The 57671-nt window shown below is 43.3% G+C and carries 43 protein-coding genes and 1 pseudogene (2 of these 44 only partly in view); 10 read left to right on the top strand and 34 right to left on the bottom strand.

Annotated elements, in window-relative coordinates:
• The 11 genes from AC1DOV_RS12985 to AC1DOV_RS12935 form a co-directional block, all read right to left on the bottom strand.
• A protein-coding gene (locus AC1DOV_RS12985; protein WP_477550135.1) for an ABC transporter permease crosses the window boundary here: on the bottom strand, positions 1 to 59 show its 5' end (the start). It extends 751 nt beyond the left edge of the window; the window shows 59 of its 810 coding nt (coding positions 1–59); the start codon lies at positions 57 to 59; its stop codon lies off the left edge, out of view.
• Positions 56 to 1039: an ABC transporter ATP-binding protein gene (locus AC1DOV_RS12980; RefSeq protein ID WP_477550134.1), complete on the bottom strand. Its 984-nt coding sequence runs from the start codon at positions 1037 to 1039 to the stop codon at positions 56 to 58. Before AC1DOV_RS12980 ends, AC1DOV_RS12985 begins: the two co-directional genes overlap by 4 nt.
• Before the next feature lie 16 nt (positions 1040 to 1055).
• Positions 1056 to 2231 (bottom strand): radical SAM protein, encoded by a 1176-nt coding sequence (locus AC1DOV_RS12975; RefSeq protein ID WP_477550133.1) that lies wholly within the window; start codon positions 2229 to 2231, stop codon positions 1056 to 1058.
• Positions 2203 to 3309 carry a hypothetical protein gene (locus tag AC1DOV_RS12970; protein ID WP_477550132.1) on the bottom strand — a complete coding sequence of 369 codons (1107 nt, stop codon included), beginning with the start codon at positions 3307 to 3309 and terminating at the stop codon, positions 2203 to 2205. The genes AC1DOV_RS12975 and AC1DOV_RS12970 overlap by 29 nt, the downstream gene beginning before the upstream one ends.
• Positions 3310 to 3331: 22 nt before the next feature.
• Entirely contained in the window at positions 3332 to 4807 is a 1476-nt protein-coding gene (locus AC1DOV_RS12965; RefSeq protein ID WP_477550131.1) for a hypothetical protein, read from the bottom strand.
• Positions 4794 to 5069, bottom strand: a complete 276-nt coding sequence (locus tag AC1DOV_RS12960) for an acyl carrier protein (protein ID WP_477550130.1) — start codon at positions 5067 to 5069, stop codon at positions 4794 to 4796. Before AC1DOV_RS12960 ends, AC1DOV_RS12965 begins: the two co-directional genes overlap by 14 nt.
• A 442-nt stretch (positions 5070 to 5511) precedes the next feature.
• A complete protein-coding gene (locus AC1DOV_RS12955; RefSeq protein WP_441880600.1) occupies positions 5512 to 6864 on the bottom strand; it encodes a lytic polysaccharide monooxygenase in 1353 nt (450 codons plus the stop codon).
• Positions 6865 to 7407: 543 nt separating this feature from the next.
• On the bottom strand, positions 7408 to 8211 hold the full coding sequence (locus tag AC1DOV_RS12950; RefSeq protein WP_477550129.1) for a carbonic anhydrase: 804 nt from the start codon (positions 8209 to 8211) through the stop codon (positions 7408 to 7410).
• 116 nt (positions 8212 to 8327) lie between these two features.
• Positions 8328 to 8849: a GNAT family N-acetyltransferase gene (locus tag AC1DOV_RS12945; protein ID WP_477550128.1), complete on the bottom strand. Its 522-nt coding sequence runs from the start codon at positions 8847 to 8849 to the stop codon at positions 8328 to 8330.
• Positions 8850 to 8910: 61 nt separating this feature from the next.
• Positions 8911 to 10233: a hypothetical protein gene (locus AC1DOV_RS12940; RefSeq protein ID WP_477550127.1), complete on the bottom strand. Its 1323-nt coding sequence runs from the start codon at positions 10231 to 10233 to the stop codon at positions 8911 to 8913.
• Entirely contained in the window at positions 10226 to 10744 is a 519-nt protein-coding gene (locus tag AC1DOV_RS12935; protein ID WP_477550228.1) for an RNA polymerase sigma factor, read from the bottom strand. The genes AC1DOV_RS12940 and AC1DOV_RS12935 overlap by 8 nt, the downstream gene beginning before the upstream one ends.
• A 305-nt stretch (positions 10745 to 11049) precedes the next feature.
• Here AC1DOV_RS12935 and AC1DOV_RS12930 point away from each other — a divergent pair, with 305 nt between their 5' ends.
• The 4 genes from AC1DOV_RS12930 to AC1DOV_RS12915 are packed head-to-tail and all read left to right on the top strand — an operon-like array spanning position 11050 to position 15156.
• Complete coding sequence (locus AC1DOV_RS12930) at positions 11050 to 12552, top strand: spore germination protein (protein WP_441880325.1); 1503 nt, start codon at positions 11050 to 11052, stop codon at positions 12550 to 12552.
• A complete protein-coding gene (locus AC1DOV_RS12925; protein WP_441880323.1) occupies positions 12549 to 13769 on the top strand; it encodes a Ger(x)C family spore germination protein in 1221 nt (406 codons plus the stop codon). The genes AC1DOV_RS12930 and AC1DOV_RS12925 overlap by 4 nt, the downstream gene beginning before the upstream one ends.
• 12 nt (positions 13770 to 13781) lie before the next feature.
• Complete coding sequence (locus tag AC1DOV_RS12920; RefSeq protein ID WP_477508942.1) at positions 13782 to 14015, top strand: hypothetical protein; 234 nt, start codon at positions 13782 to 13784, stop codon at positions 14013 to 14015.
• 13 nt (positions 14016 to 14028) lie between these two features.
• Complete coding sequence (locus tag AC1DOV_RS12915) at positions 14029 to 15156, top strand: GerAB/ArcD/ProY family transporter (protein ID WP_441880319.1); 1128 nt, start codon at positions 14029 to 14031, stop codon at positions 15154 to 15156.
• A gap of 101 nt (positions 15157 to 15257) precedes the next feature.
• On the opposite strand, the gene AC1DOV_RS12910 is transcribed toward AC1DOV_RS12915, so the two are convergent.
• Positions 15258 to 20699, bottom strand: a complete 5442-nt coding sequence (locus AC1DOV_RS12910) for a glycosyl hydrolase family 8 (RefSeq protein WP_477550126.1) — start codon at positions 20697 to 20699, stop codon at positions 15258 to 15260.
• Positions 20700 to 21324: 625 nt separating this feature from the next.
• Between AC1DOV_RS12910 and AC1DOV_RS12905 the strand changes: the two genes are divergently transcribed.
• The gene (locus AC1DOV_RS12905; protein ID WP_441880315.1) at positions 21325 to 21807 is read left to right on the top strand and encodes a CcdC family protein; all 483 of its coding nucleotides are present in this window, start codon (positions 21325 to 21327) and stop codon (positions 21805 to 21807) included.
• Between the two features lie 84 nt (positions 21808 to 21891).
• On the opposite strand, the gene AC1DOV_RS12900 is transcribed toward AC1DOV_RS12905, so the two are convergent.
• Positions 21892 to 22764, bottom strand: coding sequence for a DMT family transporter (locus AC1DOV_RS12900; RefSeq protein WP_441880313.1), 873 nt, complete (start codon positions 22762 to 22764; stop codon positions 21892 to 21894).
• 297 nt (positions 22765 to 23061) lie between these two features.
• Between AC1DOV_RS12900 and AC1DOV_RS12895 the strand changes: the two are divergent.
• Positions 23062 to 24779: pseudogene (locus AC1DOV_RS12895) on the top strand (alpha-keto acid decarboxylase family protein).
• Between the two features lie 138 nt (positions 24780 to 24917).
• Here AC1DOV_RS12895 and AC1DOV_RS12890 read toward each other — a convergent pair.
• The 14 genes from AC1DOV_RS12890 to AC1DOV_RS12825 form a co-directional block, all read right to left on the bottom strand.
• The gene (locus AC1DOV_RS12890) at positions 24918 to 25817 is read right to left on the bottom strand and encodes a polysaccharide deacetylase family protein (protein ID WP_441880309.1); all 900 of its coding nucleotides are present in this window, start codon (positions 25815 to 25817) and stop codon (positions 24918 to 24920) included.
• Between the two features lie 131 nt (positions 25818 to 25948).
• Entirely contained in the window at positions 25949 to 27700 is a 1752-nt protein-coding gene (locus AC1DOV_RS12885; protein ID WP_441880307.1) for a glycoside hydrolase family 35 protein, read from the bottom strand.
• Between the two features lie 35 nt (positions 27701 to 27735).
• The gene (locus tag AC1DOV_RS12880; RefSeq protein WP_477550125.1) at positions 27736 to 29397 is read right to left on the bottom strand and encodes a DUF4091 domain-containing protein; all 1662 of its coding nucleotides are present in this window, start codon (positions 29395 to 29397) and stop codon (positions 27736 to 27738) included.
• A gap of 15 nt (positions 29398 to 29412) precedes the next feature.
• Positions 29413 to 30675 carry a Gfo/Idh/MocA family protein gene (locus AC1DOV_RS12875; protein WP_076267644.1) on the bottom strand — a complete coding sequence of 421 codons (1263 nt, stop codon included), beginning with the start codon at positions 30673 to 30675 and terminating at the stop codon, positions 29413 to 29415.
• A gap of 31 nt (positions 30676 to 30706) precedes the next feature.
• A complete protein-coding gene (locus AC1DOV_RS12870) occupies positions 30707 to 31594 on the bottom strand; it encodes a carbohydrate ABC transporter permease (RefSeq protein WP_430060443.1) in 888 nt (295 codons plus the stop codon).
• 18 nt (positions 31595 to 31612) lie between these two features.
• Positions 31613 to 32503, bottom strand: a complete 891-nt coding sequence (locus tag AC1DOV_RS12865) for an ABC transporter permease (RefSeq protein WP_477508949.1) — start codon at positions 32501 to 32503, stop codon at positions 31613 to 31615.
• Between the two features lie 90 nt (positions 32504 to 32593).
• A complete protein-coding gene (locus AC1DOV_RS12860) occupies positions 32594 to 34321 on the bottom strand; it encodes an extracellular solute-binding protein (RefSeq protein WP_477550124.1) in 1728 nt (575 codons plus the stop codon).
• Between the two features lie 116 nt (positions 34322 to 34437).
• On the bottom strand, positions 34438 to 35772 hold the full coding sequence (locus tag AC1DOV_RS12855; protein ID WP_477550123.1) for a response regulator transcription factor: 1335 nt from the start codon (positions 35770 to 35772) through the stop codon (positions 34438 to 34440).
• A complete protein-coding gene (locus AC1DOV_RS12850; RefSeq protein WP_477550122.1) occupies positions 35772 to 37514 on the bottom strand; it encodes a sensor histidine kinase in 1743 nt (580 codons plus the stop codon). Before AC1DOV_RS12850 ends, AC1DOV_RS12855 begins: the two co-directional genes overlap by 1 nt.
• A 409-nt stretch (positions 37515 to 37923) precedes the next feature.
• Positions 37924 to 39156: an aminopeptidase gene (locus AC1DOV_RS12845; protein ID WP_477550121.1), complete on the bottom strand. Its 1233-nt coding sequence runs from the start codon at positions 39154 to 39156 to the stop codon at positions 37924 to 37926.
• 17 nt (positions 39157 to 39173) lie between these two features.
• Positions 39174 to 39689: a GNAT family N-acetyltransferase gene (locus tag AC1DOV_RS12840; RefSeq protein ID WP_441880291.1), complete on the bottom strand. Its 516-nt coding sequence runs from the start codon at positions 39687 to 39689 to the stop codon at positions 39174 to 39176.
• A gap of 137 nt (positions 39690 to 39826) precedes the next feature.
• Positions 39827 to 40216 (bottom strand): MerR family transcriptional regulator, encoded by a 390-nt coding sequence (locus AC1DOV_RS12835; protein ID WP_339204343.1) that lies wholly within the window; start codon positions 40214 to 40216, stop codon positions 39827 to 39829.
• Between the two features lie 84 nt (positions 40217 to 40300).
• Positions 40301 to 41287 (bottom strand): aldo/keto reductase, encoded by a 987-nt coding sequence (locus AC1DOV_RS12830; protein ID WP_441880289.1) that lies wholly within the window; start codon positions 41285 to 41287, stop codon positions 40301 to 40303.
• 281 nt (positions 41288 to 41568) lie between these two features.
• Positions 41569 to 42048 (bottom strand): Lrp/AsnC family transcriptional regulator, encoded by a 480-nt coding sequence (locus AC1DOV_RS12825; RefSeq protein ID WP_339209727.1) that lies wholly within the window; start codon positions 42046 to 42048, stop codon positions 41569 to 41571.
• 119 nt (positions 42049 to 42167) lie between these two features.
• Here AC1DOV_RS12825 and AC1DOV_RS12820 point away from each other — a divergent pair, with 119 nt between their 5' ends.
• Complete coding sequence (locus AC1DOV_RS12820; RefSeq protein WP_477550120.1) at positions 42168 to 43220, top strand: oxidoreductase; 1053 nt, start codon at positions 42168 to 42170, stop codon at positions 43218 to 43220.
• Between the two features lie 195 nt (positions 43221 to 43415).
• Here AC1DOV_RS12820 and AC1DOV_RS12815 read toward each other — a convergent pair whose 3' ends face one another.
• Both AC1DOV_RS12815 and AC1DOV_RS12810 read right to left on the bottom strand, forming a co-directional pair.
• Complete coding sequence (locus AC1DOV_RS12815) at positions 43416 to 44624, bottom strand: MFS transporter (protein WP_477550119.1); 1209 nt, start codon at positions 44622 to 44624, stop codon at positions 43416 to 43418.
• Between the two features lie 35 nt (positions 44625 to 44659).
• Positions 44660 to 45829 (bottom strand): serine hydrolase domain-containing protein, encoded by a 1170-nt coding sequence (locus AC1DOV_RS12810; protein ID WP_477550118.1) that lies wholly within the window; start codon positions 45827 to 45829, stop codon positions 44660 to 44662.
• Between the two features lie 176 nt (positions 45830 to 46005).
• Here AC1DOV_RS12810 and AC1DOV_RS12805 point away from each other — a divergent pair, with 176 nt between their 5' ends.
• Positions 46006 to 46464 (top strand): Lrp/AsnC family transcriptional regulator, encoded by a 459-nt coding sequence (locus tag AC1DOV_RS12805; RefSeq protein ID WP_477508962.1) that lies wholly within the window; start codon positions 46006 to 46008, stop codon positions 46462 to 46464.
• Between the two features lie 201 nt (positions 46465 to 46665).
• On the opposite strand, the gene AC1DOV_RS12800 is transcribed toward AC1DOV_RS12805, so the two are convergent.
• The 4 genes from AC1DOV_RS12800 to AC1DOV_RS12785 form a co-directional block, all read right to left on the bottom strand.
• Positions 46666 to 48231, bottom strand: coding sequence for an alpha-L-rhamnosidase-related protein (locus AC1DOV_RS12800; protein ID WP_477508963.1), 1566 nt, complete (start codon positions 48229 to 48231; stop codon positions 46666 to 46668).
• Positions 48232 to 48325: 94 nt separating this feature from the next.
• Positions 48326 to 49162, bottom strand: a complete 837-nt coding sequence (locus AC1DOV_RS12795; protein ID WP_441880278.1) for a carbohydrate ABC transporter permease — start codon at positions 49160 to 49162, stop codon at positions 48326 to 48328.
• Positions 49159 to 50040 carry a carbohydrate ABC transporter permease gene (locus AC1DOV_RS12790; protein WP_441880276.1) on the bottom strand — a complete coding sequence of 294 codons (882 nt, stop codon included), beginning with the start codon at positions 50038 to 50040 and terminating at the stop codon, positions 49159 to 49161. Before AC1DOV_RS12790 ends, AC1DOV_RS12795 begins: the two co-directional genes overlap by 4 nt.
• A gap of 87 nt (positions 50041 to 50127) precedes the next feature.
• Entirely contained in the window at positions 50128 to 51495 is a 1368-nt protein-coding gene (locus AC1DOV_RS12785) for an ABC transporter substrate-binding protein (protein WP_441880274.1), read from the bottom strand.
• Positions 51496 to 51666: 171 nt separating this feature from the next.
• Between AC1DOV_RS12785 and AC1DOV_RS12780 the strand changes: the two genes are divergently transcribed.
• The gene (locus AC1DOV_RS12780; protein ID WP_477550117.1) at positions 51667 to 53466 is read left to right on the top strand and encodes a cache domain-containing sensor histidine kinase; all 1800 of its coding nucleotides are present in this window, start codon (positions 51667 to 51669) and stop codon (positions 53464 to 53466) included.
• A 7-nt stretch (positions 53467 to 53473) separates the two neighbouring features.
• Entirely contained in the window at positions 53474 to 55021 is a 1548-nt protein-coding gene (locus tag AC1DOV_RS12775) for a response regulator transcription factor (RefSeq protein ID WP_441880270.1), read from the top strand.
• A gap of 60 nt (positions 55022 to 55081) precedes the next feature.
• Here AC1DOV_RS12775 and AC1DOV_RS12770 read toward each other — a convergent pair whose 3' ends face one another.
• Positions 55082 to 57671: the 3' portion of a glycoside hydrolase family 3 C-terminal domain-containing protein gene (locus AC1DOV_RS12770; RefSeq protein ID WP_477550116.1), read on the bottom strand. 2048 nt of this gene lie beyond the right edge of the window; the window shows 2590 of its 4638 coding nt (coding positions 2049–4638); its start codon lies off the right edge, out of view; the stop codon is at positions 55082 to 55084.

Here is a 57671-nt window from a genome sequence, read left to right as displayed (position 1 = left end):
TCCATCGAATGCTGGACGCCCACCCTAAAAACGGCCATGTACAATCTGCGTCTGTTCATCCTACGGCTTCCTTGCGATAGAGCATGGAAATGCTCTCCTCGATCGGTACGTCTTCTATCGTCCAGTCGATGATTGGAAACGAATCGAGCACGGCGCGCGACACTTCCTTCAAGCGATGCTTGGGCAGCTCTAAAACAACGTTGTATTCGTCTACGCTTACAATTTTCCCGAATTTGGCCAGCCGCTGCTCGGCAACAGGTTCGGAGAAGTGCAGCCTTATAATTTTCTGCTCGCCAAACAGATCGTTGATCTTGTGTAGATCCCCATCGTACAGAAGACTTCCTTCATTAATAATGATCGTCCGCTTGCAGAGGTCCTCCACATCCTTCATGTAGTGGCTTGTAAGCAAAATTGTCGCACCAAACTGCTCATTGTAGTATTTCAGAAACGCTCTAACCTTCTTCTGGGAGGGGAAATCAAGCCCGATCGTCGGTTCATCGAGATAAAGCAGCCTAGGGCGGTGGATAAGCGCGGCGATCAGCTCCATTTTCATCCTTTCGCCCAGCGACAGCCTGCGCACCTGCACGTTCAGAAGATCCTGCACATCTAGCATTTCCGATAGCTCAGCAAGACTCCGGTGGTAGAGATCATCCTCGACGTCATAAATGCATTTGTTCAAATAAATCGATTCGCTAGCTGGAAGATCCCACCAAAGCTGATTTTTCTGCCCCATCACAATGGAAAAAAGCCGTTTGAACTCATTCTTCCGCTCCCATGGCACATAGCCAAACACATCGGCTTCTCCGCCTGTCGGATAGAGAATGCCAGACAGCATTTTGAGCGTTGTTGTTTTACCCGCCCCGTTAGGTCCGAGAAATCCGACGCATTCACCGGGGCCTATGTCAAAAGAAAGAGATTTGACCGCTTCCTTCACCAGCGACTTGCGAGCAAATAAATTTTTCAGCGAATTTTTAAGCCCCGCAGCTTTCCGATAGTACACGAACGATTTGTGCAGCTCCCGCACACGGATATAGTCCATCCCCGTTCCTCCTAGCTTAAACTCCATTGTTGTACAGTAGCACACACTTGGAGCATATCGGCATTAAACCGCAGGCAACAATTTCGCGCTGTTTCCGAAGATCTTCACCGTGAAAAACATCGGCTACGCTTTCCTCATACAAATTGCCAACACTGAATTCCGGGAAAAATTTGCACGGATTCACTTTGCCGTCCGGCATCACATCCATCCGATTCGAGATCGAAAAGCACTTCGTACGATTCATAGCCGGTTTCTCGCTGCCCCGGATAAATCCTTCCACCTCTTCGGGCTCCAGCGCAGGCTGATAACGGACACGCACATTCCAAATTCGGGAATTCACGCGTTTAAGCTCTTCGAGCAAAATATCAAAATTGTCTGGCGAGATGTGAAACGTGAAGGAGTGCCAACTGTTCTTGTGATCGTCTGCAAAGCGGGAGGCAAGGTGCGGGAAATGAGCATCGAAGTAGGTGTCCATTCTATCCGCCGTATCAGAAGGGATATACCAGGGGAAGCAGAAATAGACAGAATCTACGCCCATCTCTTCAAAAAATTCCATAAAGCTGTAAAGCTTGCCGACCATCTGGTCGTTAACAGTCAAGGCTACAGAAACCTTGCCTTTATATATACCCTGCTTTTTCAGATCTAGCAGCAGCTGAATCGCATGGATTACTTTTTTAAACGTGCCTTTACCTCGGATCGCGTCATTTTCCTTCTCGAAGCCTTCAAGGCTGACCAGCATGACCAGATTTTCTGACATTTTCAGTATGGAATCCAGCTTCTGCTCAATGAGAATCGCATTCGTGCAAATCGTCGTGTAACGCTCTTCTTTGGATAGCAGCTCTGCCAGCTCATCGAATTTGGAGTAAAATAACGGTTCGCCGCCCCACAGGAAAACACGTGATTTGCGTGCTCTTGTTTCAGCCAAAATCTTCTCCACGACGGGAATATCGATTTCATCTTTCTTCACTTCTTTGGCAAAACCGTGATGGAAGCCATCCGGATTCCACTCAAAGCAGTGTGTGCAGCGTAGGTTGCAGCCATTATTAAGCTTAATTCCTATCTCATAAGGCACGGGTGCTGCATAAGTTGGATCATCTCTGCGCTTCCTTCCGGTTTCCGCCAGCGGAACCAGCGTTCTTTTCATATTACGAAACGTGATTTGATCAAACGTAACTGCTGTTTTCGGCTGCATAGGTGATCCTCCCGAAATGGTTAATTTTTGACCGCTGCTCTAATAATCGTGTGCAAGTCTCCTCGAGCAAATGCTCCGAAAAACGTTGGTTTTTCCACTCCGTAAAGCGGATTCCGAATCCACAAGATTCCCAATAGGTTGAATTATGAAGCTCATGGTCGCCGAACGGCTCCAACATGACAAAAGGGATTCCAAGCGACAACGAGTCGTTTAGAGTCGCTCCCCCTGGCTTACTGATGATCGCCCAGCAATTGCGCATCAGCTCGGTGTAAGCAGAGTAATCCTTGAGGGGATACTCCCTGAGAATTCCGTTTTCACGGATATACTGAATCATAGGCGGGAAAGAATGTCTCTCTTGTTTGTCTTTGCTCCACGGATCCCAGGAGACCTCCGTCCCAAAATATCGCGTGGTCCCGTCGTCCTCCTCCACCTCTAAAGGATCGTAAACAATGACATCCAGACGGTGTCCGAGCATTCGAAGTTCGGAGATCGTCTTGGCATAGGTGCCAATTCCCCAGCCACCGCCATGGATCAGAATGCGTCCGGCGCGCTGCCAGAAAGGCAAAGGCTCCGCTTCATCTGAAGCAATGTAACTACCCGGAGACATTTTTTGAAGCTCGTAAAACCAGATGTTCTTATAGACGGGGTACAACTGCTTATGTACCTTAAACGACGGGGTATCCCACGCATCCAGTCGGATCAGCCGGATGTCCAATTGCTTGTTAGAATCTGCCTTGTAACGCTCCAGTATAGGCAGCCAGAAACCCGTAAACACCGCAAAACGGGTGACATCGGCCTGTTTCCAAGCGTTCAGTAGTATTTGAACTTCTACCTCGTCCAAGGAATTATCAACGGGTTTGGCCAGCTTATGCCCCATAAGAGCAACGGCGAAATCCGCATGAAATGCTTTTTTGGTGGATCTGATCTTGCTTCGCACTTTTTCGTCATACAAGCTCTCCAGAACGTAAATATCCGTTTCGACTCCTATGCTTTGCAGGTACGTATGCAGATGCAGAGCCGGAATGTACGCGCCGAGCGAATTACCCGACGCCAGCAAAATAACTGAAGATGAATTCATGCTCAGCTCCCGCGTTCCAAATTTAGTTGTACACTTTAACGGATAAGTCGGCGAGCACCTGTCGCAAGCTGTTAATCAGTTCGCTGCGGTGTTCATCATCTCGGCCTACAACCGAGACATAAAGCCGTCCCTTCGGAATGCCTCGTTTGTATTGCGTTCCCTCCGCCATTCGGCGGCGAGACAGAATCTCGTTTATCATTACGGTATTGGATGATAGAGGAACAACCCCGTACCCTGAGGGGGTTGTCAACAGAAGTTCAGATGCACGCAATGCGTGCAGTAGAGTGCTAAACTCGAAGCCTTCCGGTAATCCGAGGGATAAAAACGTAAGCCAGCCGCTATGTCCGTACGTTTCCCAACATTTATCAAGATACGCGTTTATAAGACCCATGGACTTGCGGGCGTTAATCTCTACAATCGATACGACTTTTCCGTCCTCCAATATCATGGAGTCAAAGCAGACAAAGCCGTGGTAGCCGTCTCCCGCCAGCAGCCGGAGCGCCTTCTCCATCACGTTGAAATAGCCAGCGTTCTCCAACATGCTGATAAAAACTTGATCCGCTTTGATAGACCCGCTGTAGTTTTGCTGGTGATTAATCATCCGCTGAACTGAAATGAACTCCGCCTCGCCACTCTCCTTGATGAACCAGTGAGAGCTGAAGTCGGTCTTTTTCTTTAGCAGCGGCTCAAGCAGGAATTGAGAGCGCAAACCTCTTTCCTCCTGTTTATGCAAGTGATCCGTTATTCTTCGCTGCATGGATTCGCTGTCAATGAGCATATTGCCTTTGCCAGCTACGCCGAAGGGATCTTTCAATAAATAGTGCCCCTGCTTCAATAGAGCACTTCCGACTGTCTCTATTTCTACTGCGCTGTTCGCCTCCATGCCGTAACACTTCTCGCCTATTCTAACCAAGAGCCTGTTGGAGTACAGCTTTGAATTAACACGTACAACCGTCTCTAGATCTGGCAAGGAACCGCTAGGTTCGGCGGCGTATAGGTACGCTTCCGTATCCGATGTTATGGCGTACGGGGACACTATTTTGGCAGCACGGGAGAACCTCTCTTCACCCTGTGATTTCATCTGCTGCAAAACCACACCCTCAGGGAAACTGGAACCGGTCGTCTGAAGCACTTTGTTTGCCGGTTTGGTGAGCCTTGCTTGATCGGCCGCAAGCCTGAACATGCAAGATTTAAATAAGTCCGGTTCGGGCAAGGGATCCTTCTCATCATTCAAATCATAGTGATAACGAGTTCCAAACGAAAAACCTAGCCCATTTAGATACTCATGCAGTGCTGGGTTGATTTTGCAACGGCTGTAGAGGATATCATTAGGCCCGCAAAACGGAAAGAGCAGCTCATCCATGCACAGGACAATGGACTCACTATCCTTGTCCGGCATAGCAGGCAGCCGGGCCAAATCAGGATCTCTCCACCTCGTTTCGGGGTCGAAGGTACCCATAACCATTTTCGCAATCACGTCGGCTTTACGACTTTGCATCTTCGTACAATGGCTGGCCTTGCGGCTGGCAGCTTTTCACAAACTGAATAAAAGCTCCGATCGACTGGAGATGCTCATAATCGAATTCGTCATAGTCAATGGCCACATTCAACTGATCCTCGACTTGGAGCATAAACTGGATCATTTGCAAAGAATCAAGGCCAATATCATTGTTCAGATTCGTTTCAGGGGAGAGGGAATGGCGGAGTTCCGGCTGGTCTTCTTTGATCGAACACAAAATATCAGCAATTTTATCGAACATTACTACACTCCTTTAATAGTTTAATGTATGAGGAGCAACCGAATCCTCACTATCACAAATTCTGGCCAAATAAAAACAAATTCTTGTTTATCCCTCCAATTCCTATAAATTACAATTATTATCATGCTCTAGCAAGAATCTGTCAACGGAAACAGAGTAGACCATTTACACTATTTTTCAATATAATTTCGTGAACACCCTTTGAATAGGTAGCAAGAATCATCTAATTTTGAACCTCGGCATTGGAATACGACAAATTCATACATCAATATTGATTGATTCTATTCAAAACTGACCACTTGTTTAGGACTTTTTAACCTAAAATTCAAAAAACTAATCTAATCATTATTTTGTTGCAACTAGTTTTAGTTTTTTGTACTATTTTCATCTAAAACAAAAAAGCCCCCCGGAGCTCCCATTCAACTCCGAGGGCTTAATTAGTTTATGGCTGCAGCTGCCACAACGCGGGAACGTTGCTAGGCTCCCAGCCTGCTAACGAAGTGTGCGGTTGGATACATTTATACGTCGCACCATTGTATGAGACTAGAGCATTCGCTGCATATGCCGTGTTAGCAGCCCATGGTGTAGCGCTTGGTCCTTGAGCAGTCGTAGCGGTAACTGCGTTGCTGTTGCCGGATTCGTTTTGAGATGGATCAATAGCACGAACCGTGAACGTATAGGAAGTATTTGGAGCAAGACCCGTAACGAGCTTCTCGGTAGCTGTGCCCGTTACTGTTGCAACGACATTTGAACCGACATAAATGCGGTAACCAGCGATGCCAGAAGCATCCGTTGAGGCGTTCCACATCAGCGTAAGTGAGTTTGAGCCAGCCGCTCCCATGACATGAAGCCCAGACGGGTTAGTTGGCGGAGTCGTGTCGTTCGGGATCTGAACCGTCGTTATTTGTACGCTATTGCTGGCTGGAGATCGATTACCGGAGGAATCAAATGCTTTGACGGTTAAGTTATAGGTGGTTCCGGCAATCAAATTCGTCAGGTTGACATTTAATTGATTTCCCGGAACGGTAGCTATTGGCGAGGTGTTAGAGCCGGAATAAATCTCATAACCTGAGACACCATTATTGTCCGTTGAAGCTCCCCATGATAGTGAAGCTGTTGTTGTACCGACTGTACCTGCTGTAAGGTTCGTTGGAGTAGTTGGGGCAACGTTGTCTGAAGCGCCAAACTGAACATCAATTACGTTATACCAAGCGTTTGGTGTATCATAAATATCCCATACGGCAAGGATGATTTGATAACCAGTTCTCTCTGGTACACTACAGGTATGGGACAACGTTGCAGGAGGCTGTTGACCGTTCCCCTGTACCGTACAGAACGGAGTCAGATCAAGCTGTGCACGTGAAAGCGGAGCATTCGGATTCCAATCTTGCTTGGTAATAAAATAGCGATAACTTGTCGTCGCATGACGCGCTGTGAACTTCCAAGTAAATGTATTGGTACCGCTGCTAATATTGACCTTATTCCAGCGAGTAGCTGTTTGTTGGTCAAGATTTGCGAAGGCAGCAAGTCCGGCACTCGCGATTTTACCATCTGCAGGTCCAGCTGCTGGAAAACCTTTTAATCCTTCGAGGCTTTGCGGCTCATAAATAATTGCTCCACAGTTCGTATTCAGTCCATTTTTACATTGTATCGCCCGACTTGCAGGATTATCGATATAACCATGAGCAGAAACAGGCTTAACGAAAGCAATCATACTGGTTAATAGGAGCAGCAGACCGAGACAAGCTACCAACACACGCTTTTTCAAACTCGAACTCCTATGAATCTGATTCATCATCACATTACCTCCTAGGTTTTTGGTCTGGTTTTAGAATCCATCCATTTCCTAACAGCATGCGGATATCAGTATCATTTCCCCCCTCTCATCATAGCTGCGACGTCTATAAAGATAGGTTCACTTTTAAGCAACCAACTCCTTTAAAATCCGAATTTATATAAACTCCTAAGAGCTTATACACGCATTAAAAAATGAGTAGTGAAAGCAAAATAGGTATGGTTTGGGTTCATGGGAAGGTGTGAGGTTGGTAAAAAGCCAAAACTTTCCGGATGTTTGTACCGAAGTGTGGTGGAGATGAATGGCCCTAAAATCGGATTGTAGCTGAGGAATGTTCTATGAATCAATCATAATGTAAACGTTATTATTTTGCACTGCTATTTTAGAACTAATATTTTTTACGCTCAAAATAGGTCTTGCACCCAACCCCAACGACCTAAGCTTATGACACAAGGATGCATTTATTACCATTTTTTGTGTTTAAAGACCTAAATTTGTTTTCATCATTGCAGCATATTAAGATACTTACATTGTTCTCCTATGTTAAATTGCTTTTACTTCTATTTCAGCAATGGTACGTTTATTTTGGGGTTGAACAGGACGATGATTATCAGGGAATATGGCTTGAAATGCTTTTATTTGAGCTTTCGACATTTCGATAGGCTTCTCTAGAACAGTCCACTTCACGCCCTCGGAACAAGGTGGAGTCGTCAGTGATCCTTGGTAACGATAAGCGTCCAGATCACTAGGAAGAAGCTTGCTGAGATCGATTTTGTTTTTCAAAACGAAATCAGCAGCAGTCTTTGTTTTTGGCAGCTTGGCCCAAATTTCAGTCAAGGCTGGGTTTCCTTTACCCTCCTTAATAAGTACGCCTAGCACAGCTAGATTTCCAGTCTTGCTCTTATGTACAAAGTGAAGCTCCAAGGGGAATGCTTTTCCGTCTATTAAATGCTCACTCGGTGTATGGAAATGGAATTGAGCCAATGTGTACTTAGTATCGCCTATTGTCAACTGATTGGCAGCTGAAGATGTATTGGCTTGAATGGTATGTCCGCTATTGCCAAAGGTAAAGGTGGTTGGTTTGTAATGGACGGTCACCTTCGTTTTGTTGCCGTTTTTATTAGCTTCGTTACTATGTATATCGATTGGTGATTGCTCCACTCCAGCACTGCAAGCAGCATATTCCGCATTAAGATGTGCCCAATGCTCTGATCCAGTGCTGCCATCATAGCTCCAATGCGGTGATTCGCTCTCGGATTTTGATGCTGGTGCTGCATAAGCGACAGTTGAAGCTAGCAGAACTAGCATAGCTGCGCTTGTGAGTAATTTAGTCAAACTTGTGCTCATAAATCAATTCATCTCCTTAATATTTTATGATCGAATGATACAAAAAGCGGTACGCTGCTTCGAACACCTCCTACGAGCAACTGCCGCAGCAGTTGCTCCACTCTCCCATTTATCATCTACTTTTCAAAAAATTCTTTAGCATATTCTACAACCCCATGGACATCTGAAAGTCCACCATCAATAAGCTCCAATGCCATAAAGTTATCGTCAGAAACCTCGAATGGTGCTTCGATACCATATTGACTGGCTTTTTTATAACCAAACTTCGGATAATACTTTTCATGACCCAAAACAATGGAACCTTTATAACCAAGCCGTGCAGCGATTTTGTGGCCTTCTATTATCAGCTGTTTCCCTATGCTCTTGCTTTGCATCTCTGGCAATACAGCAACAGGTGCAAGAGCAATCAGCGTCTGATTGCCTACTTTTATTTCTGTAAAAAGAATATGACCCACGATCTTTTCCTTGTATTCAGCTACAAGAGATAACTCCGGAATATAGTTCGCTGAAAGCCTAAGTCTGTTTACCAAGTTATGCTCATCATGATCTGAATAGTCAGCATTTTCAAATGCTTTTTGTACGACATGGTAAACTTCGTTAACGTCTTCATTGTTTTCTTGTCTAATTATAATATTCATTGGTTCAGCCCTCTTTTAGTAGATTATGCCCGCTCCACATCGTATTACCTTACACCAATCGTTAAAAATCAATTTCCACACCATCGATAGTGATGGCTTCAATCTTTGAAATATCTAAAGGCAAAGCAGGTATGAATTTCGCTTTAACCTCCTCATTATCACTATAGCTAGTCATAGAATCAAATGTTTGAACTGTGCCGTCATTCATTTTAGCCGTTACTGCAATTTCACTAGAATTATTTAATTCACCAATACCGTATAAGGTTACTCCTAATGGTGAAACGGTCATACGATTGGACATCCACGTCCCAAAATCCTTGGAAAAGGCTACATTTTTCTCTTCACTAACCGACCGCATTTTAAATATAGTATTCCAGTCGCCTACTGTGTAATTGTTATTAGATACAAAATACCCCATTAGTTTTAGATCGTTTATGTTTAAATTATCGATGTCAAAGATATATTCGACATATTCGTTCCCGTAATTCGTATTTCCTAAATCATCAATTCCAAAATATACATTCGAAGTATGTATTTTATTTCCTGAAGGATCAATAAAATAAAAATATCCATGACTATCTATATCATCTCTGGTCCATTTCGTTTGGATGTGAAGTCGATTATCAATAAAACCTAAATTAGATATATGCATAAAATTTATTTCTGGAAGATAAAGTTTGCTTCCGTCTGGCTTTAAAACCTGTATTGTTCCTTGTTCCTCTAATTTTTCAAAAATCTTCCCACCACCACCAGGACTATTATTTAAATCTAATGATATCGTTTGAGTATTGTGTTTTGCTTCCATAAGATTAGCATTAACCTTCACTTCTTCAAATATTTGTTTATGACTTAGGAAAGAGTTGATTCGAAAACTTATTTTTTTATTATTAAGTCGCTCGCCACCGTTAGCTTGCATTCGTAATGTCGCAGTATTAGTGGTTTCATCGTAATCTACCATTTGAATATTAAACATATGACCTTCAGACAATGAGTAATCATCATAAAGATCAAGAGTTTCATCTATTCTATTGCCTGTAAGATCTTGCATAGTCACATATATAACTGCCATTTCATCATCATTCATCGCAGCGACTACTTCCATTTTAATACCATCATCTTCACTACTCATTTCGATAGGTTGGAGCATTAACGCAATTTGTGGACTAACCCTAGATAATAAATTATTAAAACTTGGCATAGTGGCTGCTCCTACTCCAATCGAAAAAACTAGAGATAAAGAAGCCACTACGGGAAAGACTAACCGCTTTTTAAATTTCCTTTTTAGTTGTTCAGATTTCGCCATTTTCACCCCAAGTTTCGCTCTCTCATGTAATTCTTTTGGAACCTCGATTCTATCTAATTCTAGCTTTATTATATTACTCACAAATCCCAACCCCCTTAGCTTGTTTACGAAGCTTATTTAATGCACGATATAATATTGATTTTGACGTCCCTAATGGAATATTTAACATCTCGGCTATTTCTTTAAATGAATAGTCTTCGTAAAATTTTAAAATGACAATACTCTTTTCATCTTCATTTAACTCACCCAATAATTGATCAAGCGATAATGATAGAGGGATAATTTCAACATAAGGATCAATTAACTCCTCATGCTCTGGTCTTATTTGAACCACCTTGTTGTTTTTTCTTAAACAATCAATTGCACAACTAATGGAAATTTTAATTAACCATGTTTTAAAATACTCTGGTTTTTTTAATGTATCTATCTTTTTAAACGAACGATATGCTACTTCTTGAACGATATCCAAAGCATCTTCTTTATTTTTGACATAAACATATGCCATTCGATATATATCTTGTTCATATTTTTGGAATAGCTTTAAAAAGGCTTTATCGTCACCCTTTTGAGCTTTTTCTACTAATCTAATAATCGAAACCCACCCTCTTTTTTCTTCTTATACCTATTAGACAAAGTTGTTCAGCTTTTGGCTTAAATTTTATAAAAAAATATCCCTTCTCTAGTAAGCAAGGGTAGGAATGTAAACAGCTAATTTCCTAGTTTTATGGTTAATCGTGTGGGCGAGCTTTAGCCTATCCATAAGTATGAGGAATGGAGTTAGAATCTTCTCTTCTTCACTTAATAATCCTGTTGCCACAACAAATATGTATCTATATGGAAAATGAGGATATCCTAACTAAACCATACCATATTAACCATCAGATCAGAGGTACTCAGATGATTAATCCAACAGACAACATTGATGACCAGCCGTTGCAAACAGATTTAAACACTAATTTAAAAATGCTGCAGGATAATCTCGGTCATAGCCCTGACCTGGTTTCACGCCATTTCCAAGTGAATTTAGCAAATAATATGCCTATCCATGGAGCTATTGTATATATTGATGGGTTATCAAGCTCAAGCTCTATGCTTCAATCCGTCTATATGGGAAACCATGAGAGCAATCAGTATTCTACCCCTACAGAATTGATGGACTACTATAGAGATCGTGTCATTCCTGAAGGTGCCGTATTTAATCTGACTTTATTTAATGAAGTATTTGAAATGCTGCTTGCTGGAAACAGCATCCTTCTTCTAGATAATTGTGCGCAAGCTCTTTCTGTTGACACAAAAGATTTGAAAGCACGCGCGGTGGAAGAACCTAATGTTCAATCTGTGGTGCGCGGTCCCCGTGAAGGTTTTACTGAAGTGTTGAGTTGGAACACCGCTATGATTCGCAGAAAAATCAACAGTCGGCACCTATGGTTTGAGACCTATAAAATAGGAAGTGTCACTCAGACTGACGTTTCGATCATTTTTATCGAAAATCTTGTTTCGGATAGTGTGCTTGAAATGGTTAGAGAACGATTGCAGAAAATCGATATCGACGGCATTCTTGAAAGCAACTATATAGAAGAACATATTCAAGATAAGAAATATTCACCTTTTCCAACCATATTTAATTCGGAGAGACCTGATGTGGTTGCTGCTGGTTTGCTGGAGGGAAGAGTCGCGATTATGGTGGATGGAACTCCATTTGCACTGCTCGTTCCTGCACTGTTTACGCAGTTTTTTCAATCAAGCGAGGATTATTACGAACGGACGGATTTCAGCACACTGATTCGTTTGCTCCGCTTTTTGTGTTTTCTTATAGCTACCATTACACCCTCTTTCTATATTGCGATTACAACGTTTCACCAAGAGCTGCTTCCAACGACATTGCTCTATAACCTAGCCAGCCAGCGAGAAGGCGTTCCTTTCCCAGCCTTTATAGAAGCGCTGGTCATGGAGATTACCTTTGAGATTCTCCGTGAGGCCAGTGTACGAATGCCAAAAACGATTGGACAATCGATCTCCATCGTAGGAACACTGGTTGTCGGACAAGCCGCTGTAGAAGCTGGCCTCGTCAGCGCTGCCATGGTGATTGTGGTTTCCATAACGGCCATTTCGAATTTCGTACTCCCTGCTTTTAATCTAGGCATTGCGGCTCGGATTATCCGGTTTTTGCTGATGATCATGGCAGCATCCTTTGGATTGTACGGCGTATTTATCTGTATCATTGGGATCATTTTTCATCTATGCAGCCTCACGTCATTTGGCGTTCCTTATATGGCGCCGCTAGCTCCCTTCAACCGAACAGATCAGAAAGATACTCTTTTTCGTATGCCATTGCGCTCCATGATTACACGCCCCAAAAGCCTTAAACCAAAAAATCTAATGAGGCAGAAAAAATCATGATACGTTCTACTTCATTTTTCAGGCTGGCGCTCGTCGTCATCGTTCTTCTAATCTCCGCCATTCTCATGACTGCTTGCTGGAGCAGACATGAGTTAAACGAGCTTAGCATCGTGGTAGGGCTTGCTATCGATAAGAAAGGCGATAAATACAATGTAACCGTACAGATTGTTAATCCAGGCCAGGTAAGCAATAAACAAGCAGGATCAAACCACTACAGTCCAGTAGTCGCCTATGAAGCAATAGGCGTTTCAATACCGGATGCCCTCAGCAGAATGACAGTTAAAGCAGCACGACAGCTCTATTACCCACACCTGCGGATATTGATTATAGGTGAGGAAGTGGCACGCAGCGGAATCAGCAAGCCGCTTGATTTTATCGCAAGAAACCGTGAGATGAGAACAGATTTTTATCTCATTGTAGCTAAAAAAACAACAGCTAGTGAAATTTTAAACATGTACAGCCCTATAGATCCGATTCCTGCGAATAACTTGTACACCAAGCTGGAGACCTCTGACCGAATATGGGCTGCAACCGGAAAAATCACATTGGACAAGCTGATTCAAGATTTATCCCAGCAAGGAAAAGGTGCGACTTTAACCGCTATCGAAATCGAAGGCAATCCTTCAAAAGGCGATAAAATAACTGATGCTGTAAATGTTGAACCAAAGGTCATCCTCAAATACACCGGTATGGCCGCTTTCAAACGGGATCGTATGGTAGGCTGGCTGAATGAAAACGACACAAAGGCGCTCAATTATATTCAAAATAATATTGTCAAAACAACTGGCACGATTGCATGTCCGGAAAGCAAAGGGAACGTAAGTCTTCAAGTCGTCCACTCTCATACGGATATACGCGTAAATACGAAAAATGAAACTCCTGCATTCGAAGTCATTTTAAAAACGGAGCAGGATATAACAGACATTAGCTGCGAGCTTGATATCACTCAGCCGGAAACGTTAGCCAAATTAAACAAGCTGGCCGATAAGACACTGGAAGATATACTGAGCCGCACGATTCACAAATTTCAAAAGCAAGTTAAAGCAGATATATTTGGATTTGGTTCAGCACTTCATCGTTCCAACCCGAAAATGTGGCATGGCATTAACGATTGGGATAAAATATTCGAAAATGTGAATATCACCGTTCAATCTCAGTGCACTATTCGGCGAATTGGGACTACGGTACAGTCTATTAGAAGCACAATTAAAAAATAGGTGGCGGCAGCTATGTGGTTATGGATAGGTGTAATCGGTGCATGGACGTGGGTTTCCATTGTTGAAATCCCACCCCTATTCGGCAAGCGCAGGATGAAAGAGCTTCTACTGGTTGTATTCATTATGATAACAGCAACCTCTGGCAGTCTGGCTTTCATGTATATGAACATACCGCCTAACCCTCTGGAATGGATAGAAAAAATAATATCTCCTTACGCTCGTGCAATCTACTCCTTGATGTCCTGAAAGGAAAAGACCGATGATGAAGCCAGATACTTTAAGTGTTCGCAGTTTCACGATATTAGTCATTTTTTTCATGATTGGTACCTCCATCCTCATTACGCCTGCAGGACTTACTTTGGTAGCGAAACAGGATGCTTGGATCGCAGCCATAGTAGGAATCGGTCTCAACTCTCTAAGCGTCCTCATTTATGTCAGTCTCGGTAACCGTTATGGGGACAAAACACTTATCGAGATGTGCCATCTTGCTTTTGGAAAGTGGATCGGCAATGTATTCGGTCTTTGCTTTATCGCTTTTTTCTATTTGCTCACCTCTCTAATGATTGGGGATCTCGGTTTTTTTCTAACCACACAAACCTTGCCGGAAACTCCGATTGAAATATTATTAATTATTTTTGTCATTATCGTTATATTTGCCGTACGAGCAGGCATGGTCGTTTATTCCCGTGCGGTACAAATATTTTTTCCGATCCTATTTTTTATGCTCTGCTTTCTAATCATACCTATCTTCCCTCAAATAGAATTTCTAGACTTTGAACCCATACTGGAGTATGGCTTTAAGCCCATTGTAAAAGCAGGCTTCTCCTTTTCCGGTTTTCAGGAAATGATTGTGCTGCTCATGATTTATCCTTACGTAGCGAAATCAGCAAAAAGAGGACGAGGCTTTGTATGGGGAACTGTAATCGGTGGAATTGTACTGATCATCATTACTGTGGGATGTATAGGCGTAATGGGAGCTGCCGTCACCGCTAATCAATTATTTCCGGCCTACGTACTGGCGAAAAATATTAACATCGGCCATTTTCTTGAACGTATTGAAGGGATTATGATGTTCATTTGGATTTTATCTATCGTGATGAAGATTGTGCTGACGTTTGATGCATCGTTGATTGGGCTCTGCCAGCTATTCAAATTGAAGGATCCGAAACCATATGTCATACCCATGGGATTTGGCTTGATCGCTCTAGCGCTGTTATGTTACACAAATACGATTTCCGTCAATGATTTCCTCACCAAAAACTGGACACCCTTTGCTACGATTTTCACGATATTTATACCCTTGTTCATTCTAGGTATATTACTGATTCGTGCACCGGGCGAGAGTAAAAGTAAGCAGGAAAATACAACTGAGAATGAGCAAGTATAGCTGTGATGGGGAGAAGACAAATCGGAGGTTTGTTTAATAAAACGGAGCCGCCTCAAAAGGCGGCTCCGTTGCAAAGCATAAATGACGGTAAAGCTCAGACATTATTTCCCTATAACTTCTTTCAATTTCAGCAGCACAGTAACCGCTTCAGCACGGGTAGCAACGCCAGTTGGCTCAAATTTATTACCGCTGCGTCCTTGTACAATTCCTTGCTTCTTCGCCGTTTCTGCAGCCTTCTTAGCCCATGCAGGTATAGCACTGTCATCAGCAAAGCCTGTTTTACCGCTTGCATCTGCATCAAGGCCAGTAACTTTTGCAATCATAGCAACCATCTCGGCTCTTGATATGCTTGCATTTGGACGGAAGCTGCCATCCTCATAACCTGTAAGAATACCAGCCTCAACAGCCTGAGCTACTGCCTTAACCGCCCACGCGCCAATAGCAGACTTATCTTTAAATTGCAGCTCGCTTCCGCTTGTTTGCGGCTTCAGCATTTGCATCATCATCACTGCAAACTCCGCACGTGTTACCGAAATATTCGGCTTAAATGTGCCGTCTGAATAACCATTTACAAAGCCTTCTGCCACTGCCTTTTGGATATTCAGCTGTGCCCAGTGACCATCAATATCCTTGAAGTTCAGTTGATTTTTATTTATTGCCATGACAGCAAATTTCGTAAAGTGATCCACTTCAACTTCAATTTTATTACCGTTTATCTTGCCTCCAATAGATACCCATTTTTTGCTCGTCTCATCGAAGTAGAATACAGCTGCCGTTTGATTCTCTTTAAGCAGCGATGAATTAAATTCAAAGACGAGTGTTACATTTTTGCTGAATTTACCCGAACTATTTTTCAACACTTCAAAGACTGAGCTTAGAGGAATATCGTCTTTCGAGAAAAGCTTAGCCGTATCCAGCAGTTCTTCAATGGTCAGAATAATTTCCTGAGCTGTTGCTCCAGCTGGGATCGTGACTTTAATTTTCTCACCTAAACTCACCTTTGCTGAGTAACCAGCCGGTATTGTTGCTTTTCCATTCGTAGATACAATCTCTGTTATACCAGTGCCGCCGCCTGAATTACCGCCGGTTGGCGCTTTAGGTGTCGTAATATTTCTCGCATTGCTTGCCTTGGAGAAATTATTCGCATGATCGAATGCGATGACATAATACTGGTAAGCTGTTTCCGAGCTTAACCCTGTATCACTATAAGATGTACTTGTTGTTGTTGCCAGCTCAATACCATTGCGGAAAACCTTGTAGCCTGCTACTCCCAAATTGTCAGTAGAAGCAGACCACGTCAAATTAATTTGAGTGCTGGAACCCGCTTCTGCTTTCAAATTCGATGGATCAGTAGGCGCATCCGTATCAACGATAGTTGGTGTCCACCAGTTGCCGGATACGACGATCATGCTGAGCAAACGGAGGTTATTGCCAAAATATAAATCATCTTCCGTTTTAACAGCCGTATTATGATCCCATAGCTTATTTAGCCATTCTTGATTGGATGAATCGATCATTGCACTAACCATTAGCGGAGCTGAGAAAGTGATATCTTGATAATCAGCTATCGCTTCCGAGCCATCCAATTTATAGCCCGCCAAAATATTTTGTGGATCGTTATCCGTCTTTTTACGAATCCACTCATTTAATGTACTTAACTGATCTTTTGCACGTTTTTCCCCTGTAATGAGATAGTCTGTGCCTATGCGCCATGGTGTGCGGGATGAGTTGTAGCTATAATCGCCGTCCGTATCTGATTCTAAGAAGGAAGGCGGTGCAGGTACAAAGCTTCCGCTGTCAGTATCCTTCACGACAAAGTCTGGGAGCAGACCAGCGTTCGGACTGAAATTTTTATAAAGGCTTTCCATCACGTTATAGGTTTTGTCGACTACCTGATTCCAACGGTCATCGCCGGAAACAACAGCAAAATCCTTCATATGCTGCAGCATGAAATCCGAAGGACGGGTAGCATTTTCATACTCGCCGCTAGTTGCCCAATCGGCAATTCTTAATACCCAATCCTTTTGGTTGACTTCACTATCCATAATGGCTTTTATTACTTTACGAGCCTGAGCCAAATAATCAATTTCCCCATCATTTCCCCATTGCTCACTCGCAAGAAGAAGTGCATAGGCAATATCCATATCTCCATCTGTAGCTGAATCCACACCGTTAATATCAATAATCGCTTTACCATTATCAGCTTGCTGCCAAGCCATGAGGTCTGGATTAATTTCGCTTGGATGTGCTCTGAAATAACGATACATGCCGTCAAAATACTTCTTCGCATCTTTATCATGGCCTGCCATTAGAGCGGTGATCAGCATTCCGTAGCCATGAGCTTCAGAAACGGTAATCTCATTCTCTTCAAACCAGTCTCCATCCGCATACCACACATAATATTGGCCTGAGGTATATGGATTCTCTTTCAAATATTTCGTTTTCCACTCGTCATATAATCTTGACACGGTATTATCCATATCAGCTTGCGTAATATGATTTGGCTTAATTGTGCCGTCCGCATAAGCGGTATGCTGAGGGAAAGCTTTAAGTGGACCTTCACCCGCAGCAGCCGGCTTCGTCTTCAAACTTATCGAATGGCTTGCAAGCGATTCTAGTCCCTCTTGATTAATTGCTTTCACTTCATACGTATAAGTGCTGTTTGCAGCTAAACCTGTATCGGAATAGGATAGCTTCGAGCTTGATGTTGCGCCAACTTTCACGCCATCACGGTACACATTATAACCTGCCACGATGATGTTTCCTGAAGATGCCGCCCAAGTCAATTCGTTCTGATACGGGGATACGGCTTTTCCAGTTAAGTTTGTTGGTGCTGAAGGCGGCTCATTCTCGGCACCATTTTCAATCGTTGTGACTTCCACCGGAGCGGAGTTGTCTCTCGTTCCAACGGCCTTAACGATAAAATCATATTTCTTATTAGGATTGATGTCTTTAATTTCTAAGCTGTAATCTGTTTGATTGCCAGTTGCTGAAATATATTCGCTCCAGTGTGCTGCTACTTTGTCGTTCTTCTCGTAAATTCTAAATCCTCTAACCGGCTCTGTTCCTGTGGAAGGCTTCTTCCAAGATAAAATCGCTTTATCCCCTTCCACCTTCACCTTGACGTTCTCTACCTTCTCCGGCTTCGTATCCGTTCTTCTGATTCCGTAGTCATCATAAGCTTTCAATCCCTTGCCAACTGTATTTTCAGCTTTTTCGTCTGCAACAGCTGCTGTGAATGCGGTAAAAGCAAGTACTTTATCCGAAATAGACACATCCGTAAACATTTTCTTGAATGGTTGAGTGTCAATCTCAGCAAAGTAATCATCATAAGGAATGGGGTTGCCGTTCTCATCCTTTACTTCTTGCGCATCCCCATTTTCATCAATATAATGCTGATTATTTTTTTCGTAAAATTTATTTCCGAACGCATTAGACATCAGGTAGACTGTCCCTTTAGGATCGATGGCATTGCCTTCTTCGTCGATTTTAAAATCTTTAATGATCTCATCATTTAACATTTGGAATGATCTCATATACATATGATCATGGGCTTCGAACACCATATCGATTCCCATTTCGTCAAATTCAGGAATGAGATACTTTTTGTAAAATTGAACCCGCTCATCTTCCCATTGCGCTGAATTGTCGCCAGCTCCGTAAGGCCCTTTATGGAAAGTGACGAACTTCCATTTCTTATCGCTTTTTGCTACTGTGTTTTGCATCCATTTTACTTGATCCCAGAACTCTTTATCCGCCCATTCTACATCTTTCCCATTCGCAGCAAGTCCGCCTTCATATTGGGAATTGAATACCATGAAGAGCGCGTCGCCATACTCGAAGGAATAAACAGAACCTTCATCCGTACCGGCTACCGTTTGCTTAGGCAAGTTGAAGTGATTATAGAAATTATTATTAGGCGTCGTTACATCACCGTCATAATCATTCACTTCATGACCGCCAAGTACAGGCACATAAGGAACATTCGTGAGAGAATCCTGTGCTAAACCCAGCATCCACTGCCATTGCTCCTCCAAATCTCCATTGTCGACCAAATCGCCTGCACTGATCAGAAATTTAGGATCGAGAGTATAATCGACTGCTTTCCTAAACGTATCTGCCCACGGTTCAAAATCAGACTTATTAGAAGCCTGCGAATCCGATCCTGCAATAAAGCGGAAAGGTTGGTTAGCTGCTGTATCCGTTGTAAATGAACCAATAATGCTCCAGCTGCCTTCTTCTCCATTGCCAACTCGGAATTTATAATCTGTACCTGGTTTCAGCTCTCTTGCGATTGCTTTATGACTAATGAATTTCGTGAATGTGTTGGAATCACGATCAGCTTCTGTCATAAAGGTTTGAATTTCCTCAGCCGTTCCTTTATAGCTGACTACTCCATCTGCCGGGAAGACATTCCCTGACATTTTCGAAGCCTCAACGACTTGAACGACAGAGTCTGTCATCGTATCGGTATACCATGCTAGAGCGATACTCGTCTTGGGATCACCGTTAAATGTCATATTGATCATTTTCGGCAAGAAAGGCGATTGTTGTATGCTAAAGCTCCATACCAAATCACGAATCTGAGTTACTTCGTCTGTACCTTTGATTAATGATTTCGGAACTGAGATCGTATACGTTTTGCCATAACTAAACTCAGGATGATTAATATTAAGCGTGTTTCCACCTACAACTTCCAGTGAAACACCGGCTAATGGTTTATTCTCATTGTCGACAATGCTTACAGCAGATGCGGTGTCTAAAGAAATAGCCTTATTAAACTTCACGGTCAACGGCGCATCCACCGATACATTTTCAGCCTTGTCCTTTGGAAGCTTAACCAGATCAATAGTCGGTACACGAATGGCCGAGTTATCTATACGCTCCCCTTGAACCAGAATGTTTCTGATTTTGCTGGAGCCTCCGCCTCCAATTCCATCACTATTGCCATTTGTGTTCTGTCCCGAGCTAACGACCCAGCGAAGATACAGAAGCTCCTGATCATTCGCTTCACTTGGAATCGCAACGTTCTTCAGTTTGCATTCATCGTTAGGCGGACAACTGTATACTCCTTTAGTCATTTTAACCGCACCGTTCGGCACATCCGTCCATGTTGCCCGATCCGTACTCATCTGCAGTTTAAAATCACGTGGTCCGGAGCCGGAAGAAGTTTGCTCCGATGACAAGGTTAAATTTTTATAGCCTTTAGTCGAGATCGTAGCAAGCCAATATTTTTGGCTAAAATCACCGCTCCAGCCTTGATAACTAAGATCCTTGTTGCTCCCGCTATAGTATTCAAACGTTCCACCGACATTTTGGAACAAGGAAGCCGCTCCGTAAGCACCGCCTGTTGCTATGGAGATGCCATTATCCCCTTCATTCGGAAATATCCATTCCGCAACCTTCTCTGCTCCGTTACTCACAGCAGCTGGTTCATCCGCGGCAGCAACAAAGTTGGAGAAAGTGGTTGTCAACATGATGAACGTTAATAATATACAAGTCATTACTTGAAATGATTTTTTCCGTTTGTTTCTACTATGCATATACTTAACCTCTTTTCTTTTCCATAATGAAAACGAATGATCAAAAAGTCCAATTCTTTGAATGCGCTGTCATAAATATTTGGTTTTCACAATCACTCTTGGCTCCACCCCCTCTTTCAGGTCGATTTTAAATTACCTAAAAGTTTAAACGCTTTAATCTTCAAAAAAGAGTTTATCCTGTAAGGAAAGCCCTGTCAATCACTTCCAAGGATTTTTCTACGAATTTCAGAGCTATTTACCTGTCCAATTCAAATTTTTCTCCTTATTTCGCACTTTTTCTCCCCGTTCCTATAAGAAAAACGAATTCATTAATTATTTTAAGTATAAGCGCTTAAATTATTTGTAAATTTGAATAGCGTTGACTTTTCAGATGCATAGACTTCCTAAAATGCTTAAAATATACATTAATTAGTATTCGAGTTTTCGAGAAAAGGTGCGTTTAGCTGTGATGAAAATAAGAAGAGTAAGAGGTTTATTTAGTTTTATGAAAGAGCGATCAAGCACAAGGATTCCCAGTACCCCATAAAATGACTATCGTCATATTAAGAAAATTACCTTTATCACTAAATAAGGCATGCCAAAACAATTAAGATAAAAGTATCAAATCGATGAGGTGAGCGAGAAAATGAACGGAAACACTTTTTATATGATGATCGCTTTTATAGCCGTTTTAGTTTTGTGGAGAAGGACGAGAAGCATGTACCGTCCAATACGGGGGAACGGGATTCGATTGCTGATTCCTCTGTTATTCATAATCCCTGGCCTGTCTTTAATTATTAACCCTAACGTGAATGAACCGGCTTGGGCTTTTGGAATAGCCTTCGGGCTTGGCGTTATATTTTCCATCCCATTGATTTGGACGACTAATTACGAAGTGAGAGATGACAATTTGATTTATTCTAAGAAAAACTGGGGATTTATCGCAGCTTTCATAGGTATTGTGTTCATACGGTTTGCTCTGCGTCAAGAATTGTCCGACTTGGATCCTCAAGGTAAAACAGCTTTATTCATGCTAGTAGCTTTCGGTTATATCATTCCGTGGAGAGTTTTTTCGTTTATCAAATTTCGGCGTGTGGCCAACCAATTGCAATTGTCTAAAATAAACTAAAGTTTGGTTGCCTGCGGATAAAAAAAAGGAATTCTCACAGTAAAAAAAAGCTGATCGGCAATAGCGCTGATCAGCTTTTTCGATTCATTCTTCGCGAATGACTAATAACACACCAATAAAAATGAGTATAGTACCTATCCAAAATGATAAGCCAATTTGTTCACCTAGCAATAGCCAGCCTAAAAAAGCACCAACTATAGGTTGGAAAAAGAAAAATAATCCGCCACTCGAAGCATTAAGCATTTGCAGCCCACGATTCCACAGTAAAAAGGCACAGGCTGTCGAAATAACTCCCAAGTACAATAGTCCGCCCCATATAGATGGATGCATCAAGGCTTGAAAATCAAGCTCCGGCAATCGAGTAACGGTGAAAGGTGTAAGTAAAACAATGGCTACAAGGGTTGTATAAAAAGTTACAACAATTTGTGAATAGTTCCTGGGTACCCGCTTAATAAGAACAGACATAAGCGCCCAAGTAAGGGCGGCAATAAGCAGTGATACACCACCAAGCTGTAGGGATGAATCGATATTGGCATTTCCGACAATAATGCTTACCCCTATTGTTGCTAAAATAATTGAAATTGCTTTTTTAAACGTGATCTTTTCTTTTAAAATGATACGTGCAAATAGCACTATGAATGCTGGTGTCGTTGAAGTAATAATAGCACCCATTTGTGCTGTAGAAAGCATCGTACCTACTTCTTGGGTAATGATAGAAATTGTATTTCCAATAAGTCCAATGAAGAAAATTAATAATAAATCACGCTTTTCAATCCGCCATGATTGTTTCGTTACAACGCCAATAAATAGCAATGATAAAATCGCAATTACATAACGAATCCACACTAATTCAAGTGGTGGAACAAAGTCTACCACATGTTTTACAACAACATACATCCCGCCCCAAATGCTAGCTGCGAGTGATAAATATAAAGAACCTAATAAAGTGTTTTTCATTTTGTACCCTCCGTTTTCCTAGACAGTTCCTGTCCTTAACGGAGTTGTAGTTTTCTACCGTTAAGGAAGAATAACTACAGGTACATCGTTTTCAAAGAGTGGTGACCACATCATCTGTCTTCAGCTCACTTTCAAAAGAGTAATTTTATTTTATATGATTTTTTTTGATAAGGCTATTACCTATTTTAATTATAACGATGTACCAGCGTATGAGAAAAACCCTTAGTGAATAACCAGTCCAATGAAATGGGAATCTTATACAGGATCAGACTGATAAGAATTGGGAGTGAGCGGAAAATGAAAACGATGACAGCGGCTGGCAGTGCTAACCTGCAAACTCGCACGACTCAAAAAACAGTAGGCCAGTACTTGTTCGATTGTCTACAGCTGGAGGGCATTACCGAAATTTTTGGCGTTGCTGGAGACTACAACTTTACACTATTGGATACGCTGGAGCGCTATAACGGCATCCGGTTTATGAGTGGACGGAACGAATTAAACTCAGGTTATGCGGCGGATGGTTATGCAAGAGTTAAAGGCATATCCACTCTTATTACGACTTTTGGAGTCGGAGAGCTTAGTGCTTGTAATGCGATAGCAGGAGCTAACAGCGAGCATGTGCCGCTAATTCATATAGTAGGTGCGCCTCCCGATAAGGATCAAAAGGAACATAAGCTGATGCATCACACTCTAATGGATGGAAACTTTGACGTCTTCCACAAAGTGTACGAGCAGATTACGGCTTATACTGCAGTACTGACACCGGAAAACGCTGAGATTGAAATCCCTGCCGCCATTCGTATTGCGAAGGAAAAGAAAAAGCCAGTGTACCTCGTTGTGGCTGATGATCTAGTGACCATGCCGATCATGACACGAAGTGAGCCGGTACCCCCGCGTCCAATGTCCAATCTGAAAACTCTTCAGGCAGCAACGGAACATGTCCGCCAACTGCTGGAGCGTGCCCATCGGCCGATCATTTTGGTTGATGTCAAAACCATCGTTTCGACCTCGTAACCGCAGTTCGGCATCTAGCCGATGCGATGAACGTACCTGTTGCAACAATGATGTTCGGCAAAGGGGCATTTGACGAAACCCATCCGAATTATATTGGGATGTACGAAGGTTCATTCGGAAGTTCTGAAGTCCAAACCGCAGTAGAAAATGCAGACTGTGTCATTGCAGTAGGCATGGTATGGGCGGACAATAATACCGCGAACTTCACTGCGAAGCTAAACCCGCTCGTGACTATCAATATTCAACCGGGCATGGTCAAGGTCGCAGAAGCGGAATATCCGAATGTATTAGCAGCCGACATGCTGCTTGCGGTGCAGAATATTGGATACATAGGCCAAGGTTTAGCGGGAAAAACGACATTCCCATACGACCAAATAACTGGCAGTGCCGGTGACCCACTAACTGCGGCCAATTATTACCCGCGTTTTCAGAAGTTGCTGAAGGAAGGGGATATTGTGGTCGCCGAGACCGGCACGTTTTACAACGGGATGGCGCAGGTGAGACTGCCGCGCAATGCAACATATATTGCGCAAGGTGGCTGGGAGGCGATCGGTTATGCCACACCTTCCGCATACGGTGCCAACGTCGCTGCACCTGATCGGCGGGTGTTGTTATTTACAGGTGACGGCTCCTTGCAGTTGACAGCCCAAGAGATTAGCACCATGCTCTATTATGAATGCAAGCCTATTATCTTCATCTTGAACAACGATGGCTACACAATCGAGAAATATTTAAATGTCAAAACAGAGAATCAGCAATATAACAAAATTCCGCGCTGGTCATACACTAAGCTTGCCGAAGTGTTTGGAGGCGATGCGTTTGCCGTGACAGTACGAACCTATGGAGAGCTTGATCAGGCTATAATTCAAGCGGAGAGGGAATGTACAGGAAGACTCTGTATCATCGAAATGATAGCCGCTGACCCTATGGACGCACCAGAAAATATGCGCCGGATGCGCAATTATTTGGAAATGCAGGAGAAACAACGCAGCCAAAACTAGAAAAAGCAGCATCTAGTTTGCTTCTTCTTCCTTCATAAACACTGTAAATATTCTGATTATGAGGCCCGATAAACTCTAGAACCAAGCTATCGGGCTTCAACTTTATTTATGGAATGATCAGAGTTAAACAATACGCTGTTACCCATTAATTGAACGTTGTAGGTCACGAATGTCCTTCCACGAAATGAGCTTGATGTTTTCCTTTAGGAAGAGCTGCTTTATATCCAAATCACAGAGTAAGCGGAATTCAATTTCCCTTTCCATATAACAGTTTGTTAATTGCTTCAGTTCATCAGTAATGATAGACGGATGAACAGTTAACTGGGTGATACCAGACTTTAGGTTTTTGATCATGGATACAAACTGCGCCTTCACCGTCTCGTGCTCTTCATTCGTGCTAAGGCAATAGGGAAGAGAAATGATATCATCAATGAGGAAAATACCGCGCCTGTCCGCTGAAGAAATTCGTTCGGAAAACCTCTCCTTTTGCTCTTCGTTTATAAACGGCTGCATTAGAATTCTTCTAGGGAAATTAAAGGGCAGTTGATACTCTTGGCATAAATCTAATGCTATATCCAAAAAATCACGTCCTGTGTTTAGACCAAAGATACTCCCTGCATGACTGTCAAGATGAGTGGGATCAATCCCTTGAGAAATCGCATATGTAATTTGAGCTCGCATTTCAAGCCTAACCTCATCCAGATCAGCATTGGACTCTAAAAATGCGATATCTGTAAAGAATTCATTAACTGAATTAACAAGGCTGTAGAGCGGATTCTCATGATACACAGGCTTATATCCTTGATGCTCTGAACTTGATAATGTCAAATGAATTCCGGCCTGCTCGATAGTCTGAATATCACCCTTGCTTAAAGCTTCTTTGGCTGCTCGGCAGGGAATCATTATTGAAGTTGAGGTAATGGCAGCCTGTTGAAATAATGTATGAATAGCCTCATTGGTTCCCCATGTTATTCCATAATCATCCGCATTAATAATTAATAATCGATCTGATTCTTTATATCCAAATTTAGAATTCATTTACTCTCTCCCTAATACAAGTTGAAACATGAATAAGGGCGTAAGCACATTTGTGCCTACGCCCTTGCCCAAGTCATTTATTTCCGTTCAATATATACTGGTTATTCAATTCAATTTATAGTTGTCTTATTTTAAGAGCCTAAATCAGGTTGGTCCAAGAAGCTAACTGTGTTATCCGTCGTTCCATGCAATTCAAAGATAATAATCTCATTATCACCTTGCTTCAATAATGGACCTGGCACATACAATCTCTTCTGCGGTCCAATATCCCAATAACGACCCAGATTGAAACCATTGATAAACACGACACCTTTGGTCCACCCTTCCAAACTAAGGAAAGTATCACATGGCTCATCCACAATTAACGTTCCTCGGAAGAAGCTCGGACCTGTTTGTTCCGTGATGTTCCCGAATTGCAAACCCGATAAGTCCGTTAGCGGTAACTTGTACGTCGTCCAATCCGACAAGAACTGGCGCCCAAAACGTACCCCTTCGGTAATCCCTTTCCGGTCTTTCATATAAGGTCCGTAATTAACTCGGCCTAAATTCTCAACAAGGATAGAGACCTCTACTCCTTCAGCAGGCACTTCAAATTCTATCTTCACATCGGTATGAACGCGGTCCAGAACACCAGCCGGCTGTCCGTTAATGAAAATTTGTGCGCGGTCATGCACGTCTTGCAAGAAAAACTGATCTTTAGGACGTGGTCCGCTAATAAACGTACGATAATGAATAAATCCGTAATCCTGCCCCAGTTTTTCCATTGTCTCAGGGTATGCCGTATAAATAGGTGCAGAGATGTTGTCCAAATTAGCCGCTAATGAAGCTTGCTCGGTCATTTTCACTTGTCCATACGCTTTCCTAGCGATCGGAGCTGGCAATTCACATGCAGGTACATCCACATATTTGGAGATAACATCGCGCACCGCATAATATTTAGCGGTCGGTTCACCGGATTCATTTAGCAAGGCATCATAATCATAGCTAGTCACCGTAGGTTCATAGCTATCCGCCGTATGGCCGTTCGCTCCGTTGTAGAAACCAAAGTTTGTTCCGCCATGGAACATATAGAAATTAACGGACCCGTTCAGACTAAGCATTTCATCAAGCACACTCGCGACATCCTCAGCGGGACGGGTATGATGCTCCTCCCCCCAATGATCAAACCAACCGTTCCAATATTCCATACACATAAATGGCGCATCCGGTTGATATTGTTTAAGCTTCTCGAACGCTTCTGCTGGCCGAGAACCAAAATTCACCGTTGCCAGAACACCATCGATCATACCGCCTTGCAGCATTGCATCTTCAGGTCCATCGGAGGTGAATAGCAGAACGTCTATTCCACGTGCAATCATGCTTTCTTTTTGATGAATCAAGTAGCGTTTGTCATTGCTATAGCTTCCATATTCATTCTCGACCTGCATCGCGATGATCGGCCCGCCATTGGTGCATAGAAGCGGTTTTAATTTCGGAAGCAGCACATCATAATAAGCATCTACATGATCTAGAAACGGCTTATGGTAGCAGCGCAGGCGCATATCAGGGTCCGCCAGCAGCCAAGATGGCAATCCGCCAAATTCCCATTCCGCACAAATATAAGGCGCTGGTCGAACAATAACATGCAGCCCGATTTCTCCAGCCAGCTCAATAAAACGAACGATATCCGCCATGCCTTCAAAATAAAATTGGCCTTTCTTCGGCTCGTGAAGATTCCATGGGACATACGTTTCCACGGTATTGAGCCCGCAGGCTTTTAATTTTGCAAGTCGATCTTGCCAATGCTCAGGTACAGTTCGGAAATAATGAAAAGCTCCTGAGAGAAGACGTATCGGCTGATCATTATAATAAAATGAAGATCCTGAATAATTAAATGTAGTCATTTATTTCCCGCCTTATAAAATAGTTAAATCATTAATTAAGCATAATGACTCGCTATAGCCTGATTGATTCTCTCTCTTGTCGCTAACAGCCATTCTCCACTGCCCTTTGGATAAACAGAGAACGTCAATGGTTCTTGCAAACCCTCTTCCAACAGCTTTATCGTCTGTTCTTTGCCAATCTTCTGCTCTAGCAGCTCGAGTGCGCGCAAGTCTTGCATCGCCTCATAGAGAACTTCCAAGCGAATAGACTCAATTGGACCCTCTTCGCCAGGATAAACCAAGAAGGAATCTCCCGAAGGAAACGCAAGCTTTGCATCCGTTGACCGATAGGGATCCAGCTTCTGATCGATGGAGTACTGCGAATACCAGAAATTAAAACCCCAATGCAGAAAGCCCTTCAATCCAAACTTATACAACTGAAGCCCAATAACCCGGTTTCTAGAGGAAGGCATGTTAAAAAAACGATTGGACACTTCTTGATGCTGCGCACAGCAATAATAGGTCCATAAATCCGGAACGCCATGCTCCAGAAACGGTTCGATATGATTGTTCCCCGGAATCGGTCTTTGCACTAGACCCCACTCATACATATCCAAATCAGACAGCGCGTCCATAATAGGATAATCAGACAAATGCTTACGCACGATCTGGCTTGCAGCCTGATAGGATTCCAATTGACTGAGGTCCGGCTCATCCGAAATATGGAACCAGCTTTGCTGATCCAGTCCATTTTCTTTCAAGTAGCGATCAAGACTCGGCAGGAATTGATCCAAGAAGCTGCGATAAGCTTCAGAGGATGCATCCGTCTCCCAGCCGAATAGTTTTCTCTCTTCTCCTTGTACCGTTCCCATAATTTTCGGAGCGCATTTTGCTCCCCATTGCGTAAACAAGTGTGAAAACTCAAAGTACTTCACGTCCAGCTTCTTGCACATCGTTACCCACCGCGTAAGTTGATCAAAGCCAAATGTATAAGTATCTCCCTCCACATCAACTTTCACCAGTTGGACAGTTGGACGCTCACCTCCAACAAGGGTATCGAGCGGCGGCGTAAAGAGTGGCGTCAATACCATGTTCATGCCGTGCTTGACCATCGCGTCCACATAACGTTCCAGAAGCGTCCAATGCGCTTCACTAAAGACTTCGACACCGTACTGCGTTGCAATACAATCCACATGAAACCATTCCGTGTGAATTAACTGCTGCGCGGGCAATGCAGCAGGGATGACTGTCAATTGAAATGTATCGGATACCGCTAAGGACTCCCCTTCCTCTGATTGGAAGGAGAATTGAATGGAATGAACACCCGCAGCGACAGATTCATCAAGCTCCACGCTCACCCAAATGGAACGCCACTGCTCAGGTACCGCATTAATGGATTGTTGATTCAGCTCATATAATGGATCTGGATATAGTCCCGGTGTCGTGCGCAGGACGTTATCATCAGGATTTGTGAAACATGGCATCTCCGAAGGAGCCAGCCCAACAGACCTAATCAAAATATGGTCTGCAAGGTCGGAGTCGATGTTTACATTTATATTTTTTAAGAGAGTATCTGAGGTGTATGCGACTTGGAAGGAATAGGTTTCGCCGAAAAGCGCAGAAGCGCTTTGAAAGGTTTGTTCGGTTGGCGTCTCATCTGCGAATACTTTTGCCAACGAGCTTAGTAGTTTCGTCTCAAATTGAACTGGATTATTCATACATCTTGCACCTCTTTAAATTAGAATGCTTTCTGCAAAATCTTTGAGATTGATGCTGTTTCCATCTACTCTTGATTGCTCCGCCGCGAAGGCCATTAAATGGCTTTGAACGGATTGACTTGCCGAGGTAAGTCCCTCACTCTTGCCATCTTCTCTTACCAGCTTTAAGAAATCCTTGAGTAAACCCATATCACCGCCGCCGTGGCCAACATGACCTCCCATATCTTCAAATGAGATTCGCTCAATCTTGCCGCTGCCAAAGTGGATCACTTCAATTTCATTTTTCTCCATGGCGCCGCGGATTTCACCTTTGGTTCCCATAAGCTTGATTGTGCGGCTGACATCTCTAGTAAATGCGCTCATCGTAAATGCTGCAGTGACGGAATTCGCAAACTCCAAATTCACAACCTGGTGGTCAACAACATCGTTGTCACAATGATAGACGCATCTGCCATAAGGTCCTTCCTCAAGCGCCTTATAACGCGCACTATAGCTCAGATCATTACTAATTGCCGAAGTTGGCCAATTCGTATCCTCTGTTAAATAGTAATTAGGCGCGTAGTAGAGACATTCGTCTGCCACTGGACACCCGTCTAAGCAGCGTAACGGCGCTCCTGCCGGCGCTTGATCGGCTGTGAAATGTGAGAGTGATCCGAAGGAGGATACACGAACACATTCCGAACCAGCCAACCAGAGCAAAATGTCCAGATCATGACAGGACTTCGCTAGAATCATTGGACTAGAATCCTCTTTCCGGCTCCAATTTCCTCTTACGAAGCTATGCGCTTGATGCCAGAACCCTACATTTTCATTATGCGTGATAGACATTAATTTACCAATTGTTTCTTTTTCTAATAATTCTTTAATGGTAGAGAAGAAATTCGTATAACGAAGCACATGACAAATCGAAAACACTCGATTTAACTGAGACGCCTTTTCTCCCATAAGCAAACATTCTTTGGCATCGGGAGACATCGGCTTCTCAAGCAGCACATGATAACCTGCCTCAAGTGCTTTCATTGTCGGATCAAAATGCTGTTTATCTTGCGTGCAGATGAGTACGGCATCGGCTAGTTTTGGCATAGCGAAAAAATCATCCCAGTTCTCAAAACACATATTATCTGCAATGTTATGTCTAGCTTGGAAGCTCTCCCTGCGCTCTGCAACCGGCTCTGCAACAGCTACAACTTGCAGCTCATTAGGATGAGCAAGAGCATACTCCAAATAGTTGACACCCCGCAAGCCCGCTCCAATTATGGCAACCGTTACTTTTTTCATAATTAATCTCTCCTCGATGTTGTAAGTCTATCTATTCCTTGACGCTTCCTACGGTCATGCCTTTAACAAAATACTTTTGCAAGAACGGATATACGAGCATAATGGGCAAAGCACCCATAAAGATTTGCGCATTTCGAAGTGTCTTCTCGCTTAAGTTGTCCATCACTTTAAGCTGCTCAATAGACATGGAAGACATTTGGGCATTAATCGACATAATTAATGTAGACAGATACGTTTGCAATGGGTACTTTTCTGGTGAATTCAAGTAAAGAATGCCATCAAACCAAGAGTTCCAATGCCCAACAATCGTGAACAAGCCAATCGTTGCGATCGAAGGAAGCGATACAGGCAAATAAATTTGCCAAAGCACACGCCAGTGTCCCGCACCGTCAATTGTCGCTGCCTCATCCAGTTCTCTCGGAATGGATCTGAAGAAATTCAGCATGAGCACCATATTCCATACATTCAAAGCACCCGGCAAAACGAGCGCCCAAATCGAATCAATGATGCCTGTATCTTTGACAATGATATACGTAGGAATCAATCCGCCGCCGAAAAACATCGTTATCGCAAAGAACCATACATAAGGGGTTCTAAATTTAAACTGATGATTAGATTTCGCAAGCGGAAAAGCGGTAATAAATACAAGCAGCATATTAACAGCCGTCCCAAGCACGACCCGCTGTACGGATACCCATAATGATCGGAAGAACTCAACCTTCTCTCCCAAGTATTGATAGGCATCCAAGGAGAAGCCGACAGGCCAAAGCTTAACTTCTCCTGCCATCGCAGCCGTATTCGAGCTAAGTGAGATGGAGAGTAAATGAATAAACGGGATAATACCAAGCAGCGTGATAGCTGTTAACAACAACGTATTGAAGACGACAAAAAGCTTTCTACTGATTGATGGTTTGTGTATCACTGTATTACCTCCGTTCTAGAATATTCTGTAGTTGTTAAGTTTATAAGCCGCATAGTAGGTAATGGATACTAACCCTAATGAAATGACCGATTTAAAGAGGCCGATTGCCGCTGCCGGTCCGAATTGCTGGCTGAACATCCCTAGTCGATAAACGAATGTATCAATGATATCTGCGCCTTCATAAACGGTCGGGTTATACATAATTAGAATTTGTTCGAAGCCAGCATTTAGAATTCCGCCTAAGCTTAATACGCCAAGCAAAATGAGTATGGGGGAAATGCCTGGAAGCGTAATGTGCATCACTTGCTTCCATTTGCCTGCTCCGTCAACCTCTGCTGCTTCATAAAGCGTTGCATTGATGCCTACAATGGCAGCGAGCATAACAATCATATTGTAGCCCATGCCTTTCCACACATCTGATCCAATGACAATGCCTCTGAACCAGTCATTGTCGAGCATAAACATAATCGGCTGAAATCCCATTTCGGTTAACAAGCCATTAACAGGTCCGCTCAGCGAGAACAATTCAATTACGACTCCGCCAAGCACGGTCCATGACAGAAAGAACGGAAGGAAGATGGCAGATTGAATGAAACCTGAGAACCATTTTCTTGTTACTTCATTTAGCAATAACGCAAGAATAAGAGGAACAAGCAAAAACAGGATCATTTTGAAAATCGCAATAATGATCGTATTCCAAAGCACTTGACCAAAATCCGGCAACGCAAATACGTAACGGAAATTGTCAAAGCCTACGAATTCAGATTTAAAAAAACCGGATAATGGTTCAAATTGTTGAAAAGCCATCACAAGGCCAGCCATAGGACCGTATGCATAGATCAAAGTAGCGATAACACCGGGCAGTAACATCAAATGTAGTACATATTCTTTTTTCAGCGTTCTCATAGATGACCCTCCTAACCAGCTGCTAATTTTAAAGCGGGAGGAGTTGTCGACTCCTCGACTCGTCTCTCCCGCTTTTGATTGATTTAAGATTTAATTTTCCGCTTGCTCGCCGTACCATGCATTAACTTCTGCTGTAATATCATCACCGCCTAGCGATTTCCAGCTTGCAACGAACTTATCAAATTCATCAATGGAAGCGCCCATAATGATCTTTGTAAAGGATTCCTGCATAAGCTTATCAAGCTGAGCACCTTTTTCTACTTGTGTTTTTGTAGGAAGGCCATAGAATTCATTGTTTACAAACGCTCCGCTTTCTTTAATTTTACGCGTCGTTCCCCAGCCGCCATCTTTTGCTGCACGGCTGTAATATTGACCCCAATTGACGCCTTTGGAAGCATCTTTTGTATTGCCTGCGAGGAAATCGGTTCCTGCTTTGAATACGTCCGCCACGTTCTTGTAGTTCTCATCATCCAGCGTAATTTCAGTTTGTTTAGCGTCGAGTGCTTTGTTTACTTCTGTATAGATGGTTTCAATTTGAGCCGGGTTGTAGATACGTGGATTAAACCAGTTGTATACATAACCATTCTCGGCTTTGTTTTTCTCTAAATATTGTTTGTTACCCATTTCGATATAGAAGTTGATCATTTTAATAGCAGCTTCTGGATTTTTCGCTTTTTTGTTTACAGCGAAAACCTTGCCAGCGCGAATTTTCGGAACGAGTGATTTTGCTGGACCGTCCAGCCCTGGAATTTGAACAGCAATCCATTCAGCCTTCGGATCTTTGTCAATATTTAAATTAAGCGGCCAGTTCGGGTACCACCATTCTCCGTAGGAAATACCTACCTTGCCCGAAGTAAGATCTTCTACTGCTTTGTTCTCATCCTTCAGCGCAAACTCCTTATTGAGAATGCCATTTTGGTACCAAGACTGCAGCTTGCTAAGTGCCGTCTTCACCTCAGGTTGAATAAGGCCCGGTATTAGTTTATCTTCACCATTTTTGATCCAAGCCGTTTGAGCATCACCAATGGATGGGTAAGCTCCGAATCCGTTAAACAATCCTCTTACATCAAAGCCCCAGAAAAACAACGTTTTCTGCAATGAAATACCATAAGTATCATTTTGCTTGTTTTGATCTGGATCGTTTTTCACAAATGCTTCTGCAACCTTCTCCAGCTCATCGATTGTCGTAGGCGCTTGCAAGTTCAAATTATCCAGCCAATCCTTCCGAATCCAAAGCAGCTGCGTGGATAGGAATGGATCTTCAAAAGCGGGAATGGCCAGCTGTTTGCCGTCTGCGTTATAAGTCTTCATTGCAAAGCCGCCATCAGACTCCATATATTTCTTAAGTGTAGGAGATGCATATTGCTCATATGCTTCTGTCAGATCAGCGAGCATATCTTGCTTTTTCAGCTTTTCGAAGTTTTTCGGGTCCAGCTCCAAAATATCAGGCAGGTCGCCCGATGCCATCGCAAGTGAGAACTTTTGTTCAAATTGGCTGGAAGGCACGGTCCATTTATATTTCACTTCGATGTTCATCATCTCTTTTAAATCTTTAAAGTAAGCATTTTGATCTGGTGTAATTCCTTTTGGCGTTCTTGAATCCTCAGGTGGATTAAATCCAAGCACTTCTGTAACCGTAACCGGTTCAGCGTATTTACCGAATGGATCTGGCGGAGTGACTTCAGTCTGGTTGTTCTCTGTTGACGGTTTAGAAGTGGATGTGTTTCCTTTGTCATTTCCTTGGCTGGAGCATGCTGTAATGGCTGAAGCAGACAGCGATAACAACAAAATCATCTTCATTGTCTTATAATTTTTCATATGGAACACTTCCCCCTTTTGATAATGTTAGTAGCCCTGATCCCTGTGTTTATTATATTTCGAGAGGGAAAGCGGTTTCAATTTCACTTTTTTTACATCGCTTTTGAATTTTTTACTTATTGCGAATTTCGATACTCTTGAGGTGATAGACCCGTCATTTTTTTGAAAAAAGTCGTAAAATACGAAGCCGAGTCAAAACCCGCCTTACTCGCAATTTCATTTAATTTCAAGGAAGTATTCATCATCAGATCGATGGCAACGGTCATTTTTGTAGATTGAATGTACTCTAATAGATTATGCCCTGTGATCTGCTTATAATAGCGAGACAAATAGGATGGATTAAAATGCACCTCGTCCGCAATAGCCGTTAGAGACACATCCTTAGAAAGATTGTTATGAACATATTGATGAATTTGTTCGATAAGCAATTGTTTAAATTCTTCTTGCTTCATCTCTCCGCTCATATCGGATTCAGAAGCATTCGATTTTTCGTAATCAACAATAACCATTTTTTGGCCAAATGCCGCTCTTTTCTGAATCATTGCACGAACAGCTTCCACTTGGAGATGGAGCGTATCCCACTTTCCTAACAAATTTCCAGAAATGCCGAATGAAACTGAAGCCGAGAGAACCTCAACGCATTCATTCTGTACAAGCTCAAGAATTCCTTTCATATAGGATGCGATGCCTTGCTCCTTCGTATTCTCATCTGGCCCATTCCCTCGAAAACGTCCCAATAATTCCTCATCCGCTTGAAGAATCCATAGAAGTGAGCTGCCATTGTAGATAGCTTTCTCTCTAGCTATGGAAGCCGGCAAATGATTGTCAAAAATCCGCTGCACCGATTCCAGCACCTTTAAATTTTCAACCTCAAGCCGATCCACTTGTCCTACCAGGAAGAAAGCGGGGCGCTCAGCAGCAATGCCAAATTCCACTTCTGCATAAATGGACTCAGTCAATAAAGAAGGAAGCGGCTCTCCGTCAAGCATAGCTTCCATCATTTCTTTTTTGAGATAAGGCTCGGCGATTTGAATATGTCTTTGCGCCTTCTCCTGCTGCAGCTTAACGCTTTTCTCTTCTTCCAGCTTACCTATTACCTCTTTTACCGCTTGGAAAATAGGCTCAATGCCTTCTGTTTTCAAAATATAGTTTTCTACGTTTTTCTTTAACGCTTCGTATACGTAATCAAATTCGCTATACCCTGTAAGAAAAATGACTCGGCATGCGGGCCAATAGTATACCATCTCATCCACCAATTGCAGGCCATTCTTCTGAGGCATACGAATATCGCTGATCAAAATATCCAGTTTCGTCTTTTTTGCTATTTCAAGCGCTTCACCAGAGGAATAGGCTTTGCATATATCCAGCTCAAAGTCTTTGTTTCCCTGAAAAAGCTGCACTAGGCCATTCACAATGACAGGCTCGTCATCTACTATTAACAATCGGTACATTATTGTGCCCCCTTATTCTCAAGATGTATGATAAGCTCCACTTTTAATCCGCCGTATTGGCTTCGGGAGACAAATAAGCCGCTGTCCGCTCCATAAATTAATTTTAGGCGATTGCTGACGTTAATTAATCCCGTTTTCTCAATCTGCTTCGTTTTGACTGCAAGCTGCTCCTGCAACTGCTCAATTTTATCATCTGTTAATAAACTGCCGTTGTCCTCTACGGTGATGCGTACGATATCATCCTGATAGCTGGCTCCAATATAGACAACTCCGTTCATCGTACCATCTTCAAAGGCATGATCAAATACATTCTCTACGATCGGCTGAATGATAAGTCTTGGAACGTAAACGGTATGCAATTGATCTGAAATCTCCGTGTATTCATACGAAATGCGGTTGGAAAAGCGAATACATTGAATCTCACAATAATCGAGCGCATGCTGAAATTCCTTATTAAGCAGCACTTCATCAGAACCGCTTCTTGTAATGTATTGATAATAGCTTCCCAGCTTTTGGGAGAGCTCCGCCGCACTATCCGAGTCGCCTACCTTACACATCATATAAATGTTAAAAAAGCTGTTGTATAAAAAATGAGGGTTAATTTGAGATTGCAGCTGCTTTAATTCCGAGTGCTGCAGCGCTATCTTTTGTTCATAGTTTTCCTTTATGGAAACTTTCAAGCGATGTGCCATCCGATTAAAGCTTTGAAATAAATAATGAAATTCATCCTTTGTCTTGGATTCGATCACTAAGTTCAGATTATCTGTTTCTATCATACGAAACGCCTTGCCTAGATTGGACAATGGGCGATGGATCATGACGTTAACGGAGAATGAATAAAGCAAAAGAATGATAATGGTAATGCTGAACAGCAAATAATACAGCGTATAAAACTGGCTTAATGATCTAGTGATCTCGTTCTGATTCACATACATAATTAATGACAGATTTAAAGAGCTTACAAAATTATGGATAACAAAATAACGGATGCCGTTTACCTTCTCCATTTTGGACATATTGTCATCTTGCTCATTAGGTAATTTAACCAGCTGTTGCTGTACAATAATAGCTTGCGCATCTTGCGTCGTCGCAAATACACTCCCCAGACCCTCGCTCCCAAGCAAAACCTCTGACTCCTGATAGAGGGTAGTAATGGTATGCAGCTCTTCGAGCAGCTTCACTTTAGAAATTTCGATATACGACCAAATGCCATCATTATTTGCCGTCTCAATAAAGAAGATCCGATCACCATCCAGGTAAAAAGAGGGCTTAATCGAAACGCCTATAAGCTTAGAAATAAGCTCGTATTCATCATTTGGCGTATTGGTAACCCCATTTGAAATCGAGATGGTTTTACCCTCTGAAGCAATATAAACGCCTGCATTAAGTACGTATTCACTCGAATTCATAAGAAAGCTCAATCGATCCTTCACTTGCTCAATGAGTCTAACCTCATCATATTTCCCAAGGCTTCCTCCCCTGAAGCTAAGCTTTTGCAAATCTTCACCGTTAATAAAGCCTAATTGCTGATTGCGAATAAAATACATTTCCTTGTCCAGCTGCTTCGCATAAAAGGATGCTCCCGCTTCGGCGGAATCCAGCATTGTATTTTTCGAAAACGACATGCCCTTGTAATTGACCCAAATATTCATCGAAATGAGGGGAACAAGAAACACGATAAATACGATGACAATTTTCTGATAGACGAACCACTTCGCTTTGCCGGCAGCCTGCAATTTCATAGGATATCCCCTTCTTCACCATCTAGGAAAACTTCTCGATGCTAATTAATATAACCAGAATAACAGAGACTCGGATCAGATTGTTCAACTTCTTAACGGAGGGCTTTTGCCGTTAACATTCATAAAGGAATCATACCAAGATTTTATTTAGACGCAATAGATAGTTCAACCATGCCAGTCACCTTTGAATTTAAATCCTAGAGTTCACGCCAATTTTGGCGTACAACAAATAAAAACCCGACCTCTTATGGTCGGGTTTTTCTATGGTAGAGGCGCGGGCTGCTGGTTCTCCTTATTCTAAATTAACACTCTAATTAACAAAAAAAGGTTAGCACATCAATTGATATGCTAACCTTTCTCTATAGCGCTTCAAGATCACACGACTCAGTAACTTTTCCATAATTTACATTTAATAAGCCCAATTCCCTTGACGAAAGACAGGCTCGATTGTGCCGTCAGGCAGTTCTCCATCAATATCGAGATCGGCGCAACCAATCATGAAGTCAACATGTGTAAGACTTACGTTAGCGCCTCGCTCCAGTAGTTCCTCTTTGGAGAGCTTCGTTCCACCTTCCAGGTTGACAGGATAAGCACTTCCCAGTGCAAAATGACAGGAAGCATTCTCGTCAATGCCTGTATTATAAAATACTCTATTCAAGTTCGATATTGGCGAATCATGTGGCACTAATGCCATCTCTCCGAGATAGGATGCACCTTCATCCGTTTCGAGCAATGAAGTTAAATGTTCAAGTCCCGATTCGGCATCATAAGCAACCACTTTGCCGTCCTTAAACGTAAACGTGATTCCTTCAACTAACCTACCGTTCAAATTGAGTGGCAATGTGCTTTTTACCGTGCCGTTCACACCGGTACGATGAGGCATGGTGTACACTTCTTCAGTTGGCATATTCGCAACAAAATAAACACCTTTCTCATTTTCCCCGCCGCCGCCACGCCAAATATGTCCTTCAGGCAGTTGTACTCGCAGGTCCGTTCCCGGCGCGCGATAATGCAGACTCTTATAGCGTTTCGCATTAAGAAGATCCTGGCTTGTTTTCAAATGATTAATATGCTCACGCCAAGCGGCAATAGGATCATCTGTATTTACTCGCACCATGTGGAAAATTGCTTCCCACATCGCATCCACGCGCTGCTCCTCCGGAAGATCGGCATACACTTTATCCGCCCATGCGCGAGTTGGCGCCTTGATCAGCGACCAGCTAATTTTGCTGTTGCGCGTATACTTTGAATATTCTTCTCGCGCGACAGCCGCGGACTTGACCGCAGCCGATACTTTTGCAGAATCGATGCCGCGAAACAGCTCTGGATTAGGCACTTTAATATGCAGTATAGCTCCGCCTTCTTCAGCAAAATGCACCATACTGTCAGCAAGCCACTGTGGATAATAATCGAAGGAATCATCTGATGCCTTCTCATACCGAACGCGAGTAATGGCATCGTCATCCCACTCTACAATGACGTATTTGGCTCCTGCCTCATAAGCTTTTGCTACAATTAATCGCGTTAGTTCAGCCGTTTCAATCGGGGCATGTACAATAAGCACTTGCCCCACTTGGACGTTCACACCAACCTTAACGACTAATTCAGCATATTTGTTCAACATTAACTCAAACTTCTCCATTCATCAGTACCCCCTTGTTACTCGACTTTTTCCAATCCAATTTCTTTTTCCATTATAAAATCATCCATTACAAAACCATTTCCTATATCAGCCACCTGAGTACGAACTGATTTAAACCCTTTTTTCTCATACACAGCAATCGTTGTATCATTGTAACGATTTACCGTGAGCCATATCATACCTAACCCTCGATCTTTACATATCTCTTCCAAGAACGCCATAGCCTGACTTGCATAACCTTTTCCGCGATGCTCTTTGCGTATATAAAACTTGCTTAAAAACAACTTGTCTTCTTCTTGTTTTATCCCCAAGTAGCCGATATTATGGCCATGTATATTCATGAAAAAATATTCATAACCTTGATTTTCAATTTGATTCGTAATCGCATGATCCGATTGGAATTTATCCACCATATAATCAATTTGTTCTTTTGTTATAATGCTTACAAAATATTCATTCCAAATTTCCGATGCCAATTGCGCTAAAGCCGAGACTTCTTCCACTGTCTCTACTTTTGGAAAATCGAGCTCCATAACGTTTACAAACCACCTTTTCAAATGCAAGTCATAATTAATAAATTATCACATTCATCTGAATTTTTCTATTAACCGAATATTTATGTGAAGCCCTACATGAATCAATGTCAATAAAACGAGGGGGATTCGATGGACTATTGCGTCTTAGATCTACTTAGCATTTTTTCTTTTTTTAATATTGTCTGTTCATATCTTGCAATTTTATCATCCATGCGTTCTAATCCTTTTTTCATCTCTTCCATTTTTTTGGCTAGCAGTTTATGCTGCTCGATTAAAAGCTCTTTCCTAGCCCCGATGGTTTCATCACCCTGTTGATACAACGCAACATATTCAATCAAAATCTCAATAGGAAGACCTACACCACGCATGCATTTGATATATTCAACCCATCTGCAGTCTTCCTCCGTATAATCCCTGATTCCGCTTTTATTGCGATTCACCCGTGGAATAAGCCCGACCCGTTCATAATAGCGGAGCGTGTCCGGTGATAAATCAAATTTCGCACTTGCCTCAGCTATCAACATGCAGATTTCACTCCCTAATTTAAGATCAAGAACGCCCGAAAAAATCAATCGGGCGTTCTTGTTGTTCCTTATATTAAACACTCATTACATCGTAATAGGCCCAACGACTGGATGTGGAACATACGGCTCTTCCAGCGATGCAATTTCTTCTGGTGATAGCTTAATGGAAACTGCAGCTGCTGCATCTTCGAGATGCGACATTTTTGTAGCGCCAATAATTGGTGCGGTTACTGGTTCTTTATGTAGTACCCAGGCTAACGCGATCTGAGCACGGGGAACGCCATGTTTTTCGGCAATGGCTGCAACCCGCTCTACAATTAATCGGTCAGTATTTGCAGTCGCATCGTATTTAGATTTTTGAACTTGATCGGTTTCGAAACGATGCGTTGTTTCTGACCAATCACGTGTCAATCTTCCTGATGCGAGCGGGCTGTAAGGAATGACGCCAATTTTTTCTTCCTTACAAAGCGGCAGCATTTCTCTCTCTTCTTCACGGTAGATGAGGTTTAAATGATTTTGCATCGATACAAACCGAGTCCATCCATTTTTTTCAGCTACATGCAATGCCTTTAGGAACTGCCATGCGTACATGGCTGAAGCGCCAATGTATCTTGCCTTTCCAGCCTTCACAACATCATGTAATGCTTCCATCGTTTCTTCAATGGGTGTATGGTAATCCCAGCGATGAATTTGATAAAGGTCTACATAATCCGTTCCGAGTCGCTTAAGGCTCTTATCTATTTCACTCATGATTGCCTTTCGAGAAAGACCAGCACCGTTTGGGCCTTGTTGCATCCGAAAATGAACCTTTGTCGCCAGAACAATTTCATCTCGATTGGCATAATCCTTTAACGCTTGACCCACAATTTCTTCGCTTGTTCCATCTGAATATACGTTCGCAGTATCAAAAAAGTTGATGCCTAAATCCAATGCTTTTTTTATGATTGGACGGCTGCTCGCTTCATCAAGTACCCAAGGATGCACCCACCGCTCCGCTACACCAAAGCTCATACAGCCAAGACAAAGCCGAGACACATCCAAGCCTGTATTACCGAGTTTCACATATTCCATTTAATCGTTCCTCACTTTCAAATAGATATTGTTTCCTTCAGTTGTAGTGTACTCCTTGGAGTTAACTCCAAGTCAAGCGATTGTGCACAATAATGCCCATATGACAGGCTACATCAGTAGATACTGCAGTTTCGGGAGCCTATAAAGCTTAAATTCACTGTGTTTGGCAACCGTAATGAATAATAAAATCGTATCTGATGTTTAGTGTGAACGCAAATTTATATTGGCATATTTAAAGCTAGTGTCAGGAATATATTCAAAATGAATATATGGGTTTCTATCTATTTATCCTGAATATTAGGAACAACCTTACTATGCTCAATAGGTGAGGAGAGGACGATTAAAGTTGTCGAGTCTCCAAACTTTCCCATTTCATTAATAACATTTTCCATGGAATGCAATGATTCGCTAATCACCTTAACCAAAAAATTGTACTGACCACTTATACGATGCATCTCAAGTACATCAAGCGAATTTTTGCAATGATCAACAAAACTTTCGCAGCTCTTCGTATGAAATAATAAGTAGGCAACAATCGATTTGTTCAATTTTTCAAGAGAAACAACAGCACGGTAATGATCAATAATGCCTTTTTCCTCCAACCTCCGCACTCTTTCTGTTACTGCTGGCTGCGACAATGCAACGGCTTTTCCTAACTCCGTCATTGAAATTCTTGCCTGATCTTGAAGAATCATAATAATGTTTTTATCCAGTTCATCGACCAAACTAGTCACTCCTTTAATTTCAATGTCAAATAACATTAATAAAATAATTTTAAAGGATATCATGATACAACACCTTTAATTTATTATGTAAAATAGAACGATTCCATTATAACATTAATGCATAATCAACTGTTAAGCACTGAGGAGGCATAAAGATGGAATCTAATAAATTGCTTGAACAAGTTACGATTGAAAATTGGACGCTTCAATCACGTGTAGTCATGGCGCCTATGACTCGTTCCTTTGCCGACAATAAGTCAGGTGTGGTTGGTCCAGATGTCGTAGAATATTACCGTAAACGGGCTGCTGATGGTATTGGTCTGATCATTACGGAGGGGATAAATCCAAGCACAAGAGCCAAAGGAACCTATGGTATATCAGGGCTATACACCAACGAGCAGATCCAAGCATGGAAAAAGGTGACTGATGCTGTTCATTTGGAAGGTGGAACGATCGTGGCGCAGCTTTGGCATGTTGGCAGGCTGACCCATCATGAATTAACGGGAGGCCTTCCTCCTCAAGCGCCATCTAGCATTGCAGCAAATGGACTCGTGCATCGGTTACGCAAACCTTATGAGATGCCTGAGGCGATGTCTCAGGATGAAATTTCCGAAGTGATTGAACAGCATGCTGCTGCTGCGAGAAATGCGATAATTGCCGGTTTTGACGGGGTTGAAATCCATGCAGCCCATGGGTATTTAGTCGATCAGTTTAATTCAGAGGTTACAAACACTCGGACGGACACCTATGGCGGGGACTTATCACAGCGTTTAACATTCATGAAAGAGCTGCTAACTTCCGTAGTGACAGAAATAGGGGCGCTAAGGACTATCGTTCGTTTTTCAGAAATAAAAGATGATATTCCGAATTATAGTTGGGATAATCCCGAACAAACAATGGCTGCTTATATACAAATTTTCAAGGCATTAGGCCTTAAGATTCTTCACCCCTCAACCAACCAGTTTACTAAGATATTCACCAAAGGAATGACATTTCATCAAGCTGTGCGCGAACATTGGAATGGTACAATAATCGGAGTAGGAAATTTAGATTATGAATCTGCTGCATCTGCTATAAAAGCCGGAACCATTGATCTAGCGGCTTTCGGGCGCCCGCTCCTTGCCAATCCTGATTTTGTTCAACGTCTGAAGGCCGGAACCAGCTTAACACCGTATGATGCTGCACTTCATCTAAAATATTTGCTTTAATACGTTACTAAGAAATCACGATAGCTTAAAAAATACAGACTAGAATATGCGTTTGCGATAAACAGCAATCCCCCCATCCTTAATCACCATAAAAAACAGAAGCCGCCAGCTCATGTCTGACGGCTTTCTTCACTGAAGCAAGTAACAACTTAAACTCGCATAAATCATTCAGCTGATTAAATTCATAATAAATACCTAATGCCTCTTTGAAGGGAATCCGTATTCTTTAGCACGCCACGCGACTAGTAGTGCAAGAACGATAAGAATAAGCAATGACAGCGGGAAAGAACCGACACCTACAGTTTCTATAAGAATAGCGCCCAACACGCCACCAACGCCGATGGCTAGGTTCCATGCCGTCACCAGCATAGACTGGGCCACATCTGCGCTTTCGCCAGCAGCTTCAGCCATGGTTGTCTGCAGCAATGTCGCCGCGCCTCCGAACGTCAGCCCCCATACAGCAACCACTAGGTAGATCACGATCGGTTGGTTATTACTAAAGGTTAATACGATGGATGCGATGGCGAAAGCAAGCAGGCTAATCAAAACGAGTGGCCGCAGTTTCCGGTCGATCAAAACACCGATGATCCAAATTCCAACAAGCGCTGTTATGCCGAAAATAAGCAGTACCAAGTCTACACGATGAGAGAGTCCAGCATGAGCAAGATACGGTGCAATATAGGTATACAAGATGTTATGTGCCAGCACCCAAGCAAGAACAACAAACAGTACCGGACGTACACCTGACATACCAAATACCTTATATAACGAAAGTCTTTTACCTGGCGATTCTCCTGGATAGTCCGGTAATTTCCAAACCACCCAGACGACTAATATCAGAGCCATAAGTGACATAATCCCGAAGACAAAGCGCCAGCCTACGAGCGAACCAAGCCAAGTTCCTGCGGGGACACCAAGCGCCAGCGCTAGAGGTGTACCCACCATGGCCACTGCCATAGCTCTTCCCTTGAGTGATTCCGGCACCATACGGCGGGCATAACCTGCTAACATGCCCCATAAGACACCCGCAGAAACGCCCGCGAAAAACCGAGCGATCAGCGTCAGTGTATAGTTGGAAGAAAAAGTGGTAACTGTGTTAAAGACGAGAAAACCAAGAATGCACATGAGCAGCAACGGCCTTCTCCGCCAGCCGCGCGTCATGGTCGTTAGGGGAATCGCAGCCAGCAGTGAACCAAGGGCGTACAAGGTGACAAGTTGACCAGCAAAAGCTTCCGATACTCCAAGTCCATGACCTATTTGCAGCAGCAAGCCTGCTGGAATCGTTTCAGTTAGGATACAAATAAACCCCGTCATCGCAAGGGCGAGTAATCCAGCCCACGGGAGACGTTCTGAAGGAACTGCGCTGGAAGCACTCTGTGTAACAGAAGCTGGGTTTAAATTCATTATAAAAGTACCTCTCTTTTATTTATGTTCGATCTCTATTTATTAAGCCCGTCATAAACAGCATCGCAAAGGTCAACGGTAAACTGACCTGACATACCTTCGAGTGAAGTATTGGTGAACGCCACCACACTTAGACGCTGATCAGGATCAACGAACCACGAATGACCATAGGTGCCACCCATGCGCCATGTACCAGTTGATTCAGAAGTGTTTGCTAACACTGGATCCTTAAGCACCGTAATGCCTAGGCCAAAGCCTCTCCCCGGCCAGAAATCCATTGGCAGATCACCAATCTGGTTTGTGGACATCTCATGAACAAGAGACTGTGGCAGCAGAGGAGCTCCGCCATTCCGTAATGTTTCCAGCAGCACCAAAAAATCGTCTGCACTTCCAATCATGCCAGCACCCCCAGAAGGATAAGCCGTATCATCAAGTGCCCGGCGCGGGGAAAGACGGAAGCCCGCTGTTCCTTCTAAGAAGGGAATGCTATCGTGCTCAAGCAAAGGCCGTGGTTCTGGAACTTCATTAGTATAAGCAGTAGTAAGACGTTCTGGGTCGATTGCAATAAAGCTAGTATCACTCATACCAATTGGCTTTGTCACAAGTGAATGCACTGCTTCGCTTAACGGTGTTCCTGTAACCTTCTCAATTACTGCGCCCAGCACATCTGTCGCGATCGAATATTTCCACTTGGTGCCTGGCGTATAAAGGAGCGGTACAGAAGCTAAACGAATCAGGTTCTCTTCCAAACTGATGCCAGGCTGATCCATACCATCCGATACGCCAGCTTGATGATAAGAACCATTTTCTTCTTGAAAGAACCGATAGGTCAGCCCAGCAGTGTGCGTCATCAAATGACGAACCGTTAATAGGGCAAGCTCACCATTTTGGAGACGTGGCTGAAAGTTTGGCAGCCAGTGATCAACACGGTCATCCAACTTGAGTAGGCCTTGCCCAACTAATGCTAAGGCAGCCGTTGTAACGATAGGTTTGGTAACAGAGGCTAGCCGGAATAAGGCATCTTCACGCATGAGCCGATTCATTTCACGATCGGCATAACCCGCAGCGCGGCTATAAACTACTTCCCCGTCTATCGCCACTTTAATGACAGCACCGACCAACCGCTTATCAGCAAGCGTTCGATCGATGACCTCATCGATCCTACCTGCTAATCGTTCTGTACTAAACTTGTTTGTATGCAACATACTTAGATGTTCATCCTTTCGAAATAGTTAAAGCCTTATACACTTTACTATTGTAAGTATATTATATAAAATAAGTTATCAAGCTTACATAAGGGAACGAAGTTAGATTCGCCTTTTTACGGTTAAAGCCAAGCTAGTTTATAACGGATACCTTAAATTTAAAGGAGTAGATTTGTATGGACCATGTAGATAAGCAAATACTTTATCATCTCCAAAGCCAAGCGAGAATTTCTATGACTGAACTTGGAAAAAGTGTCGGTTTATCGCAGCCCGCAGTAACAGAAAGAGTAAAGCGCATGGAGGAAAAAGGAATTATTAGTGAGTATCGCACCGTTATTTCTCCTGATAAAATTGGTAAGCATGCATCAGCCTACATGTTGTTTCATTCAAGAGATTGTCATGCATTCCTTGCGTTCTGCCGCTCTGCTCCTGAAGTCGTAGAATGTTACCGCATCAGCGGAGAACACAATTACTTATTGAAAGTAATAACCGACTCCACACAAGCTCTTGAAGAGTTCGGAAATCAATGTGACAAATACGGAACCTATACAATTCTAATTGTCATGTCATCGCCTATCGATCATAAATTTCTTATCCCCGCGCTTATAGATGCCAACTCCAATATGCTGAGTTAATCCGTCCCTTTCGAAATAGAAGATATGTCCTTAGCTTTTGCCCCATTGATAGCAGCAAAAAAAAATGCGTCCCTAAAATTCCATCGAATAAACCTGAGGTTTGTTTCAATGTCCATTTTTAGGGATGCACTTTAAATTAGTTCCAATATCCTCTCTTTTTTATAATCGAGTTGAGAGGCTCTCCTCCTAGAGAATAGCTTTCTAGCTGTAGTCATTTACAAAGTATTTCCGTATAAAATAAGTCGGAGTACAGCTCCATGCATGACAGTAGCTGTTGATTAAATTGCTGCCGTACGGCGACAGCTTCTTATCGCTAGGATTATACAGCTCCCAGAAGGTATCCGCTCCATCCTTGATCATCTCGCCCCAATAGGCGCGCATTTCGGACATTGCCTTCTCTTTTCTTCCACTCAACAGCAGTGCCTCAATCAGATGATGATAAAGGTATGGCGTCGACATCGCAATTGCCGGAGGCCGATCGAATAAACGATCAAGCAGCATGCCATTTTGTTCCGCATCCATCACCTCTGCCAGCACCATCCAAATTTGTGAGGCCCAAGATATCTGACTACCAGGCCCGCTTGTGAAATACCCTTGATCTTGATCCCAAAGAAACGTCATAGCCGCGTCCGTCGCTTGCTGGATTGCCGACGAAATAAAAGCATGCGCTTCACCTTCACCCAGCTTCTCAGCTAGTGCAAGTCCTCTTTTAAGACAATAAATTAGAACGGCCTGCGCGCCTGCCTGCTTGTTCAGCTCATCATGCCAATCAAGAAAGCAGTACCATGTATCATCATCCGTTACGATTCCCCGTTCATCCAGTCGCTTCAACCCAATTCGAAGCTGCTCCACTGCAATCGGCCACAGCTCATTTAGCGTAATACGATCCTTGGTTGCTTCATAATAATCATATAAAGTGGCAACGAAAAAGAGCGAGTAATCATATAAATAGATGTCATCTACAAAAGGTGCAGGCTTCTCATATAAACAAGCACCTACCTGTCCGTCCTCAAGCAGCATTCCGCCAAAGAGATACAAACATCTTTTGACAAGGTCATTGCTGTTAAACGTTTCATAGTTTACTAGCGCTTGAAGTCGCAGATCGCCGATCCAAAGCCTTCGATCCCGCTTCGGACCGTCCTCAAAGACAGTATGCATACAGTCCTGAAGTGTCTTAATACCGATGCGATCCATCACCTTTAGCTCATTGGATATACCGTCCGGAAGCGGCTTGACCTGCGAGACATCACCTGAGGTTACGGTCTTGCAATAAATCTCAGAAAATGAAACGCTGTACCGCTGTGATGTGGCCAGTACGATTATTTTCAAATACCGGAAAGTATAGCGCCTTGGCAGCGTTACCATCCCTGGCAGCACGTCGATATTGATCGTCTCATCCTGCAGCCAAGACCGGCTGAGCCAGCCTTCATAATTGTCGAAGTCCTCTCCGATCTCACAAGGCATCTCACCGAATATGAGCTTTAACCGAAGCGGCGCATCCGCATTACTGTGTACATTGTTAATTGAGAGCGTAAGGTACCCAACCTGATGAACCCCAAAATCGAGCGTTACGCTGTCTCCTTTGGATAATACTCGATTGGCTAGCTCATCAATCGAATCGATACGCACTGTCCGCCAGCCCTGAAAGGCGTCTGTGTCTTTCACAATGTCAATCAGGCTTGTAGGAAAAACCTTTTCTTCATATAAATGTGGAATCAGCGTCTCCGCCAAGTCCACGAATGGTTGGTTCGTTTGTTTCGTTTTCATTGCCTTATCTCCACTTCTGCCTGAAGGCTAATAATCGTAAGGCCTGCGGTCAAAATAGATCGGGGGGAGTTTTTCTCTCCACTTGGTTTGCTACTCAGCCTTTGACTGCTCCAACCGTCATCCCGCCCACAAAGTATTTTTGCAAAAACAGAAAAGCAACTAGGAGCGGCAGCGCGCACAGGAAACAGGCAGCAAACAGCACATTCCACTGCGTAGGGTTTTGCTGATCACCGAGAAAGCCCAGCATAGCTAGGGGCAATGGGGATTCAGCCGCTCGGGAGATGAAGATCATATTAAAGAAGTAGTCATTCCATATCCATACACCCTGTGTAATAATGACCGACACCGTAACCGGGATAAGCAGAGGGAATACCACCAGCCAAAACCTGCGGAACAACCCCGCTCCATCGATATGAGCCGCTTCCTCCACCTCTTCCGGTACGCCGCTTCTAATGAAGCCTGTATACAAAAATGTGGAAAAAGGAAGACTGCATGTAATAAACATCAGTATCGGTGTATACTGTGAAGTCGGTATATGAAGCGAATTGATCATCTGCACGATCGGGATGAGCACCATCTGTGAGGGCACAACCAGTCCCGAGAGAAAAAACAAATATAAAAATTTGCTCCATTTGGTTTTAAGCCTCGCCATTGGGTAAGCCGCCATCGCTGCCAGCAGTACGACGAAGATAACAGAAATTCCTGTAAGTATAATGCTGTTCATAAGTGCTTGCGGAAAATGCATCCGTTCAAAGGCAGTACGATAGCTTGCAAAAGAAATTTCACTAAACAAGTTTAGCGGATTGGCATTATTTTTTGGATCACGAAGCGAAGTCGACAATGCAATAATGAGCGGGATCAAATTAACAGCCATCACAACGATGACGCCCAGTTGAACCAGTGTCTTTTTCGTCAAAGAACCGATAGTCATGCCGACACCTCCCGTTTGTTCATGCGGATAACAAATGCTGCAGTAAGCACAATAATCAGGGCAAAGGAAATAACGCCAAGCGCTGATGCCTTACCGAACAGCTGCTCCGTAAAAGCCATCTTGTAGATGGAATAAATCAACGTATTGGTAGAAGTGCCCGGACCACCGTTTGTCATAATAAACGGGAAGTCGAAGGCCTTCAATCCATTGATTAGACTAAGCGTTACATTAATCGTTATCGCAGTCGCAAGCAGCGGCAGCTTCACATGCTGCAACAGCCGCCAAGGGCCACAACCGTCCATTTTCCCTGCTTCGAGCAAATCATTAGGGACGGTTTGCAAGCCAGCAAGGAAAATAATCATTGTCGTTCCAATATTTTTCCATATCTCAACAAAAATGATGGCATATAGTGCTGAGGAGTAGCTGCCTAGGAAATTTAGATTGTCGTCATTTACGCCAAATTTATCCAGGAAGGTTGAGATCATACCGTAATCCGGCATGTATACGTAGCTCCAAATGAATCCGACAACGATTGCGCTGAATAACGTCGGAATGTAAGACAAGGAGCGATAAATCCCTTTCCCTCTAATTTTCATGTTTAAGAGAAGTGCAAGTGCAAGACCAATGATATTGCCGAGCACCACTGTAACTAGCGTATAAATCAACGTATTCTTGACGGAAATACCTAGTGTATCTCCTTTAAATAGTGCTTTGTAGTTATCTAGTCCGATGTAATTGTACGCTTGAGCGAAACCGTTGTAATCAGTGATACTATATTGAAACAATCTCAATATCGGAAATATCCAAAAAATTAAATAAAAAATGAGGGCCGGTATTGCAAAAAAGTACATTGTTTTTTTCATTACGGTCGAATTCATGTTGCTCCATCCTCTCCAGCTAACCTCATAACGGCAGGGAAGACAGTCGTCTTCCCTCCGCTACTACTTACCCATTCACTCTAAAGATTATTTATTTTTCCATAGCTCCTGGAACTTCTCATCCATCGCCTTCGCAACATCCTCCGGCGTCGTTTTTTGTCCGCCAATGATTTCTGCGAATTTGGCTTGCATCACATCAGAAACACCTGCAGGCCACATTTGGTTGCTAAAGTATACCGAATTGCCGTTTGTTTGATAGTTATCGTTGACGTCCTTGAACAACTCGTTTGTCAAAGGAACATCCTTGTATACACTGATGGAGCTGTTGGAAGCAACATAAGCTTTAAACAATTCCGATTCACCGTCGAACAGATAATTAAGAATTTCTTTAGCTGCATCAAGATTTTTGGACTTTGCATTTAACCCATAGCCAGCAGCGGTTGCCGCTGATACAAACGTTGGTTTGCCAGCGTCATTGCCTGGAAGAGAAGCAAATCCGCGATTAAACTCCGCCGCGCCCTTCGACGTCATAGAAGCGTAGTCCCATGTGCCTGTAAACGTCATAGCCGCTTTGCCATCGATGAACAACTGGGAAGCCTGCGCGCTGCCTACTCCAAGTGAATTTTTCACGACATAACCTTTGTCATACAGCTCTTTGTACATCGAAATAGTTTTCACCCATTTAGGGTCGTTCAGCGATTTTTCACCATTTTGCACTTTTACATCAAAATCCATTTCATCCGGGTAAACCACGTTTGCTGCAATCGGGTACATACCGAATTGAATGACCCAAGGGTCTTTATCGCCAAGCACGATTGGCGTAATGCCTGCATCCTTCAGCTTTTGGCAAGCTTCAAGGAAGGATGTCCAGTCTTTCGGGAATTCGGTCACACCCACTTGCTCCAGCATTTCCTTGTTGTAGTAAACGCCTAGGTAATCAAGACCTTCAGCGACGCCGTAAGGCTTGCCGTCATAGGACATATCCTCCTTAGCGCCAGCACCGATATTGTCCCAGAATTTTAAATCGGACAGATCAGCAGCAAAACCCGCTTTAGCGAAATCGATGACTCCGCCTGCTGCATTTTTAGGGAAGATCCAGAAAATATCCGGCCCTTGTCCCGCTGCAAGCTTTGTACGCACCGAAGTATTGTATTGATCATCGGGAAGCTTCTGTACTTCAAGCGTGATGTTCGGGAATTTCTCCTTCACGAGACGCGGCAGCGTCTCCAGCTCAAAATCTTCCCCTTCCGACGCTTTGTTGCCAGACATCATCATCGTCAACGTAATCGGCTCTGAAGAATCAGTTCCTGCATTTTTACCACCTGCGTCGTTGGTGCCTGCATTAGTTGCCGGCGTATTCGTCGCGTTCGAAGCACCATTGTTGGAGCTGCAAGCACTGAGCAGAACGAAGCAAAATACTAAAATAGCGAGCCCCATTGTTTTTACTGATTTCATTTTGCATTTCCCCCTGTTTTTATTGTTTGTGTTAATGACTTACTCTCTCCTGCCATTTCATGAGACGCTATTGCCTTAAGCACACTTTTATAATAATGTGAGAAACAGTATAAATGCTTTAGCTCATTTGGTGCACTATTTTTAGATTAGACAAACAAGGAGGATACGTGTATGCTCTTTTTTAATATTAAAACTAAGCTGTTTCTTGTTCTTGTTCTCGTATCCATCGTGCCTATTATTGTCGTTACTGTCAGTTCTTATCGCAGCTATACCCGGCTTGTCAATGAACAGACCTCCCTTGTCGCATCCACAACGATCAACAACTCGGTAAAAAGCATTGAGGAAATCTTGAAAAATATTGACCGGATCTCAATTACTGTGCAGCAGCAGTCATCCACTGCAACCGCTTACAGCACAGTCAGCGATGAGCTGAGAAAGCTGCAAAATACGAACAACCAATACGAGATTTTCATTACGAGAGCCAAGCTGAAGCTGATTTTCGAAAATATTTTACTGGGTTATAATTACATTAATGGAATTTACCTTTTCATGCCTGACGGAAAATTCATCAGCTACGGGAATGGAACAGACTTAATGGTCGATTACATTCCCTTCAACGACGAATGGTACAAGCAGACCGTTGCAAGCAAAGGAGAGCTTTACATCGGCGATGTTAGTGTAAAGCCCTATATCATTAATGCCAAATCTTCAATCGGTTTTTCAAGGTCGCTTTTTGATCCCAATTCCAATGAATTTTTAGGCGTTTTTATGCTGGATTGCAGCATGGACATTTTTGCAGGCTTAAACAGGAATCCAGCCCCAAGCATATCAAATATTTATTTAGCAAATGAGCAGGGGAAAATATTATATGACGGCACTAATCGTGACATTGGTCAATATTTGCCGGATGGACTGCTCCGCAAGTCTATGGCGATGACGGGCTCTAAGCAGCAATTCACAGATTCCAAAAGCTTAACAGTCATTCAAGCTGTACCGAGCAATAATTGGAAGGTCATTGCCAATATTTCGGTCGCCAAAGTGTATGAACAATACGGCATATCGCAAAAGCTGATCATTTATGTATCGGCCTCCTGCGCCATTATCTTTCTACTTCTTTCCTTCTTCCTCTCTAATTTAATTACAAAGCCGATCATTCAATTAACAAAGATGATGCGCAAAAACAAATCGCAGCGCTTCGTCATGATTGAAGCCGACAAAAAAAGAGTCGATGAAATTGGGATTCTGTATTATGAGTACGGCAAGATGATGAAGGATATTGATACCCATATTCGCGAGAGCTACCAAAATCGCATTTTGACCATGGATTCGCAAATGAAGGCGCTGGAAGCTCAAATCAACTCACATTTCTTGTACAACACGCTTGAATCAATCAATAGCATTGCAGAAATCGAAGAAGTCGAAAGCATCGTTGTTATGACCAAAGCTTTAGGTGATATGTTTAGGTACAGTATTAAAACCGATAGCGAGCTGGTTGCCGCTGCCGAGGAAATCCAGCACGTGGACAATTATATGGCAATTCAGCAAATCCGTTATAGCGAAAAAATTGCATTTACAAAAGAAATTGAAGAACAAGTACTGCAAACCAAGATGTTGAAGCTGATTCTGCAGCCACTCGTGGAAAACGCGATTTATCACGGCCTTGAGAACAAGCGTGGCAAAGGTCGAATCACGATCAAGGGTTATCAGCACAATGAACTCATAATCTTCGAAATTTGCGATGACGGTGCAGGCATGTCGCAAGAGCAGGTCACGGAGCTACGCAATCTGCTCGCCCAGCCGCCTGAGTTTTCGTCTATTGGGCAGCGTACCAAGCAAAGTATTGGTATAAAGAACGTCCATTCTCGGCTCACTCTTTATTACGGAATCGAAGATGGCGTTACCATTGAAAGCGAAAAAAACATAGGCACAACCATTCAAATCAAAATTCCTTCGAATTGGGAGAAGAGGTGAACGCCAGATGTATTCATTCATTATCGTAGATGATGAGCCCTTAATACGAAAGGGACTACTCAAAAAAATTCAATCCTTCGAGCATAAGCTCACATTCGCCGGAGAGGCCGACAATGGTGCCGATGGGCTGGAATTAATTCAGCACCTAGACCCGGATATTATCTTTACGGATATGCGCATGCCTGAAATGGATGGAAAATCATTAATGAAAATCGTGCATCAGCAATATCCCGACAAAAAAATGATCGTTATTAGCGGACATTCGGACTTTGAATATATGAAAGAAGCGATATCCGCTAAAGTTGTTAGTTATTTGCTGAAACCATTTAGCAGGGAAGAGATTCATCGCACGCTGGAGCAAGCGATCGATGCTATTGAGAAGGAGCGGAACGTCAAGCAGGAGGTAGTACTAAAAGCAGCTGAAAAGGAGCACATCAGTTATCATTCCGATATCCAATCGCTGCTGCATCTCCTAATTGGGATTCAGCAGAAAGATAAGCTGCCCATCTTCCAATCGGCGCGGCTAAAGGAAGTGTCTGCTGCTTCGGCACATATTTTACTGACGCTCTATGCGCCAGCTTCGATTCAACAGCCTATGATCGGGCTTCAGCAGGATTATATTTATATCCCGCATTCCCAAAGCGATAAGCTCGCATTCATCCTTCTATCGTTTACGGAGGAGCGATCAGTCACGACGATGCTTAAGCATGCCGAAAGAACGGCAGCGGAGCTTATCCACACCGTTAGTGTAAGGAAGGGCAGCGAAGGCTGCGTAGGCATAAGTACTGTTGTCCACCATTTAAGTATGCTGCGCCAAGCACACCATGAAACGATTGCCGCATTGGATCAGCGGTCGATTACCGATTTTGGGCGCTGCTATCTTTACAACAAACAAAGACTTTTACCGGATGTTATGCTGTGGGAACGGACTCATGAGCTGCTGTTCCTGATTGAATCAGGTCAAACCGCGAAGGTGAAAGAGCTGGTACTTGATTTTTTCGCCTTTTATATACGACAGCCTGCCGTCTCCCTTGCTCAGCTAAAGGAGCAAAGCAGAGATATGATTCAAGAGGTCAAAAAAATACTTTCGGCCTACCTCCAAACGCATGAAGACGGCTCGCCGTCCTCAAGCCTGGAGTCCGTGCTTAATATTTCTTTTGATCTGATTTCCATTCAGGAGTACCTGCTCACTGTCTTAATGAGTACCGCCGATTTATTGAAGGAAAACTCAGCTTACTCCTCCGAAAACATGATCGATAATATTAAAACGTATATACACAAAAATTACACCAAGGATTTAACACTGGAAAAAATATCATCTCTTTTTTATCTTAATCCAAGCTATTTAAGTTTCCTGTTCAAAGAAAAAACTGCGCAAAATTTTACCGACTATATTAACCAGCTGCGCATTGAGCAAGCCAAAACACTATTAAAAAGCACCGATGACAAAATATACAAGGTTGCGAAGCAGCTAGGTTATGATAATCCCAAATACTTTTTTCGGGTATTTAAAAAAATGACAGGCCACACGCCAGAAGAATTTCGCAAAAGCTAAAGCTACGTAAGAATAGCCTGCCCTCTCACGAGGTGCAGGCTATTCTCCTATCTCTTAATATTAGGAAATGAGATCGATAATTACGCTGTAGGTACGGATCGCGACAGCAGCCAACTCAGCACGCGTAATCGTGCTTGAAGGCAGCAGTTGCTGCGCCGAATTCCCTTTGAAAATACCGTATTTAACAGCGACCGCCATTGCTGTTCGGTTTTCCTTGGATATGCTCGCAGTATCCGAGAAGCCTTGCAGCAGCTTGCTCACTTCCCCTTCGCTCAGCGTGATGTCGAGACCAGCATACCGAAGGGCATTGACGAGTACGTCAGCCATGCCTTCACGAGACATTGGCGTATCTATCGCTAGTGTTGTGTAGCTAACTAATCTATGCTGACTTGCAGTTCTGACCACTTCATCATACCATTTCACATCCGCTGCGTTTTTTACCGGCGTTATGCCAAGCACGTTAAGTGCTGCCATCAGCGTCTGTGCCTTGGTTGTTGAAGCTCCCGGTTGCATCGTAGATGATGTCACACCATTGATTAAAAGCTGACTGCTTGCTTTGGCAATCTCTGCTGCGTACCACGCTTTAACTGGAACGTCAGTAAACACACGCTCCGATGATACAGTCACATAAGTGCCGCTTAAGGATACAAGCGCTTTGATGATCGACTTACCGCTCGTATCTGTTGTAATTCGGCTCGGCACCGGTGTTAACGTGCCGTCATCGGCAACCATCGCCAGTGCGGTCACCTTTTTGCCTGCTTCAGACTGAATCGAAATCGTTGCTGTTACATAAGAGCCTTTCAAATCCTTTACTTTAATGCCTACTGGCGCCCCAACTACAGTAACGCCCTCAGCCTTGATATTCTTCACCTTAGCAGTATCGGACGCGGTTGCTGCTGTAATCGTAACCGTCTGCTCTATGCTAGGCGTACCAGTGCCAGATGTGTTACCGCCTCCTGATGAAGAATTTGCAATCGTTAGTGTCAACGTATTGCTGTTTGTCAAATTGCCGTCGAAGGAAGCTGCCTTCGATTGGATGGCGATTGTTGCAGCTTTCGCAGTTCCGCTGAACTGCAGCGTGGCTTCTAAGCCAGATGCCGCTGGAGTGACCGAAGCTAACGTTAAGCCGCTGGCAGCAGAAACAATATTCCAATTGTCCAAATTGGAGGCATCTGCACCAAAAGGAGCACCGTCGCTCTTCACAACAACGGCAGGGTTTATTTGGGCAGCAGTAAGCTGACTAGAGCTGCTGATTACGGGTTCACTCTCAAACGCCAAGCTGTCAATACGAAGATCGGCGGCTTTGAACACAACGTAGAGATTGTGCTTGCCCTTCAAGCTCGTGTTGCTCAATTCTGCTTTTACGTCGACATAAGCCAGCTCCGTTACCGGAACAGATGCATTCGCAATCGTATAGGATCTAGGCTTTGTTGCCGGAACCTCAATCATCGCGAGCGGGGCGCTGCTTGGGGAATCCGCGTGTAATGTAATTATTCCTCCCGCTGCGTCAGAAGCTACCGAGGCTTTAACGCTTTTTGCATTTGTCAGATCCACATTCGGCAGCGCTACGTAGGAACCGTTTTGTTTTGAGCGGACGGCATAATAACCTCCGACTACCTTTTTCGCTTTCAGATTTTGCGCAGTGCGTTCTTTAGAAACCTCATGATAGATGACTTCATGGGAGGCATAAGCATGGTCGAACACATTAAACGGTTTATAGACCTGCAGCGGTGCAATCGCATCTCCATTAATTGCAAGGACCTTCTCACCGCGAATGTCCTTGGAGGATGCGCCAACCATTAACGTGTATGCACCATTTTCTACAATGAAGCTATTTTTATTCACGTCCCAGATGCCGAAGTCACCAGGGTCAACAGACAGAGTAACCACTTTACTCTCGCCTGCTGCCAAAGCGATTTTCTCAAACGCGACGAGCTGCTTCTTCGGAGCAGAGCCGCCATAGCCTGATTGATTGTTTTTAATATAAAGCTGAACGACTTCTGAAGTATCGACAACGCCAGCATTTTTCACTTTTACAGAAACGGTAAACGGCTCATTCCCGCTAGCACTCATTGGCACTGCCAAATCGCTGTATATAAAGCTGCTGTAAGAGAGGCCGTATCCGAACGGATACGTAATTGGTGCATCCGTGTACATATAAGTAAGCTTTGACTCCATAGGATCGGCATTCGTCATGTCCAATGTAAAACGCGGATCAATGGTAGCCATTGATGCAGTCTTGTTACCCTCTGGAATAACATATTTATTTATTGCCGGGAAAGCGGACATATCTGAATACCAAGTGGACGTCAGGCGGCCCGTTGGCGCATAATCGCCATAAAGCACCTGAGCCAGTGCCCGTGAATCGTATTGCCCCCCATATGGCTGATACACGATAGCAGAGACATTCGGATTGTTCTGAATTTCCTCAAGCCCAACTGGAAAGCTACTTTTGACAACAACGATCGTCTTCTTGCCTTTCGCCGCGAAAGCAGCAGACACCTTGTCTACAAGCTCGTAATCGGCATCGCCCATGTACAGGCTGGAGCGGTCATTGCCTTCCCCTGCGCTATGGCGCGGGACTGCTCCCACGAATACTACGGCATAATCAGCAGTCGCCGCCCTAGCAACAGCATCCTGTCCGACTTCC

The organism is Paenibacillus sp. 01T47 (assembly GCF_056398245.1).
Note: the sequence above shows the minus strand (reverse complement) of the source record. Positions and strands in the feature narration are given on the sequence as shown.

Coding starts and splice junctions, on each gene's coding strand:
- AC1DOV_RS12980 (WP_477550134.1), bottom strand. CDS start 1,039: ATGGACTATATCCGTGTGCGGGAGCTGCACAAATCGTTCGTGTACTAT.
- AC1DOV_RS12975 (WP_477550133.1), bottom strand. CDS start 2,231: ATGCAGCCGAAAACAGCAGTTACGTTTGATCAAATCACGTTTCGTAAT.
- AC1DOV_RS12970 (WP_477550132.1), bottom strand. CDS start 3,309: ATGAATTCATCTTCAGTTATTTTGCTGGCGTCGGGTAATTCGCTCGGC.
- AC1DOV_RS12965 (WP_477550131.1), bottom strand. CDS start 4,807: ATGCAAAGTCGTAAAGCCGACGTGATTGCGAAAATGGTTATGGGTACC.
- AC1DOV_RS12960 (WP_477550130.1), bottom strand. CDS start 5,069: ATGTTCGATAAAATTGCTGATATTTTGTGTTCGATCAAAGAAGACCAG.
- AC1DOV_RS12955 (WP_441880600.1), bottom strand. CDS start 6,864: ATGAATCAGATTCATAGGAGTTCGAGTTTGAAAAAGCGTGTGTTGGTA.
- AC1DOV_RS12950 (WP_477550129.1), bottom strand. CDS start 8,211: ATGAGCACAAGTTTGACTAAATTACTCACAAGCGCAGCTATGCTAGTT.
- AC1DOV_RS12945 (WP_477550128.1), bottom strand. CDS start 8,849: ATGAATATTATAATTAGACAAGAAAACAATGAAGACGTTAACGAAGTT.
- AC1DOV_RS12930 (WP_441880325.1), top strand. CDS start 11,050: ATGATTAATCCAACAGACAACATTGATGACCAGCCGTTGCAAACAGAT.
- AC1DOV_RS12925 (WP_441880323.1), top strand. CDS start 12,549: ATGATACGTTCTACTTCATTTTTCAGGCTGGCGCTCGTCGTCATCGTT.
- AC1DOV_RS12920 (WP_477508942.1), top strand. CDS start 13,782: ATGTGGTTATGGATAGGTGTAATCGGTGCATGGACGTGGGTTTCCATT.
- AC1DOV_RS12915 (WP_441880319.1), top strand. CDS start 14,029: ATGATGAAGCCAGATACTTTAAGTGTTCGCAGTTTCACGATATTAGTC.
- AC1DOV_RS12910 (WP_477550126.1), bottom strand. CDS start 20,699: ATGCATAGTAGAAACAAACGGAAAAAATCATTTCAAGTAATGACTTGT.
- AC1DOV_RS12905 (WP_441880315.1), top strand. CDS start 21,325: ATGAACGGAAACACTTTTTATATGATGATCGCTTTTATAGCCGTTTTA.
- AC1DOV_RS12900 (WP_441880313.1), bottom strand. CDS start 22,764: ATGAAAAACACTTTATTAGGTTCTTTATATTTATCACTCGCAGCTAGC.
- AC1DOV_RS12890 (WP_441880309.1), bottom strand. CDS start 25,817: ATGAATTCTAAATTTGGATATAAAGAATCAGATCGATTATTAATTATT.
- AC1DOV_RS12885 (WP_441880307.1), bottom strand. CDS start 27,700: ATGACTACATTTAATTATTCAGGATCTTCATTTTATTATAATGATCAG.
- AC1DOV_RS12880 (WP_477550125.1), bottom strand. CDS start 29,397: ATGAATAATCCAGTTCAATTTGAGACGAAACTACTAAGCTCGTTGGCA.
- AC1DOV_RS12875 (WP_076267644.1), bottom strand. CDS start 30,675: ATGAAAAAAGTAACGGTTGCCATAATTGGAGCGGGCTTGCGGGGTGTC.
- AC1DOV_RS12865 (WP_477508949.1), bottom strand. CDS start 32,503: ATGAGAACGCTGAAAAAAGAATATGTACTACATTTGATGTTACTGCCC.
- AC1DOV_RS12860 (WP_477550124.1), bottom strand. CDS start 34,321: ATGAAAAATTATAAGACAATGAAGATGATTTTGTTGTTATCGCTGTCT.
- AC1DOV_RS12855 (WP_477550123.1), bottom strand. CDS start 35,772: ATGTACCGATTGTTAATAGTAGATGACGAGCCTGTCATTGTGAATGGC.
- AC1DOV_RS12850 (WP_477550122.1), bottom strand. CDS start 37,514: ATGAAATTGCAGGCTGCCGGCAAAGCGAAGTGGTTCGTCTATCAGAAA.
- AC1DOV_RS12845 (WP_477550121.1), bottom strand. CDS start 39,156: ATGGAGAAGTTTGAGTTAATGTTGAACAAATATGCTGAATTAGTCGTT.
- AC1DOV_RS12840 (WP_441880291.1), bottom strand. CDS start 39,689: ATGGAGCTCGATTTTCCAAAAGTAGAGACAGTGGAAGAAGTCTCGGCT.
- AC1DOV_RS12835 (WP_339204343.1), bottom strand. CDS start 40,216: ATGTTGATAGCTGAGGCAAGTGCGAAATTTGATTTATCACCGGACACG.
- AC1DOV_RS12830 (WP_441880289.1), bottom strand. CDS start 41,287: ATGGAATATGTGAAACTCGGTAATACAGGCTTGGATGTGTCTCGGCTT.
- AC1DOV_RS12825 (WP_339209727.1), bottom strand. CDS start 42,048: ATGTTATTTGACATTGAAATTAAAGGAGTGACTAGTTTGGTCGATGAA.
- AC1DOV_RS12820 (WP_477550120.1), top strand. CDS start 42,168: ATGGAATCTAATAAATTGCTTGAACAAGTTACGATTGAAAATTGGACG.
- AC1DOV_RS12815 (WP_477550119.1), bottom strand. CDS start 44,624: ATGAATTTAAACCCAGCTTCTGTTACACAGAGTGCTTCCAGCGCAGTT.
- AC1DOV_RS12810 (WP_477550118.1), bottom strand. CDS start 45,829: ATGTTGCATACAAACAAGTTTAGTACAGAACGATTAGCAGGTAGGATC.
- AC1DOV_RS12805 (WP_477508962.1), top strand. CDS start 46,006: ATGGACCATGTAGATAAGCAAATACTTTATCATCTCCAAAGCCAAGCG.
- AC1DOV_RS12800 (WP_477508963.1), bottom strand. CDS start 48,231: ATGAAAACGAAACAAACGAACCAACCATTCGTGGACTTGGCGGAGACG.
- AC1DOV_RS12795 (WP_441880278.1), bottom strand. CDS start 49,162: ATGACTATCGGTTCTTTGACGAAAAAGACACTGGTTCAACTGGGCGTC.
- AC1DOV_RS12790 (WP_441880276.1), bottom strand. CDS start 50,040: ATGAATTCGACCGTAATGAAAAAAACAATGTACTTTTTTGCAATACCG.
- AC1DOV_RS12785 (WP_441880274.1), bottom strand. CDS start 51,495: ATGAAATCAGTAAAAACAATGGGGCTCGCTATTTTAGTATTTTGCTTC.
- AC1DOV_RS12780 (WP_477550117.1), top strand. CDS start 51,667: ATGCTCTTTTTTAATATTAAAACTAAGCTGTTTCTTGTTCTTGTTCTC.
- AC1DOV_RS12775 (WP_441880270.1), top strand. CDS start 53,474: ATGTATTCATTCATTATCGTAGATGATGAGCCCTTAATACGAAAGGGA.